Below are 57671 nucleotides of genomic sequence, written 5' to 3' on the forward strand. Positions count from 1 at the left end.
GAACTCTTCAAACGTAACTTGAATCAGATTCCTGCAGGTGCATTTATCCTTGCAGATAAGGGTTATCAGGGAATTTATACAGTGTATCCAAGTAGCTTGTTGCCATTAAAAGCAAAGAAGCGTTGTAAACTGGATCCTGAACTAAAAACCTATAATCAGCAAATCAATAAAAGAAGAATTGGGATTGAGCATGTATTTGGCAGTTTGAAAACTTTCAAGATCCTTGCGGAACGTTATCGCAATAGAGCTAAAAGACTCGGTTTGAGATTCAATCTAATTGCTGGAATTTATAACTTGGAGCTGAGTAAAAAATGACTTATGAAAGAAATCTAGTAAAAGAATTACCTAATAATCCTGAAAATATAATTTTAATTATATGTTCATATTTAGGGATAGCAGAAGGTGGTAACCGTAAAGTACCCCATAGAAGTGACCTTAAATATGATCAATATAAATGGATTATTGAGCAGATTGATGAGCAGGTATTAATAGATTTTATCGAATCGACTTTTGGTGTCGAGAAACTTTTGTCAGTTGATTACCCTGAACAGCATGCTAATCTCGATGATGAGTTTGTATTTATTAAGCAATTTTATTGGTTTTATAAAAATCCCAAAGATGAAGAATTAAAAGAAAATATTACTTAACGAGGAATAGAAAATGGGGCAAGCAAAACAAAGAGGCTCACTGCAAGAGCGTATAGCACAAGCACAGCAACAAAAAGTCGATGGTGAACGTATTAAGGTTGAAGAAGCAAAGCGCCGTCTAGAGCTTCCGGATAATGCGGAATTCTTGGGATATGTAATTCACCTTTACGATCAAGATGAGTTTGTTGGGAAAATTGAAGAAAACGATGTAGCTATTAATCGAATTTATGTGAAAATTCCGGACTTAGCTCAGATTTTTGATTCGGTCGAAGAAGCCATTGAAGAGGCTTTAAAAATTGATAAGTACCGGTTGCTGGTATGCTTATTATTTGAAGTGGATAATCAACATATGATCCATGATGTATGGGCTAATTTTGACAACTAAATAAATAGAATTGAGTGAAAGTTAAATATGGGATCTGGTGCTCTAGTAAAAAAAAATGCTTTAGTAGCTTGTGGAAGACATTGTTGTTTATGTCATAAATTCTGTGGACTTAAAGTGTAAATCACTTTCCAAACTTTACGACCGGTTGTGGAAGTGAAGAGGTATAGCAATTCACTATTAAAATTTTTAACAGTTTTATCATCAAGAGGCTGAATAGCTTCAATTAGCTTTACGGTGAGCATATATATCTTATCTATAAAAATTTAACTACCAACTTAACTACTTGTTAAGTGGTTTTGGAGTGTTGTTGATGGTAATTGTTAGGAAGGTAAGACTCAATAAAATATATTTAGAATAATAACTTATGATTAATTTTTAGCTTAATGTTTTTGAATGTTATTTGAAGTAGATCGCAATCATATGGCGATTTATTAAAACAGACTTAGAATCTAGATTCAAAAAATCCCGCTTTCGAGCGGGATTTTCTATGAAATAAATTTTCTTTTTTGGCAGGACCAAGCTGAGATAGTTTTTAATATGCTATGCATTTTAACTTTCTCTAACTCTTTCCTGAAATAAGGGGAATTTCAATTATTTCAGCTGAATAGTACCATTAGCACTGACTGTCAGTTGTGATTCACCTGCCGCCATCTGCTGTTCTGTAATGGCATCGGCTGGGGCAGCGGCCTTCATCATGGCTATACGTGGCATAGGTTGCGGGGTATAGTTATTGGTGTTCAGATTTAAATTAACCAGCTGATAACCCGGCTTGTTCCAGGCCTGTGTGAGGGCTTGGGCACGCTGCTGAAAGTTTTTGGTGGCTTCGACCATCAATTCATTTTCTACCTTTTTGCGTTTTGCATCCGACACGGTGAAGTTAATGGATTCGGTCTGGAAGTTTTGCTGCAACTCTGCGATCAGCTGAGAAGTGGCTTTAAAATCAGTGGACTCTAGACGCACTTGAGCACGGCCACGCCATTCTTTAAGTTTACGGTTGTCATTATCATAAATTGGATAAGTGCTTTGGGCGCCAGTCTCAATTTTAACGGTTGGATATTTGCGTGCTGTTACCATCGCCTGATTCATCAGCTGATTAATCTGGCTAGCAAGTTGGGCTGGTTGTTTATGGGATTTTTCAAGATACAAAACAGCATGCATTTCATCATTGGAAATATCACGTCTGGCATCTGCGGATAGATTAATTACATTATAATTCAATGACTCATTGGGAGCTGCAAAAGCCGTGGTTGCTAAAGTGCCTGCAAGGATAATACTGGATAACGCTAAAAGACGCATATTGTGGTCCTGTTTTTCTTAAAGAAGCCATCTGGGCTGTTATAAAAATATTAAATCCTGACTATGGTTTTTTTGCAAAATATTTGTGGTAAGAATGTTAAATTATCGCTCTATATTTAACCTCAATTCTTGAAATTAAATATCATAAAAATTATAGACTTATCTCTAAAGTTATAAAATACCAAGAAAGATTGCTGAAAGGCTACAAAAAAGTATAAAAGAACGTGCTTTTCTTTCGGTGGTCACAGGTTAAGATGATAATTCAGATGACAAATCGGCATGATATTTTTTTTCGATAAAAAATCAGCAAAATTGTGGCGAAAGTCGTTTATTTTCCTGTAAAAGACTGTATCATCCGCCTCCTAGTTATGATGTATGAGTAAACCATCAAACTGGAATTTATAAAGCACCGAGTCAAAGGACCGCAAGTCACCCGACTTATTTCTATTAACCCATATCAGAGATGGTAATTCGATATGAGCGTTTCTTCAGTAAACCCTGCCACTAATTCTACTAACGAATACTATTTGACTCGCCAAAGTCAGATGGAATCCAATGTTCGTAGCTATCCGCGTAAACTACCGCTTGCGATAGCAAAAGCATTAGGTTGCTGGGTTACCGATGTCGAAGGTACAGAGTACCTCGATTGTTTAGCTGGGGCAGGAACATTGGCATTAGGCCATAATCATCCTGCGGTCATTCAAAGTATTCAGGATACGCTTGCAAGCGGTCTGCCATTGCATACTTTGGATTTAACAACACCTTTAAAAGATGCTTTTACTGAGGCGCTGCTTGAACAGCTGCCAGGCGGTAAAGAAGAGTACTGCCTGCAGTTCTGTGGTCCATCTGGTGCAGATGGTACAGAAGCAGCGATTAAATTAGCCAAAACCTTTACCGGTCGCAGCTCGGTGATCAGCTTTTCTGGTGGTTACCATGGTATGACTCACGGTTCGCTTGCAATGACAGGTAACCTGTCTGCGAAGAATGCGGTCAATGGCTTAATGCCAGGCGTTCAATTCATGCCATATCCGCATGAATACCGTTGCCCACTTGGTCTGGGCGGGGAAGCGGGCGTTGACGCATTGACTTACTACTTCGAAAATTTCATTGAAGATGTAGAAAGTGGTGTGACTAAACCGGCTGCTGTAATTCTTGAAGCCATTCAGGGTGAAGGCGGTGTAGTGACTGCGCCGGTAAAATGGCTGAAAAAAATCCGCGAAGTGACTGAAAAACACAATATCGTACTCATTCTTGATGAAGTTCAGGCAGGCTTTGGCCGTTCAGGCAAAATGTTCGCTTTTGAATATGCAGGAATTGAGCCTGACGTTGTTGTTATGTCTAAAGCAGTAGGTGGCAGCTTGCCACTGGCAGTACTGGGTATTAAACGTAAATTTGATGCTTGGCAGCCTGCTGGCCATACGGGGACTTTCCGTGGTAACCAGCTGGCGATGGGGACTGGTCTTGCGGTGATTAAGACCATCAAAGAACAAAACTTAGCACAAAATGCGCAAGAACGCGGTGATTTCCTGCAAGCTGAATTGAAAAAGTTGGCGCAGGAACTTCCGTGTATCGGTAATGTACGTGGCCGAGGCTTAATGATCGGTATTGAAATTGTGGACGAGCGACAATCTGCTGACCACATGGGTTCTTTACCTGCAGACGGCCAATTGGCAGCCGCTATTCAGACAGCATGTTTCAATAATAAGCTGTTGCTAGAAAAAGGTGGTCGTAACGGTACGGTAATCCGTTTACTTTGTCCGTTAATTATCACTCAAGAAGAGTGTGTAGAAGTGATTGCCCGTTTCAAGAAAGCGGTTACTGAAGCTCTTGTAGCAGTTCGAGGCGCATAATTCATGGTAGATTTTGCAGAACACCGTAAAGCGTTACTCTGCAATGATGCTGCATCCATTGCTGACTATCAGTCAGCAATGGACCAGGCGACCAAAGCGGTTGCAGCATGGTTGCAAAACGACAAAATGTATACTGGCGGTAGCATCAAAGAGTTACGTAGTGCCATTGCCTTCAATCCTTCTAAAGAAGGTTTGGGTGTACAAAAATCACTTGAGCGTATGGTGGAGCTTTTCTTAAATAAAAGCTTGAAAGTTCATCATCCACATTCATTAGCACATTTGCACTGTCCGACCATGGTGACCAGCCAAATCGCGGAAGTGCTGATTAACGCTACCAACCAGTCTATGGACTCTTGGGATCAAAGCCCGGCGGGTTCTTTGATGGAAGTACAGTTGATTGACTGGCTTCGTCAAAAAGTCGGCTATGGTGCAGGTCAGGCAGGTGTATTCACTTCGGGTGGTACGCAATCGAACCTGATGGGTGTGTTGCTTGCGCGTGATGCGTGTATCGCGAAAAACTGGAAAGATGAAAACGGCCAGCCGTGGTCTGTTCAGCGGGATGGTATTCCTGCGGACGCAATGCGCAATGTCAAAGTCATCTGTTCTGAAAATGCACACTTTTCGGTGCAAAAGAACATGGCAATGATGGGCATGGGCTTCCAGTCAGTTGTGACTGTTCCTGTAAACGAAAATGCACAAATGGATGTTGATGCTCTGGAAAAGACCATGGCGCATCTTCAGTCTGAAGGCAAGATCGTAGCTTGTGTGGTTGCAACTGCAGGTACAACAGATGCTGGCGCGATTGACCCACTCAAACAGATTCGTGAAATCACCAACAAATATGGCGCGTGGATGCATATCGATGCGGCATGGGGTGGGGCACTGATTCTGTCGAATGACTATCGTGCGATGCTGGATGGGATCGAGTTATCTGATTCGATTACACTGGATTTCCACAAGCATTATTTCCAAACCATTTCATGTGGTGCATTCTTGCTCAAAGATGAAGCGAACTACCGTTTCATGCATTATGAGGCGGAGTATCTTAACTCGGCTTATGATGAAGAACATGGCGTGCCAAACCTGGTCTCGAAGTCTTTACAAACCACGCGCCGTTTTGACGCGTTGAAATTGTGGATGACCGTAGAAGCACTCGGCGAAGAGCTGTATGGATCGATGATCGATCATGGGGTGAAACTGACCCGTGACGTTGCAGATTACATCAAGGCGACTGATGGTCTGGAACTTCTGGTTGAGCCACAATTTGCATCAGTACTGTTCCGTGTAGTGCCTGAAGGCTATCCAGCTGAGTTTGTGGATGCACTGAACCAGAACGTAGCAGATGAACTGTTTGCTCGTGGTGAAGCGAATATTGGGGTGACTAAGGTCGGCAATGTTCAGTCATTGAAAATGACCACTTTAAGCCCGGTAGCCACACTTGAGAACGTGCAAAATCTGCTGGCATTGGTACTGGCAGAAGCGGATCGCATCAAGGATTCAATTGCAGATGGTAGTTATACACCGCCCATTGTTTAATTGATTGAAAAATTAAAAAAGGAGATCGAAAGATCTCCTTTTTTAATACTTTTTCCTCAATAGCACGCACATAGGGAGGTCGGTTAAAGAAGTAATTAATATGACGATAAGTAAATTTTTATTTTTCATAAAAATAAAAAAACAAGTAAGCTAATAATTATAAAATTAATCTTTTTATAATTCTAAACCGCTCTTAAGTCATGCTGTAAACCACAGAGGGTAATAAAAAACAGAAGCTAAAAACGAAACATCATGAAAGTGTCACAAAGTTGTAACCTGTCTGTCATATTCTAAAATCAAAATGCAAGTATCGAAACAAGTACAAAACTGAATCAAAAGTAATGTACTCCAAATTGCAAAAATGAGAGAGATACAGAATGCGCTTTACAAATATTACTTTAGCAATTGCACTCACTGGGGCGGCAGTCACTACAGCACATGCTGCACGTGACACTATTCAAATTGCTGGCTCTTCAACTGTTCTTCCATATGCAAGTATTGTTGCTGAAGAATTTGGAAATACCTTTCCACAATTTAAAACTCCAGTGGTCGGTTCGGGCGGTTCTTCAGGTGGCTTAAAGCAATTTTGTGCGGGTGTGGGTGATAACACGATTGATATCGCAAACGCATCTCGCCAGATTAAAAGCTCTGAGCTGGCAGAATGTAAAAAGAATGGCGTCAACCAGGTATTAGAAATCAAAATTGGTTATGACGGTATTGTATTTGCTTCTAATGCCAATAAAGCAGCTTATAAATTACGTCCACAACATGTTTATGCCGCGCTTGCGGCTCAGTTGCCATCTCAGGGGAAAATGGTTGCTAACCCTTATACACGCTGGAACCAGATTGATAAAGCACTTCCAAATGAGCCGATCACCTTGGTGATTCCTGCTTCTAACCATGGTACGCGCGAAGTGTTCCAGGAGAAAATGGTGGATGCAGGTTGTGAATCGTACGCTGCAATTAAGTCTTTAGATAAAGAGGCCAAGAAAAAAGCGTGTACAAACTTCCGTAAAGATGGCCGTGTGATTGAAATTTCCGGTGACTACACTGAAACATTGGCGCGCTTAAAAACTTCTCCAAGTGCAGTTGGTGTATTTGGTCTAGGTTTCTATGACCAGAACCGTGACCGTTTACGTGTTGCCACAGTGAATAATGTTGCACCTTCTGAAAAAACTATTCTGAATGGTTCTTATCCGGTTTCACGTCCATTGTTCTTTTATGTGAAAGGCGAACACCTGAAGTCAATCAAAGGTTTACCACAGTTCACCGAATACTTCCTGAGCAAGAAAGTATCAGGTAAAGGTTCAAAACTGGAAAAAGCCGGCCTGATTTCAATGTCAGACAAAGAACGTGCAGCAGTACTTGCGAACTTTAAAGCAGGCAAAGCGGTGGTTGTAAAGTAATACATAATGCTCAAAGCGCTGATGGCAGGGACGACCTGCCATTGGTGTGTTGCGATAGATTAAGTTTTTTCAAACCATGAAAATTGAAAAAACAGTGGAGAATACATGAATCTGCTACTCATAGGTGTCTTGCTGGCAATCATTGCCATAGCCTATCAAATCGGATTAAGTAAAAGCCGGAACCTAGCAGGTAAGGGAAACAATTCTGCGAACTTACATTCGCGTCCAAGTTATTATGGCGCCTTAGTTGCTTTGTGGTGTGGAATCCCTGCGTTTTTAATTTTGATTGTTTGGAATATTGTCGAGCCAAGCTTCCTGGAACAAGTGGTGATTAATCATCTGCCGCCAGAAGTATCGGCTCAGCTTGATCCGGCAAGTCTGGGTGTTGTCGTTGATCGTGTACAGGCACTCGCTTCCGGTTTTGGAGTCAGTGATACACCGGCTGCTTATGAAATAGCAGCTGCAGAGCAGCTGGCCAAATTTGTGACCATCGGTACATTTGCCAAGCTGGCGGTGGTGATTTCTGCGGCGCTGGCTGGACTGGTCTGGGCGAAAAATCGCATCAGTCAGGAATTCCGAGCTCGTAACCAAGTTGAAAAAATTATTAATATTGGTCTGGCACTCTGTTCAGGGGTTGCGATTCTGACCACGCTTGGGATTGTGATGTCGATGTTCGGTGAAGCAATGCGCTTCTTTAGCTTCGTCAGCCCGTTCGATTTTTTCTTTGGTACAGAGTGGAATCCTGGTTTTAGTACCTCCGGGAATGCTGAAGGCAGTTATGGTCTGTTGCCACTGCTCTGGGGTACGCTGATGGTCAGCGGTATTGCACTGCTGATTGCTGTCCCTGTCGGTTTGATGATTGCGATCTATCTGGCTGAATATGCATCACCTAAATTCCGTTCTTGGGCCAAGCCAACCATTGAAGTATTGGCAGGTATTCCTACTATCGTATATGGCGTATTTGCCTTAATGATTATTGGGCCTTTCCTGAAGGCCATAGGAGCCATGGTTGGTATTGATATTAATGCCACTAGTGCCCTAACCGCTGGTCTGGTTATGGGGATCATGATTATCCCTTTCGTTTCTTCTTTATCTGATGACATTATTACTCAGGTGCCGCGTGCATTACGTGATGGGTCTTTAGGGCTCGGTGCGACCAAGTCTGAAACCATCCGTCAGGTGGTTTTGCCGGCAGCTTTACCGGGGATTATCGGGGCTTTCCTGTTGGCAGCATCACGTGCAATTGGTGAGACCATGATTGTGGTGCTTGCAGCAGGGAACAGTCCGCAGTTACATGCCAATCCATTAGAAGCAGTCTCTACAGTCACTATTACTATCGTCAACCAGTTAACCGGTGATACTGACTTCGCAAGTCCACAGGCGCTGGTAGCCTTTGCACTGGGTTTGACATTATTTGTGATCACCTTAGGTTTGAACATTATTGCACTGTATATCGTGCGTAAATATCGTGAGCAATACGACTAATGAGTACTTCAAATACAACACCTTTAGATCAGCGTATTGATCCATCTGTGGCTGCCGAGCTACGTGAAAAGCGTAAGAAGACCATTCGGAACTCTTTGGCAGGTCGTCATCGTAAAGAAAAAGCATTTCGCCTGTTAGGCTTGTCGGCAGTATTGGCTGGCTTGTTCTTCGTAGTATTGCTGTTCGGAAGTATCTTGAGCAAAGGTTTGCCGGGTTTCTGGCAAAGCAGCATGAATCTGCCGATTTATTTTGATCCGACGATTGTTAATATTGGCCCTAAACCTAAACAGCTTGCCAATGAAACTCCGGCGCAATATGAAGAGCGTCTGATTGACTGGCAGATGCAGGTGGGTATGGTCGACTGGGATGCCCTGATTGTAAATGGCATGATTGCCAAAGATAGCAAGCTGGACGGCCAGCAGGATGAACTCGGCTCTTTATATACCAGTTCAGAAGCTTATCGTCTGCGTGACATGGTGCTGATGAATCCAGGTCTGGTTGGACAAACTGAAAATGTGAAAATTCTGGCAGATGCCAATGTCGATGTCTGGTTGGCGGGTAATATTGACCGTGATCTTCCGGCAGAACAGCAGCAGCTCAGTCCAGAAGTCCGTCAACTGGCTGATGCCATGAAAGCTTCGGGTGTTATCGAAAACAGCTTCAATACCAATATCTTTGTCAGTCCGGATTCACGCAGTTCACCTGCAACCTCTGGTCTGGCCGGGGCATTCATGGGTTCCCTGTTCATGATGCTGATCGTGATCTTTATCTCGATTCCAATCGGTGTAGCTTCAGCGATTTATCTGGAAGAGTTTGCGCCAAAGAACTGGATTACCGATGTGGTTGAAGTCAACATTAACAACTTGGCAGCAGTTCCTTCGATTGTTTTCGGTTTACTGGGTGCGGCAATCTTTATCGGCTGGATGCACTTGCCACTGTCCGCACCTTTAGTGGGGGGGCTGGTATTAAGTCTGATGACCTTGCCTACGGTGATTATTACCACACGTGCCTCTTTAAAAGCAGTCCCGCCTTCGATCCGTCAGGCTGCGTTGGGCTTAGGTGCTTCACGTATCCAGACTGTATTCCATCATGTATTGCCACTGGCTCTGCCTGGGATTCTGACCGGTGCCATTATTGGGGTTGCACAGGCGCTGGGTGAAACCGCACCACTCTTATTGATCGGGATGAGTGCCTTCGTCGCCAGTGTGCCAGCGACACCATTTGAGCAATCAACTGCCTTACCTGTACAAATCTTTTTATGGCAGGGTAATGAACTGCGTAACTTCTTTGAAGGTCGTACCGCAGCAGCCATTATTGTCCTTCTGGCCATGATGATCAGCTTGAACAGCCTGGCCATCTGGTTACGTAAAAAGTTTGAAGTCCGTTGGTAAGAAGGGGCAAAATAATGAATATTGTAATGAATGAAACCTTGAATACCTTAGAAAAGGATCCGTCTGTGAATCCACAACATACGCAATTTACCGCAGATTCTAGTACACAAAAGCCAACGACTTCTTTTATTTCGCAGTTCGATACTCATGCGGAAAATAAACAGCAAGCCAAGAACAGTAATGTCAAACTCAGCACTTCGGATGTGCATGTGTACTATGGTGAAGCTGAAGCCATTAAAGGCATTGATCTAAACATTTATGAAAATGAAGTCATTGCTTTTATTGGTCCATCGGGCTGTGGTAAATCCACATTTCTGCGTACCTTAAACCGCATGAATGACACGATTGATAGCTGTCGGGTTACGGGCAAGGTCATGCTGGATAATCAGGATATCTACGATCCGAATCTGGATGTTGTGCTGCTGCGTGCACAAGTAGGGATGGTATTCCAGAAGCCAAACCCGTTTCCAAAATCCATTTTTGATAACGTCGCTTATGGACCTAAATTACATGGTCTGGCGCGTGATAAATATGATCTGGAAGAAATTGTAGAAAATAGTTTGCATAAAGCAGGCTTGTGGAATGAAGTCAAAGACCGTCTGAATCAGCCGGGTACGGGTCTATCTGGTGGTCAGCAACAGCGTTTATGTATTGCACGTACTATTGCAGTGTCACCCGAAGTGATTTTAATGGATGAGCCATGTTCAGCGCTGGATCCGATTGCAACGGCCAAAGTCGAAGAGCTGATTTCCGAGCTCTCTACCCAGTATACAATTGCGATTGTGACGCACTCAATGCAACAGGCTGCGCGTGTATCTGACCGTACAGCTTACTTCCACTTAGGTGATCTGATTGAAGTCAATTCGACTGAGAAAGTCTTTACCCAGCCGGATCATCAGTTGACTGAAGCGTACATTACTGGTCGTTTTGGTTAATCTTTGCTTATCTCAACTATTGAAAAGCAGAGCTGTCGTGCTCTGTTTTTTGTTGTGATAATTAAAAGAATGACCTCACCATCATCATTCTCTACAATTTTTAGAAGAAGATAACTTAAAAACCAAATCGCAATCTTTCACTCTTTATTTGGCATTCCCTATATTGCAGGGTGCGAGGCAATGGGGCATATATTCGTGCCTAAACCGAACACAAGTCACTGGTTTTTGCTGTTATCTGGTGATGAGTCATACCTTTAAAATGACAGAATTTCTTGTCTGATGCTTCATATCAGCTAAAAATCTTGCGAGATATCCCTCAGATCGCGAATATAGATGAATTGTCAACAGACTTTAAATAACTATTGAAAAATACCCGTATTGACCTAATCTAAGGGTATAAACCGAATTAAATTGAGAATATATTTTTTATGTTATTTCATACGCCGAAATTGCCTGCAGAAATTCGTATTAGCCATTTAAACGCGCGAATTAATGAACAACGCAAAAAAATCGCGCAAACTACGGCTTCTAAACTGGAGCTTTTGCAATTAACTCAACAATTGTCAAAAGAAGCCCGTATACGTAAAAAAAACAATCAAAAAATTTATATACTCGACTTTAAAGGGGATACTGCGGCTTCAGCAGTAGAAAGTTTACGTGAAGAAATTACCCTGATTTTGGCCACTGCAAAAGCAGGGCGTGATCGTGTGGTGGTACGTCTGGAAAGTCCGGGCGGTATGGTACATGGTTATGGGTTGGCTGCTGCGCAATTGGTGCGTTTACGAGATGCCGGTTTTAATCTGACGGTGTGTGTCGATAAAGTCGCAGCCAGTGGCGGTTATATGATGGCCTGTATCGCCAATGAAATCTTATCGGCGCCGTTTGCCATTGTAGGCTCAATCGGTGTAGTGGCTCAGGTACCGAATTTCAACCGTTTGCTCAAAGACAATAAAATTGATTTTGAATTGTATACTGCGGGTCAGTACAAGCGCACCGTAACCATGTTTGGTGAAAATACTGCTGAAGGTAAAGCCAAATTTGAAGAAGAGTTACAGCAAACTCACGAATTATTTAAACACTTTGTTGAAAAGTACCGTCCTCAACTGAATGTTGAGAAAGTGGCGACTGGTGAGCACTGGTATGGAAAAGATGCGCTGGATCTGAATCTGGTCAATAAACTGCAAACTTCAGATGAATACTTGCTGGGTTTATTGGCACAACATGATATCTATGTGATTGAAACGCGTCGTAAACCGACTTTGGGGGAAAAGCTTGGTTTACAGGCTGCACAAATGGCAGATGGTTTGGTTCCTGCTGTCATGCACAAGGTAATGGAAGCTTTGCTTAAGGCAAATTCTAATGTAGTACAAATGCGTGATCCTAAATTTTAATATTACTCAGCTTAGGTTCATAAAAAAGGTCAGTCATTACTGACCTTTTTTATATCTTGGATTTATATTGAATAAGCTGCCTATGAAATAATAGATTAATCACACTTTTAATTGTTCCTTAATGGTAATTTTGCTATTTTAATCGGTGCTGTCTGAATACTTGTTTATTATTCAGAAAACTTAAAAAAGCTTTAAAATACCGAGGGAAAAATGACTAGAATCATTGTGATTGCAAAATCTAGCCACACTGTATTACATAATTCACAGACTGCAAAGGTCAATTTAATACAGCCCTCCTATGTAAAAGTTGCCATGCATAAAGAGGATATTGCCTCACTCACACGTGCTGAAAATAATTGTATTATTACCTTGAAAAATGGTCAGGTCATTGTCATTGAAAACTTCTTTATAGATGATATTGGTGAAAATAATATTTTATTATTTAATGGGACACTCAGCGAATATGAACAGGCCGAGTTTGATATTCATGGTGAATTTATTGATTACACGCCTGTCAATGAAAAGCTGCAAAATGTCCGCTCAGAAACAGTAGCGCCTGATAGCAATACGCAAATGCAAACCGCTACTGCCAATCCAACAACTCCTCCAGAGGAAGATGACTCTCCTTCGCTATTAAAGGCAGGTCTGGCCGTTCTTGCAGCTGAGGCAGCATATTTGGTGGCATTTAAAGATGATGGGGATAGCAAAGATAAAAATATCGACCGAATTCCGCCCATTAAACCAACAGCTAAGTTAGATGAAGACGGAAAAGTCATTACAGGACAGGCAGAAGCTGGTTCAACCGTTTACGTGAAAGATGCCAACGGGGAAATTCTGGGTCAAGCACAGGCAGATAGTGATGGTAATTATGAAATCACTCTAGATCGCCCAGTCACAGATGGAGAAAAGGTTAACGTATTTGCAAAAAATCCGGCCGGGAAGGAGTCAGACGGAAAAGAAGTGACAGGAAACAAAGATACCATTGCGCCTGATGCGGCCAATGCTCAAGTGAATGATGATGGGAGTATGGTATTCGGTTATGCAGAAGCAGGTACAAAGGTCTATTTATATACAGCAGATGGAGAACTTGGACCAGTGACTGTTGCGCCAGACGGGAGTTTTAGCCTGTCTGTCAAGCCTGCACTCAAGCCCGGAGAAACTGCAAAAGTGGTTGTTGAAGATGAAGCAGGGAATCGTTCAGAAGAGAGTAGTGTTGAAATTGGCCAAGATACATTAGCACCTGATCAGCCTAAATTTGAAGTCAAAGAAGATGGCAGCTCGCTTAAAGGGCAGGCCGAAGCAAATTCAACAATTGAAATTAAAGATAGCAATGGCAACCTGATTGGCAGGGGCCAAGCCAATGATCAGGGCGATTTTGAAATCATATTAAACCCGGCATTGGCAGAAGGAGAAACAGCCAGTATTACGGTTAAAGATGCAGCGGGCAATACCTCCAAACCGATGGATATTACTGCAGGTCAAGATAATATTGCACCCGATGCACCTAGTGTAACGTTAAATGAACAAGGTACTGAAATAACCGGTCAAGCAGAGCCAGGTTCAAGAATTGAAATTCGAAAAGGTAATAGTTTGTTGGGCTTTGGTACAGTGGATGATGATGGAAACTATACAATTAAACTCTCACCTGCATTGACAGATGGCGAGCTTGCCAAAGTATATGCTATCGATGCAGCGGGTAATCAATCTGATCCGATCGATATAAGAGGCAGCAAAGATACTGAAGCACCCTCTGCACCATTTTTATCTAAAGTATATGATGATACGGGTGAGAGTGAAGTTTCCATTAAATCCGGTGGCAGCACTCAAGATGGTACTCCTGTTTTTGAAGGAACAGGTGAGAAATATGCAACGATTACCATTTATCAAAATGGCGTAGCGATTGCCACTGTTGAAGTGGGGGCGGACCGTAAATGGAACTATACACCTGAACTTGACTTGGACCCTGGGAAATATAGCTATTCATTCAGTCAAACCGATCTTGCAGGAAACATCAGCGATAAAAGTGCTGCATTTGAATTTACTGTAGAAGCTGCAGACCCGGAAACGCTATTGGCGGATACTACAGGTGTTAATGAGGAATTGACCAGTGCAGCTTCACAGCTTGTGGCTTTAGAGTTACTACTGAATGATTCTGCCCAAACCGAGATAAATGCTGTTGAAGAGCAAGAGTTCGATATTCATTCACTGCTAAGTCGCGATGATGAGATTTCGTTTAATCAAACCGAAATTGATTTAGAGTCACTGAATTTAGATAAAGTGGTGATGGATGACTCCGCAGCAGAGAGAGCATTAGCAGAGAAATCAACTGAGCCGATGGCAGTTTTGCAATCTGTGCAGATGGCTGATTTAACCCATGTGAGGATGGATCTAGACGAGTTACAACACCCAAGCTGGGCTTTTGTCTAAAGTGAAACGATCTCTATGAATCACACCGCTAAATAAATTATTGAGAATTAAAAGCATTCAATCGAGTGCTTTTTTATTGCCGTGTAATAGTTGAATTAGGCCGGTAATGATGGCGCCAATGGTTGCCAGTAACATATCTTTGTGCGCATCCCAGATATCACCCTGTTGCCCATTATAATTTTCCGCTTCTTCAGGAGATAAACTGACGGCAATCCACCATTCCAGCCATTCATACAATAGACTGCTAGCAATAACAAATTGAATTACCAGCAGAAAAATCACCTTGGGTTTCAGTGTAGGAAGCCAGACTTGAAACAGGCGATAGAAAAAAGGGTAGAGCAATAGACCGTAGGCAATATGAACCAGACGATCATACATATTACGTGACCAGCCCATGAATTGATTTAAATCCAAATGCAATAGCTGTTGAATCCAGTCATTATAGGGAACAAAAGAATAAAGATAGTGCGCCCCGATAATATGAATCAATAAAAAAAGCAGATAAAAAATAAAACAGGAGAAACTGAGTCCAATTTTTTTGAAGCTTACCAGCAGGACAATCAGCATCAAAACTGTACCGGCCTGATGGAGCATATAAGCAAATAATTCGAGCGGTTGAATACTCGCAAGCACAAGCGCAATGGCGAAGAAACCTAAGCTCAGCCAGTGTTTTAAGCTAAGTTGATATTCAATCATCTTATTATTTTCAGTGATGTATTGATGGAATTATAATAAAAAAACGAAGCCGAGGCTTCGTTTTTTTAATCTAACTTAGTTTAGATTTTAGAAATCAGTTCTTTTACTTGTTTTGCTTGAGCTGCTGCATTACCCGTATAAGTTGCTGGCGTCATTTCAGCTAAACGGGCACGGTCAGCAGCAGGTACAGCTTCTAATTCGTTACCATTTACAAAATCCACCATCATGTCGCGAGTCATGGCTTGACCACGAGTAAGAGCTTTTAATTTTTCGTATGGTTTTTCAACATTGTAACGACGCATTACAGTTTGAATCGGTTCAGCCAGAACTTCTTGAGCATTGTCTAAGTCTTCAAGAATACGGTCAGCATTCAATTCAAGTTTACCAATTCCTTTAGAGCAAGCTTCAAAAGCAATTAAGCTTTGTGCAAAACCCACACCCATGTTACGCAGTACAGTTGAGTCAGTTAAGTCACGTTGCCAGCGAGAAATCGGAAGTTTTTCACCCAGGTGAGCAAGAACAGCGTTTGCAATACCCAGATTACCTTCAGAGTTTTCAAAGTCGATCGGGTTAACTTTGTGCGGCATGGTTGAAGAACCCACTTCGCCTTCTTTTAAGCGCTGCTTGAAGAAACCGAGAGAGATATAGCCCCAAACGTCACGGTTAAAGTCGATCAGGATCGTATTGAAACGACGTAGCGCATCAAAAAGCTCGGCCATGTAATCATGTGGCTCAATTTGCGTGGTGTACGGATTGAAGGTTAAACCTAAGGACTCAACAAATGCTTGTGAGTGAGCAGGCCAGTTGATGTCTGGATAAGCTGAAAGGTGAGCATTGTAGTTACCCACTGCACCGTTAATTTTACCTAGCAATTCAACATTTTGGAACTGTTTGATTTGACGTGCAAGGCGGTAAGCCACGTTCGCCATTTCTTTACCCAGCGTAGTTGGGCTTGCAGTTTGACCATGGGTACGTGACAACATTGGTTGTTCGGCATGCTGTTCTGCCAAAGCAACGATTGAATCAATGATTTGCTGCATGGCATTGATCAGCACTTCACGACCATTTTTCAACATGAGCGCATGAGACAGGTTATTAATGTCTTCAGAAGTACAGGCAAAGTGAATGAACTCACCAGCATTTTTCAGTTCATCAATATGGGCAATCTGTTCTTTTAAAAAGTACTCAACCGCTTTTACGTCATGGTTTGTGGTACGTTCAATTTCTTTAATACGGTTGGCATTCTCTTCAGAGAAGTTGCTAACAATAGCATCCAGTGCAGCATTTGTTTCAGCTGAAAAAGCTGGAACTTCAGTAATTTCAGGATGGTTTGCAAGCGCTTGTAACCAACGCACTTCAACAGTTACACGAGCATGGATTAAACCAAACTCAGAAAGAAAAGGACGGAGAGCATCACATTTGCTCGCATAGCGTCCATCTAGTGGAGAAAGTGCAGTTAAAGCGTTCATATTGATTCCTTAGATCTTGGAATTAAACGAAAAATGAAAAGCGCATCAGCTCGGTTAAGTCACCTGAAACTGAAGACGTGCCAGATTTTGAATATCTTGAAGTAACTTGCGTTTACCAAAGACCATGCCCCATGAGCTGCCGCCGAGCTGGCGCCACAAATGCGCCATTTGCAAGCCGGTAAACAGGGATGCACGAATACGGTTGGTATGGCCTGAATCTTTGAAAGCCTGAGCATTGCCTCGTACCATGATGCGCGGATTAATCTGTCCGGCAGTCTCTACATAGGTTTGGGCAAGATTGGCAATAATGCTGGGATGCATATAATTATTATCAAAGAAAGAGAGCTGTCTTAAAATTTTCTGTTGAGATTGCTCAATAATTTCAACAAACTTGGGATTGCTATACACTTTTTTTTCTAATTGTAATAGCGCCATGGCATAGGACATGGGAAGTTTGGTATTGGAAAGTTTAGGTAATCTGGATTTCGGCGAGGTATTAAAGGGCTGGGTAATACTACTTTCTAAAGCCTTTAAGCCGAGGGAAATATCGGCCAGCTGATTAAAGAAGTCCAGGGTTTGGGTATTGGATTGACCACTGGGACGAATATTTAAACTGGCTTTAATCAACTGTTCAAAATAAAAGTTACCGCTTTCACCAATACTCTGCTGGCCCGTCATCGCTGTCATATGCGTCAGCTGGGTGGCCTGAAAAACTGCCGCCAACGCCAACACACGATTTTGGCGAATATTCAGAGTTTGAGGCTGTTGAAACGGTAACTCTGCCATGCCGAGACCATCCTTATGCAATAAAATCCGGTTTAGGAGCATTGGTGTGGTGAATCACACCGCCCCCTAAACATACTTCACCTGAATAAAACACAACACTTTGACCTGGTGTCACTGCACGCTGCGATTCATCAAATTCAACGCGTACACCATTTGGTGTATTCGGGTTTTTATAAATAGTACAGGCTTGGTCAGGCTGACGGTAGCGGGTTTTTGCCGTACAGCGGAAACCCGATTCAGGAATGTCCTGTTCACCTGCAACCCATTCAATGGCTTCACTCCACAGCATGGTGCTGTGCATGAGTGGATGTTCATGACCCTGACCAATCACCAGACGGTTGTTTTCAATATCTTTATGCAGTACAAACCAGGCACCTTCTTCTGCACCCTTCATACCGCCAATACCGATCCCGCCGCGTTGACCGAGCGTATAGTACATTAAGCCGTGGTGATCACCAACCTCTTTGCCATCCTCAAGGACGATTTTTCCAGGTTGAGCTGGCAAATACTGCTTCAAGAAGTCATTAAAACGACGCTCACCAATAAAGCAGATGCCGGTTGAATCTTTTTTCTTGGCTGTTGCAAGACCCAGTTCTTCCGCAATTTTACGGACTTCCGGCTTTTCAATTTCACCTACCGGGAATAAGGTCTTGTTGATTTCACGACCATGCACAGCATGCAGGAAATAAGTCTGGTCTTTGTTGTTGTCTACACCGCGTAATAAAGGCGCATACTGATCACCTTTAGAATTGGTCATGGTTTCACCACGGCGGCAATAATGGCCGGTTGCAATAAAGTCTGCGCCTAAATTCACCGCATGATCTAAAAAGGCACGGAATTTAATTTCTTTATTGCACAGAATATCCGGATTAGGGGTACGGCCCGCAGCATATTCCGCCAGAAAATGTTCAAATACGCGGTCCCAGTATTCCATGGCGAAGTTGGCAGTGTGCAGCTTGATGCCGATTTTGTCACAAACGGCTTGTGCATCTGCCAGATCCTCCATGGCTGTACAATATTCCGTGCCGTCATCTTCTTCCCAATTTTTCATGAAAAGACCTTCAACCTGATAACCTTGTTGAAGAAGTAATGCGGCAGAAACAGAAGAGTCTACACCACCAGACATACCGACGATGACACGTTGTTGCATGGGATTAGGCATCCAAATTTGAAATTAAGGGAGAATTTTGGTGCTCGTAAATGAGCGATAAAGGATAGCGTTTTCCTGCCTGAGCATCTTGCACCGCTTTTAGTACTAAGGGACTACGGGCACGGGCTGTTTCAATCAGTTCATCTGGCGTCATCCAGACTGCACGGACAATACCGGTATCAAGTTTAGCCTGTCCATCATAACTTATCGTTTCGGCCTTCAAGCAGAAACGGTAGTAGGTCCGATCTGGAAACATGGGCGGAGTATAAGTATAGATACCGATCAGATCGGTGATCTGAACTTGATAGCCGGTTTCTTCCTGAGTTTCACGAATGGCTGCTTCGACAATGGTTTCACCTGCTTCCACATAACCGGCAGGCTGATTGAATACAGTATGGCTAACCGCTTCTGTATGCTCTTCGACAAACAGAAATTTTCCATCTTTTTCAACGACAGTCGCGACAGTAACGTGAGCAGTCCAAGCAGTCATAAAACGCACCATGGCAGGAAAAGCCCTATTCTACAAAATTTAGCAAGACGTGGCTATGTGCGATGAGTTTTTCTTTGGTGCTTGAGTATGTCATGAGCTTAATTCTCTTTTTTTACTAGATCGTTCTTTATTATCACTATAACTACGCTTCACAAAGAGCAGGGGGGGCTTTCATTGAATATAATGAAAAGATGATTATTTATCTATTTTTTTGGGGTGGGAAGGGAAGGCTTAAGCTATAAAGCATTAAAAATAGATACTTTAACAATTCATCTATTTTTAAACTGATTTCTAATATTCAATCATTAAAACGCCTAAAAACACTTAATCTTGGTTTTTTATCTGGTGATTCAGATTCTTAGATCTGAATTTCTTATTACTAGTCGATGAATTGGGACTGTTTTGTAGGTTTTGACTCATATCAAACTTGGCCTTTGACGGCTATCTGGAAGACTAAAGTTTTTCTATGATGAGCTATCAGGAATAGGATATTCCAGAGAATAACAAGAGATAGGCATAAAAAGAGTAAGGTAAGACAGGAGTTATACCGAACAACCAATATGAAAAACCCCAGCAGGATGCTGGGGTTTTTCTTGTCTGAAGGATTTTGATCTCACATCGACGCTACTGAATCAATGTGTAGAAACCCTCATATTTTTAATACTTTTAGAGTTTAATGAGAAGAAAATATAAATAAAAAACTGATCGCGGCATTCATGGGTTTTATGATTGCGATTTTCCCGATGCTTTTATTATTTCCCAACCGTTCAATTCAATAGTTGCCATTATCTGCGCTAGTGCTATTCCTGTTTATTGCTCTGGCAGGGAGGAAGGAATATAAGCAGCTGGATATTTGAAAAGTTGATGTTTCGAGCCTTTGAACGATGATTTAAAAATTTTCATATGCAGTAAGTTTAAAGAGGTTCTCAATTATGGCTTGCCACTTTTACATCATGGCTAACCGGATAAAGTAAAATTTTTATTTTTAAATAAAAAAACCACGCAAAAAGCGTGGTTTTTTTAATCAGTTTAATCTAATACAAATTAGATTTTACCAACTAGGTCGATTGAAGGAGCAAGAGTTGCATCGCCTTCTTTCCATTTAGCTGGGCAAACTTCGCCTGGGTGAGCGTGTACATATTGAGCTGCTTTAACTTTACGAAGAAGTTCTTGAGCATCACGACCGATACCACCCGCATTGATTTCAACGATCTGGATTTTACCTTCTGGATCAATCACGAAAGTACCACGGTCAGCAAGACCGTCAGCTTCGATTAATACGTCGAAGTTTTTAGCAAGAGTCCAGTTCGCATCACCAACCATGACGTATTGGATTTTTTTGATTTCTTCTGAAGAATCATGCCAAGCTTTGTGCGTGAAGTGAGTGTCAGTAGAAACTGAATAAATTTCAACGCCTAACTTCTGGAATTCAGCATAGTTATCAGCAAGGTCACCTAGTTCGGTTGGGCAAACAAAAGTGAAGTCAGCTGGATAGAAGAATACAACAGACCATTTTCCTTTCAGGTCAGCTTCAGTTACTTCGATAAATTGACCATTTTGGAATGCAGTTGCTTTAAATGGTTTAACTTCAGTATTAATTAAGCTCATCATTGTCTCCATGATTGAGGTTTGTATTTAATTTCTAAAAGGATAACGGATTTTTTGTTATTGCTGAAACAGTATTTTTACATTATTAAGATCGGAAAAACCGAATTAACTAATATAAAGTTTACAATTCCACCAAATCTGATTTTTTGATCTATTCAATCACCTAAAGATGATAACTGAATGACAAAAGAGCAGTTCTTCAGCCTGCCTAAGAAGATGAAGGTTGAGGCCCTAAAATTCAAGGGTCAAGTTGAGGAAATTATAAAAATATTCAAAAACCCCAAGCTTCCGCTGACTGGCAATACAGCGTAAAATAGCAGTTTATTGTCTTTTTATATTAGGTGTTTTCTCAGTGCAGAGTCCTTTAAATGTAGATCAACTCGTTATGGCGCGCGACCGCCATCGTTTAAATCGACTCCAAAAAGGTAAAGATGCGAATCTAAAACAATACGAAGAATTATTTGAAAAATCGCATGCCAAAGTCATGCAGCGTATTGAGCGTATTCCTGAGATTAACCTCAATCAGGATCTGCCTGTCAGCCAGTATGCTGACAAGCTGATTGAAGCCATCCAGCAGCATCAGGTGATTATTGTGGCGGGTGAAACCGGTTCAGGTAAGACCACGCAGTTACCTCAGATTGCGATGCTGGCGGGTCGGGGGCTGACGGGTCTGATTGGTCATACCCAGCCACGGCGTCTGGCTGCCCGCAGTGTTTCGCAACGTATTGCCGAAGAGGTTGGGGAAAAGCTGGGAGAATCTATTTCCTTTAAAGTCCGTTTTAACGAGCAGGGCTCACAAGACTCTATAGTTCGTTTGATGACTGACGGTATTTTACTGGTAGAGCTGGCCCACGACCGTTTCCTGACCAAATATGACACTATCATTATTGATGAAGCCCATGAGCGCTCGCTGAATATCGACTTTATCATGGGCTATCTCAAGCAGCTATTGCCACGTCGTAAAGACTTAAAAGTTATCATCACTTCTGCAACGCTGGATGTAAACCGTTTTAGTGATTACTTTAATGGTGCACCAGTTTATGAAGTGGAAGGGCGCAGCTATCCGGTTGAAGTCCGCTATCGTCCGATTTCAGAAATGAGCATTGGCGGCAGTGATGATGATGAGTTTGATGACTTTGAGGAAAACCTGCCGCGTGCAGTGGTTCGGGCCGTTGAAGAGTGTTTTGAAGATGCGCAGGAAAAAGGTCATCCTGAACATGCCGATATCCTGATTTTTGCCAGTACTGAACAGGAAATCCGTGAGCTGCAGGAGACTTTGCAGAAACATGGTCCAAGGCATACCGAAGTTCTCCCTTTATATGCCCGGCTGGCGTTGGCTGACCAGCAAAAAATCTTCAATCCTTCCGGTGGGGGACGACGGATTATCATTGCAACCAACGTGGCAGAGACGGCACTGACCGTTCCGAATATCCGTTATGTAATTGATAGCGGTTTTGCTCGTATTTCACGCTACAACTATCGTTCACGGGTGCAGCGTTTACCGATTGAAGCTGTTTCCCAGGCGGCTGCCAATCAGCGTAAGGGGCGTTGTGGCCGTATTGCGCCAGGTGTCTGTATCCGTCTATATAGTGAAGAAGACTTTTTAAGCCGCCCTGAGTTTACCGAGCCGGAAATTAAACGGACCAACTTGGCCTCGGTGATTTTGCAGATGCAGAGTCTGGGCCTGGGCTCTCTGGAAAATTTCGATTTTATCGAGCCGCCTGATCATCGTCTGGTTAATGATGGCCGTAAGCTGCTGGTTGAATTAGGAGCGATGACTGAGAAAGGTTCTTCTAAAGTGACTGAAGAAAAGCCATCGGCGACTTCTTCCGCTTTAAAAAAAGGAGGAACACAAGGTGGATTAACCAAAATCGGTCAGCAGATGGCAAAAATGCCGATTGACCCGCGTCTGGCACGGATGATTCTCGGTGGTGCGCATTTTGGTGCGCTGAATGAAGTGCTGGTTATTGTTGCAGCCTTGGCTGTACAAGATCCGCGTGAGCGCCCCGCAGACAAGCAGATGCAGGCTGATCAGAAACATGCATTATTCCGTGAAGCAGATTCCGACTTTCTGTTTTATTTAAAACTCTGGGAAGCCCTGCACAATAACCGCGAAAGCATGAGTGAAAATAAACGCCGTAGTTTTGCGCGTAATCATTTCCTTAGCTGGTTACGTCTGCGTGAGTGGAAGAAAACCCATGAGCAGCTGGTGGATTTGGCCAAAGGATTAAAGCTGTCTTTTAATGAAAAGAAAACCAGTTATGAGAATCTGCACCGCGCGCTTTTAACTGGTTTACTCTCTTTCATTGCCAATAAGACCGATGAACGCAATGTATTTATGGCAGTGCGTCAGCAAAAGGCACGTATTTTCCCGGCTTCGACCTTACATAAAACCAATACGCCTTGGGTCATGGCCTTTGAAATGGTCGAAACTTCACAGGTGTATTTGCGTACCTTGGCGAAGATTGAACCAGAATGGATTTTGCTGGCCGCGCGTGACTTGCTCAAGCATCATTATTTTGAGCCGCACTGGTCGAAAAAAGCCGGCGTGGTCAATGCCTATGACCAGATTTCTTTATTTGGCCTGATTATTGAGCCAAAACGTCCGGTGAATTATGAAAAAGTCGATCAGGCCGCAGCGCACGAGATTTTCCTGCGTGATGCTTTAACCACAGGTCATCTGGGCATCAATCCGCCATTCCTGAAGCATAATCTGCTCAAACTGGAAGAAGTGGAACGGGTTGAAGACAAGTTGCGCCGCCGTGATCTGGTGGTCGATGAAGAAACGATTTACCAGTTTTATGCCTCGAAAGTACCGCCGGAAGTGGCCAGTCGACGCAGTTTTGAAGACTGGCGTGCGACGGTCGAGCCACATGAGCCGCGTTATCTGTTTGTTGATGATGATGCCTTGTGGCTAAATGACCGTCCGACGACACAGCAGTTCCCTGACTATTTGCGTAATGGTGAATTACGTCTGGCCACCAGCTACCGTTTTGATCCAAGTCATGATGAAGATGGGGCGATGGTGAAGATTCCATTACAGGCATTGCCGCAAGTCGATGAAAATGTTTGGTCATGGGGTATTCCGGGTTGGCGTCTGGAGCTGATTGAAGCGCTATTAAAAAGCCTGCCTAAAGAGAAACGCCGTGCTCTGGTGCCAATTCCAGATACAGCGCAAAAGCTGGTCGCCCGGATTGATGCGGTACATTTGCAAGAACATATTTTCAGTTTTCTGGCTTTCCAGTTACGCGGCGAGCAGATCAGCGAAAAAGATTTTAGCTTTGAGCGGGTCGAGCAATACCTGCTGCCACTCATTAAGGTGGTAGATGAAAAAGGCCGTGTGATTGAACAGGGCCGTGATTTGACAGAGTTAAAAGCACGCTGCCGTACAGAAACCCATAGTCCGGTCAAACAGCTGAAAGGTGAATTTAAAACCTTCCCGGAAAACTTTGTTTTTGAAGCCTCGCAAAAAGTCACAGGCGTGATGGTGAAGCAATATCAGGCACTGGTGCCGAGCAAAAAATTTGCTGTGCTGGAACAGAAAGATGAATCTGGTGTGGTCATTCAGACCTTTAATGATCAGGCTGAGGCCGTCAAACAGCATCGGGAAGGAATTATCCGGTTGGTGCATATGCAGCTGGGTGATCTGGTTCGCCAGCTGAAAAAGCAGATTTCCAAACCGTTGGCGCTGGCGTATTCGCCTCTGGGAGACAAAGCCCAGTTAGAGCAAATGTTAGTTTATGCCACACTGCAGATGTCAGTTAAAGAACTGCCTGTCAATGTGCAAGAGTTTCAAAAAACAGTGGAAGATGTAAAAAAATCTTTCCTGATATATGGGCAAACTGCGCTCAAAGAGATCACGGATATTTATATTCAATGGCAGGAAATTCGTCGTAAACTCCTGGTGCTCGACGCTTCTATATTTGGAAAAAATATCGATGATATTGAGGACCAGCTTGATTTGATGAGTCTTTCTGACTTTGTTTACCAGAAACCATCCGACGTATGGCTGGAATTTCCACGCTATTTGAAAGCCTTGATCTTGCGTTTAGAGCGCTTGCCCAATAACCTACAGAGGGATGATTCCGCCATTGACCAAATTGATCCGTGGATGGAAAAATTATTTAAGTTTAAAAATGACGCTCGCCTTAAAGAATTGTATTTTATGGTCGAGGAGTTAAGGATCTCATTGTTTTCACAACCCATGAAAACGAAAACACCCATTTCTCCAAATCGCCTGCAAAAAGTATGGGAACGTCTGGGAATCAGTTAAGATATAGGTCATTTTGAGAAGGAGTTTTACATGGGCATCCGCATTACAGGTACTGGCTTGTTCCATCCAGAAGAGGTCATTACCAATGAAGAGTTAGTTGAAAGTTTAAATGCTTATGTGGAACTGTATAATCACGAAAATGCCGACAAGATCGCAGCAGGCGAACTGGAAGCGCGTCGTGGTTCTAGCGCAGAATTTATTGAAAAAGCATCAGGTGTACAGCGCCGTTATGTCGTTGAGAAAAGCGGGATTCTAGATCCGAAACGTTTACGTCCAAATTTACGTGAACGTTCAGATGATGAAATCTCACTTCAGGCGGAATGGGGCGTTATTGCTGCTCAACAGGCCATGGAGAATGCCGGTGTAACTGCTGAAGATATTGATATCGTAATTTTGTCATGCTCCAACCTGCAACGTGCTTATCCGGCCGTGGCGATTGAAATTCAGACGGCTTTGGGAATTCAGGGCTATGCCTATGATATGAACGTCGCCTGTTCAGCAGCGACCTTTGGTCTGAAGCAGGCGCATGATGCGATCAAAGCGGGCAGCGCACGTCGTGTGTTATTGGTAAATGTGGAAATTACTTCTGCACATACCGATTTCCGTTCACGTGACTGTCACTTTATTTTTGGTGATGTGGCCACCGCTTCCATCATTGAAGATACAGAGACTAAAACCGGTTTTGAAATTGTGGATACCCAGCTTTTTACCCAGTTCTCGAACAATATCCGCAATAACTTTGGTTTCCTGAATCTCTCAGAAAATGCAGATATTGATGATAAGCGTTTCCGTCAGGACGGCCGTAAAGTCTTTAAAGAAGTGTGTCCACTGGTGGCGAAAATGATCACTGCCCAGCTAGAGAAAAACCAGATTGTACCTACAGATGTAAAACGCTTCTGGTTGCACCAGGCCAATGCCAGTATGAATGAACTGATTTTGAAACTGGTGGTGGGCAAAGAAAATGCCAAACCGGGTCTGGTACCGATCATTCTGAATGAATTCGCCAACACCTCTTCTGCAGGGGTAATTATTGCTTTACACCGTACAGCAAATGAAGTTGAAGATGGTGAATATGGCGTGCTGTGTTCATTTGGTGCGGGCTATTCTGTAGGCTCAATCCTGGTACAAAAGCATGTTGCCTAAGCCAGAAGTGCTGTTACAGGTCTACTGTAATGCACATCGCTAATTCATTATATCTAGAGCCTCATTGCGGTTCCGATAATGATGAATAAGGGGTAAAAGAAATATCAAATGGCTATGATCAGTATGCTGATCATGGCCATTGTTATGTGCTGCTATACTCAAATAATGCTTTTCTCAACACTTATCTTTTTGTTTTTAGCCTATGCTGCCGTAATCTATTACCCATGGGCAGACTTTGGAGGAATTGATCAGCTTTCGTGACCGTTCACAACTCGAACTCTCTGAGGTTCAAGCAATTACTGTCAGGTGTCTGCAAGATCATTTAGGGGCCTTTTTTTAATTTTTACTTTGCTTTACAGTAAGTCGAAATAGTTTAAAAATAATAATTGGTTTTTTAAGCCTGCACGTGCAGAACTGTTTTTTAAAGACAATCGCTTCTAGGCCTATGACTCAATATGCTTCAATAGAAAAATAAAATGATGGGGATTCATATATGGAACAGGATAGCCTGCTACGGCGTTTAAAGCAGTCCGCTCAACAAAGTCTCAGTATTTTCCCCAATCTGAACGAACTTTATCTCGATCAGATGGCGCTGATTGGCCAGCTTAATGCGCAAAACCTGTTCAAGATTTATCAAGAGCAGCACCGGATTGATCTGCTCAATGGAATGTTTTATATCCAGTTTTATACGCCCAAGGAGTTAGATCAGCAACGGGCACATGTCTTGGCGGAGGCTCATTTTGATTTTAAACAGGCCAAAGCCGAAGCGCTGGAAGATTTCTTTTTTCAAGATATTTACTTTTTAACCGGTGATTTAAAACCACAGCATTCGCTTTTTTTAAGAGACAAGGCCAAGTCTTTACGCCAGATTCTTATAGATCAGGTCTATGCCTGGGTAGAGGGGCCGAAGCGGGTTGCTGAATGTTTGAGCCAGATGTCAGCTGTTCAAGCCGAAATTATGGACTCTCTGATGATTCAGGCAGAGCTGTATCATCAACCGTTGCTGTATGCCTATGTCCAGCATGGACAAGAAATTCCTGTCGAGATTCTGAACCGCTTGCAGCAGGTTTTTTCCTTACACTACTTACAGTCGAATGAGTTCCTGTCGATTCAATCCTTGATGGATAGTTTAGATGAATTTTGTTTTAGTGCAGCCGAGTTCTTGCATCCGGCGACTCTCCGGATTATGGCATTATCTTTTGAGAACCGTTTTAACCTGTATGAGCTGAATGAGCATATCGATGATATTCGACTGTTATATCGTCATGCTGAAGAGCAAAGTAATCTGTTGGGCTTTGTTCGTTTAATGAACCGCGAGGTCTGGCAACGGGATGACTTGTTATCCAAGCGCAATTTTCTGGAAAATGACAGTTATTTGTGGCAAAAAAAGGTGGCCAATTTCCCCCTATTTGATTGCAAGCGCACGGTTAACTGGCTATTTAAACAGTCTGCCGAGGTGCTGGATTGGCTGAGCATGAATATTCAGCACAGTAGTGTACGGGTGGCCGCGACCGCTTTAAGCTTTATTGATAGCCATCATATTCATCCACAAATCATTCTGGCCACCCTGCAATATTTTCAATATGTGGCAGCGCGTCTGTTCATTCATAGTGCGCATCAATATGCGATTCAATATGACTGGTTTCAGCATCAGCAGAATCAGAAGGTTGCCCTGAAAGGTACTGGCCAAGCCTATGAAGATCAGCGTATTGCCATTAGCCCCTCCATTTTGTATCTGGATGAATGGAGAGGCTTATTACGGGATATGGCACTGAATGATCATATGACTAAAAAGGTGTATACCAATTTAAGCCGGGTCATGCAGGCATTTATGCAACATTTATATAAAGTCACTCAGGATCTGCCAGTAGATGTACTGGCCTATATTCGCCCGCAGACACAGCAGGACCGCGATTTTTATCATGTATTGCAGCGGAACCGCATTCCTTTTGTAGAGTTTCGAAAGCGCTTTTATTTACAGAACCGGCATGTGCGTGAGTCAGTTTTTGAGGGTTATGTGCGTGATTATTTACCGGAATATTTTTCTACTCATGCTGATGTGGCTAAAAATCTGACTTGGAGCAGCCTGTTTGCCCAAGCCGTAGCGTGGCATAACCATATTCAGAAACAAGAAATTGTCGCCAAGCTTAAAAAGGAGTTTGCCCTAGCTAGCTGGACAGCACGTACCCAGGCACCGTTTTTACTGTATTTTAATTGGCGCTTTGAGGAATTAAAAAGTTTAGACCGGATTCTTGAAGAAGCTCGAATATTCAGGAATTGTCTGGCTGCAAGTTACGCACAGCGGATCGTTGAAGGAGAATATGTGGCCTTTCGAATGTCACATCCTGATATTCATTTACCGCTGATTTTGGGTTGCCAGTTACAGGATGGGCATGTAATTTTTGACCAGCTGGAGTATCCGAACAATCAAAAAGCGGAACTGGAATACATCAATATTGCCCAGCATTTTATTGACTGGCTCAACCTGCAAGCCTGACCGGATTTAGGCCTTTTCCGCCGTGATGCTTAACTTTTCCGCCAAAAATCGTTAGGCTATAGCCGTTCTTTTAGGGTATCTCTTTTTATGAAACAGGAAACTGCGCTTAAGTTATTAAAAGCAGGAGAAAATGTCTTTTTAACTGGTTCTGCAGGGGCAGGCAAAACCTATACGCTCAATCAATATATCAATTATCTAAAAGCCCGTAAGGTCTCTGTCGCAATTACGGCCTCGACCGGTATCGCGGCGACGCACATGAACGGGATGACGATTCACACTTGGGCGGGTATCGGGATTAAGGACTTTTTGTCTGACGAAGACTTAAAGCGCATGAAAGAGCGTAAATACCTGAAAGAACATCTGGAAAATGCGCAAGTCCTGATTATTGATGAAATCTCCATGTTGCATGCCAAGCAGCTGAATTTGGTCAATCAGGTACTGAAATATTTCAAGGAAAGCGATGAGGCTTTTGGCGGCATTCAGGTGATTGTAGCAGGTGACTTTTTCCAGTTACCGCCAGTGGGTAAAAATGATGAGCGTAATCGGGACAAATTCTGTTTTATGTCTGAAGCTTGGGTCGAAGCCAAGTTTCGGGTGTGTTATCTGACTGAGCAGCATCGTCAGGGCAATGATTATCTGAATGACATTTTAAATGCGATTCGTGCTCAGGCCATTACGCAGGAGCATCTGGCCGCACTGCATAGCACACGTCAGCAAGAAATCGGCGAGACTTATACGCGTCTGTATACCCATAACATGGATGTGGACAGTATTAACTTTAAACATCTGAATGAAATTGATCAGGATCCACGGCAGTTCGATGCGCAGTGTGATGGAAATGAAAAACTGATTGAAACCTTAAAATCATCCGTGCGAGCCCCCGAGGCTTTAACTCTGAAAAAACATGCCAAAGTGATGTTCGTGAAAAATAACTTTGATATGGGTTATATCAACGGCAGTTTGGGGGAAGTCATTGGTTTTGAAGATGATGATGAATATGGCATTCTGCCTAAAGTGAAACTCACCGATGGAACCACCTTGCTTGTTGAGCCTGAAACCTGGTCAGTCGATAATGAAGCGGGTAAAACCATTGCCAGTTTCCAGCAGATTCCCTTACGTCTGGCCTGGGCCATTACCATTCATAAATCTCAAGGCATGACATTAGAGGCGGCTGAAATTGACCTCAACCATACCTTTGAAAAAGGGCAGGGCTATGTGGCGCTATCACGTTTAAAGACCTTAAGTGGATTACGCCTGAAAGGTTTTAATGAACAGGCTTTAGAGCTTGACAGTTTGGCGATTAAAGCAGATCGCCGTTTTCAGGAACTGTCTGATGAAGCCGAGGCTAATTTTTCCCATGTCGATTTGACTACTCAGCATAAGGCCTTTATTCGTCACTGCGGCGGAACCTTGAATGAAACTGAAATTCAGCGTAATGAAAGGAAAATTGCCAAAAGTGGCGCTAAAACCAATTATGCCACTGCCACGCTGGATGAAACCCGTGAACTGTTTGAAGAAGGCTATGAAATTGCTGATATTGCGACAGAACGTGGTCTGACGCCTGCAACCATTATTAATCATTTGGGCCGTTTGCAGAAGGAACGAGGACTGGATATTTCAATCGCTCATCCGGGGGAAGAGGTGGTTGAGCAAGTGCGCAAGATTTATAAACGTCTGACTAAACGCCAAAACTCCGATCATTTTAATGATGATGGCAGTATCAAATTACGCCCGATTGTCGAGCTGACCAGTCCGCGGATGGGCTATGATCAGGTGCGTCTGGCCTTACTGTTTGTTGAATAACCTTGCGTGAAGTACTGAAGATGGATGTTTGATAAATACTTTATCATTTATCCGGCATTCCATCTTTTTCAACTTGAATTAACAGATTAAAATAGAAAGTACTCTCAATCACAATTTGCACGAATATGGTATTTACCACGTGGTACTCACTCAGAAAATTCGTTTATAACAATTTACATAATGAAGAATACGAAACAAAATTTAGCCGAATCATCAACTATTTTTTAATTTTACTGATCATTAGTAATGCCAGCGCCGTATTATTGGAATCAGTAAATGATATTTATCAATCTTATTCGTTGTTTTTTGATTTATTTGAATATTTTTCTATCCTGATTTTTTCTATCGAATATCTCTTGCGTTTTTGGTCTATCGCGGAAGAGAGTCCCTTTGAAAGTGCATGGAAGAATCGCCTGAATTGGGTAAAAAGCGGTGGAGCAATGATTGATTTATTAGCCATTCTACCGGCTTATATCAATTTTTGGGTGCCGATCGACTTACGTTTTCTCAGAATTTTACGGCTGTTACGACTGTTAAAGTTGACTCGGTATTTTGTATCCTTGCAAATTCTCTTGCGCGTGATTGAACGTGAAAAAGGTTCTTTTCAGGCAGTCGTATTTATTTTGAGCATCATGATTGTCATGGCAGCCGCCTGTATATATGTGGTTGAGAGCAAGGCGCAACCAGAGGTATTTACTTCAATTCCGGCTTCTATGTGGTGGGCGGTGGTCACACTCACCACTGTGGGGTATGGAGATGTAACCCCTATTACGCCTGTAGGGCGTTTTTTGGGTGCACTTATTACCATTTTAGGGGTAGGGTTAGCCGCGTTGCCAGCGGGTATTTTAGCCACGGGTTTAACGCATGAATTGGAACAACGTAAACAAAATCTGGAATTAAAGTTTAGAGAATTATTACAAAATGCTGAAATCGATTTATTGATTGATCAAGAGAAAATTGAAAATATTCGTAAAGAGGTCGGACTGAGTATGGAGCAGACGCAGGATATTATTTTTCAATTGATGCGTGAGCAACGCGAAGAAGCATTACAGCAAGAGCGGGAACACTATGCTTATTGTCCACATTGTGGGAAAAAACTACCGGATTGAAATGCTTATCCAAAGGGCTTAAAACTATTCTAATAGGTGACTGCTTAAGCTTCGGAACGGAAATTATTGAGTACATGGCTGCGATAAATGGATATGCCAGGAAGCTGAAATAGGGGTGTTTCAGGGCATCTTCTTTTTCCTGGATTACGCCTTGTTGCACTTGATGCGAATTCACTTCCATTATCTGGTTCCAATCAATAACGATAAAATCCCGGCTGCAATCAATGGTCCCACCGGTACCCCGCGCAGGACAGCTACACCTGCGACTGTACCAATCAACAGGCCGGCCACTACATCTGGCTGATTTGCCATCAGTTTGACCCCACGTCCACCGAGCCAGGCCACAAAAAGACCAATACTAATCGCCAGTAAAGATTTCCAGCTAAGAAAAGATTTCAGAATGCTTTCCCCAGGAATTTTTCCACTCGCAATCGGGGCCAATACGCCAATCGTTAAAATAATAATCCCGATATTTAGGCCGTGCTGCTGAACATAAGGAAGTAGGTCATGCAGTGGCGTAATTTTAAGTACAATCAGCACCGCTGCAGCAATGGTCACTGCACTATTATGGCTAAATATACCGCAAGCCAGTAAAACCAAAAGAACAATCAGGTTTAAATCAAGTTGGGACATAGGAGATAGAAAAATGAAACTTCACAGGATTATAGGCTTTTTAACCTGAGAGGGGGAGAAAAACCGGACAGCGCAGAATCTTGATGGAATTTCAGTATAGAATGCGCCTATCTCCCGTTTAAGCAGGTTCAAACAGATGCTATTAGAGAAAATGTTGCAATCACAAGGTTTCGGTTCACGTAAGCATTGCCAGCAACTAATTAAGAATGGTGCTGTTTCAATTCAGGGAGAAATCATCGATGAACCCAAATATAAGCTCAATCTGCAAGACCTTATATTTAGTGTCTATGGTCATGAACATCGCTACCGGGAAAAAGTCTATATCGCTTTAAATAAGCCTCAAGGCTATGAATGTTCCCATCAGGCCACACATCACTTCAGTGTTTTTGACCTGTTTGACGACATTCTGTTGAATCGCGGCCTGCAATGTGTGGGTCGTCTGGATCAGGATACCACCGGGCTGTTACTATTGACAGATGATGGTCAGTTTCTGCAAGCCCTGACGCACCCGAAAAAGCATGTGGCAAAGGTTTATCAGATGACCACAGCCGATCCGATTACAACGGAGCAGATTCAGCAGCTGGAACAGGGAGTTGAGCTAAGAAATGAAAAAGGTATCTTTGCAGCGACCCATATCAGTCGTCTGGATGAAAAACGTTTACAAATGACCATTCATCAAGGGGTGTATCATCAGGTTAAGCGTATGCTGGCTGCAGTGGGAAATAAAGTTGAGCAGCTACATCGTGCCCAGATTGGGGCATTGGCATGTAATGACTTGGGGGAGGGGGAATGGATTTATTTGACCGAAGAACAGGTGGCTCAGGCAAAATTCCGTTCAGAATAACAAGCGCAAGTTAAAAGGTTTATTTTAAAAAGCAGTGGTAAGTCTGAAACTCATCATCTTTAACAAATCCCATGGATTCATACAAGTGGCGGGACTGGTAATTGTTCTTTTGGGTTTCCAGACTGATTCTTAAGGCCTGTTGATGTTTGGCAAATAAAACTGCTGTATCAATCAACTGTTTGGCTGCGCCCTGACGGCGATAAGCCGGGCTGATATAAACATCATCCAAAATATAATAAGTGGAACAGGCGACTGAGGAAAAACCTAAATACAGCACAATAAAGCCAATTAAGGCCTCATCTTTAGTATTAATGAAAATAACGGTTTGACCATCTTCAAAACGCTGTTTCAGGAATTGATGGGAAAGATCAAAATTGGAAGAAGCACCATAAAACTGGCGATACTCATCAAATAAAACAGCCAGATTATGCAGATCTTCCGACTGGGCACGTCGTACAATCATTGGCTTACTCCATGCTAATTTTGCTTGATCATTAGCATAAAGCATAGCGAAATTAGCCAGAGGAAGGACTTAAGAATTGTTCCTAAGTGCAACAATGTTAAATTTTGTCGCTTTCACCCAAAATTGCATTAAGTTCTTCAAATAAATCAAGATGATCATCATCTGCAACCAGTTCTTGATGATCTGCTGCCTGAGCAGTAGTAACCGGATGAAGGGCTTGCTCTGCTCTCAGTTCATTTTGCTTCAGTTTGCGCAATTTAATCAGCTGCTCCAGATCGATATTCTGGTTCTCGATGGAGAAAGGAATTGACTTGGTAATAACAACCTGTTTAAAAAACAGCCGCACTGCCTGAGCGGGTGTAATCCCTAATTGCTTAAATACTGCAAAAGCCTGTTTCTTTTCTTGGGAATCCAGGCGAATTTGATAGACTTCAGTTTTTCTCATAATATTTTCAAAGCTTTAAATTACTTAACTTTTCGCATTTATTCTAATCATTTAATGTTGAATTTCAATCTTAAAGCGACCGATTTTAGAAAATAATCTGTAATGACAAGCGATTTACAGTGTCAATTCAAATTTTGAACTAAAACTCATCTGTTGTTCTGTGAGCGGATCCTTAAACTTGAGCTGTTTGGCAAGCAGTTTTAAAGGCTTGGAAAAGTCATGTTCAGCTTTATGCACCACTTCGGGATAAAAAGGATCATGTTGAATCGGGATATTTAAATGATTCAAATGGACGCGCAGCTGATGCTGTTTCCCGGTATGGGGGTGCAGTTCATATTTCGCCCATTGCCCTTTGTGTTCTAGCAATTGAATAAGCGTTTCACTATTTGGCTCACCTTCAACGATCTGCATGGTATAAAAAGGCTGCCCTTTTTCCATTTTCAGGCTTAAAGTCATCGGGAAGTTTAAATCAGGACGATAAGCAGCAATCGCATGATAGGTTTTTTGTACCTGCCGGGTCGCAAACATCTGTTGATAGGCACCACGTGATTCTGCACATTTAGAAATCAGCACAACCCCGGCAGTTTCACGGTCCAGTCGGTGAATCGGGCTAAGATGCTCATTTCCAGTCTGCTGTTTTAGCCGGACGAGTAGCGTTTCCTGTACATACTGTCCGGTGGGACTCATGGTCAAAAAGTGTGGCTTGTCGACCACCAGCAGATGTTCGTTTTCAAACAGAATCTGATGCTGAAAGGGAACATGGACTTCATAAGCCAAAAAGCGATAGTAAAAACAGTGCGTGTTGGGCTGAAAGGGACTCTCTACCGTTAAGACTTGGCCCTGAGCGTCATACACCAGACCGAGCTCAAAGCGGGACCGCCATTCGTGGGGTTCAATGTGCCGGAACTGCTGACATAAATAAGCATAAATGGTCGCAGGACGGGGGGAAACAGCTTGCAAAAAAACTTTACTTGCACTTACGCCATTCAGCATAGGCGGCTTAAAATCAACAGGCGAATGCATGATTAGGTCGCAAGCTCTCTTATTAAAACAGATGCTGTGAAAAAACACAGTTTCTCACAGAGGTGAATAGGCTTTTAAAGTGCTGCGATGCTATCATAATTATTCTTTTATCGCATGTCGTGAGTAATATGCCTTATTCCTTGAATGTCACTTTAAATCATGAAGAAGATACCCGAAAATTGGCCAAAGTTCTGGCAGAAACCTTTCCTGCTGGTGTTGTCTATTTGATTGGTGACCTGGGGGCAGGGAAAACTACATTAACGCGCTATTACTTGCAGCAGCTTGGTCACAAAGGCTCGGTAAAAAGCCCCACCTATACTTTGGTTGAGCCGTATCAAATTAATGAGCAGGATATTTTTCATTTTGACCTGTATCGTCTAAATGACCCTTATGAGCTTGAATTGATGGGCATTCGAGATTATCTGGAAACGCCGAATGCGTTATTTTTATTTGAATGGCCATCTAAAGGTGGGGATGAAATTCCACAGGCAGATTTAATTATTGAAATTTTAAAATCCGAAGATGAACTTACACGTACTGTGAGTTTGATTTCATCTAATCTGGCATTAAAACAGGCTTTGGAGCGCGAATTTTCACATGGTTCATGATCTCAGTATACGCCGTATCCGTGCACTTGATCCGGCACTTGCCAACCAGATTGCAGCGGGAGAGGTGATTGAACGCCCCGCATCTGTAGTGAAGGAATTACTGGAAAACTCAATTGATGCAGAAGCAACCGAGCTGCTGATCCGGGTGGAACAGGGCGGCAGTACACTGATTGAAATCACTGATAATGGACGTGGTATCCATCATGAAGATTTGCCATTGGCTGTGCTACGTCATGCGACCAGTAAAATTCAGACTGCGGAAGAGCTGCATGCCATTAACAGTCTCGGATTTCGTGGTGAGGCTTTGGCATCGATTGCTGCTGTATCGCGTTTAAGTCTGACCAGTAGCCAGAATGAAGACGGCATTGGCTATCAGGTCGAAGTCAATGGGACCGCGTTTGAACATCAGGAAATTCAGCCGGTCGCGGCGCCTAAAGGCACCCAGATCCGGGTGCAGGATTTATTCTTTAATGTACCGGCACGACGTAAATTTCTGAAAAAGCCTGGAACCGAATTTGGGCATATTGAAGAAATTGTCCGCCGTATGGCCTTGACCCATTTTAATATCCGTTTTGTTCTGGAACACAATGACAGCATCAAACTGAATCTGCCAGTGGCAGACAGTGGCGCATTACGCTTTCAGCGGGTGCAGCAGTTACTTGGCCGCCAGTTTACTGAAAATGCTTACTGGATGGATGCAGATAGTATTAACATGCGTTTATCGGGTTGGCTCGGTCATCCCTCTGATGCACGTGCACAGGCTGATCTGCAATATGTCTATGTGAATGGGCGGATTGTCAAAGATAAGACCATTTCCCATGCCTTGCGTATGGCGTATGATGGCATTCTGCATGGTCATCAGCATGCGGCCTATTTACTGTTTCTGGAAATTGACCCGGAAAGTATTGATGTCAATGTGCATCCGACCAAGCATGAAATACGTTTTCTGAACCAGCGTGAAGTGCATGAGTTTGTACGGCATTATGCCAAGGAAACCTTGGCACAGTTCCAGACGGCGAGTGCTGATCTGTCAGAGGCAATGAAGACTGAAGATGAAGCTGTGGCGAGTGCATCTCAACCACGCTATCAGGAGCAATTCAGCCTGCACCAGTCAGTGATAGCCCAAATGCCAGCTCACTCGTCCACTGTCTCTGTTCAGGACGAAAATGCACCTTTGGATATACTGACAGATTTTGAATCCTCACGGCCGCAAACTGTGCATTATGCGCCGGATTACAGTAAATCTTATACTGGTTCACAGCAGCTCAATAATGCCTTAAAAAGCTATTTGGCACCCTTGCGAGAGCTTGACACTGTTACCGATGCGTCTATTGGCGATAGCTTTCAGACTCATCTGCAAAGCAAAGTCGATGAACATCCTTTAGGCATTGCCATTGCCCAGCTGCATGGCATTTATATTCTGGCACAGAATACCGAAGGCCTGATTATTGTGGATATGCATGCGGCACATGAACGTATTTTGCTGCAACAGATGAAAATGGCCTGGGACAAGCCGGAATTCTGGATGTCACAACAATTGCTGATACCTAAAGTTGTGAATATCAGCCGGATGCAGGCCATGCGGATTGATGAGCTGAGAGATCAGCTGGCACGTCTGGGGCTGGAAATTGATCAGTATGGTGATGAGCAGGTGATTGTACGTGGTGTACCGGCCATTTTGCACAAAGCCGATTTTGATGCCTTGATTCCTGAACTTCTTAATGACCTTGATCCCAATGATCAGGCGCAGGGCTTATTGCAGAAACGTGACCAGATTCTGGCAGGCATGGCTTGTCACGGTGCAGTACGTGCCCATCGTATTTTAAGTCTATCTGAAATGAATGCTTTATTGCGTCAGATGGAACACACTGAATTTGCGAGTCAATGTAATCATGGTCGTCCAACCTGGCGAGCTTTTCCATTGGCTCAACTTGATAAACTTTTTGCTCGGGGAGAGTAGTCTTACATGTCCAATCAACTGCCGGTCATCAATTTAATGGGACCAACTGCAAGCGGTAAAACTGCTTTGGCATGTGAACTTTATGAGCAAGGAAATTTTGAACTGATTTCAGTTGATTCAGCCTTGGTTTACCGGGAGATGGATATTGGTACAGCCAAGCCCTCAAAAGAGGAACTGGCGCGTTATCCGCATCATCTGATCGATATTATTAGTCCGATGGAAGTCTATTCGGCTGCAAACTTTGTCGAAAATGCCTGCAAACTGATCGATGAGATTCATGCCCGTGGTAAGACTCCGATTTTAGTGGGTGGCACTATGCTGTATTTTAAGGCGCTATTAGAAGGTTTGTCGGATAATTTGCCAAGTGCAGACTATACGGTTCGTGCTGAGATTGAAGATCAGGCTATACGTGAAGGCTGGGAGGCCGTCTATGCAGAATTGTGTCGGGTTGACCCGGTCGCTGGACAAAAGTTTAAGCCAAGTGATAAACAGCGCATCATTCGTGCCTTGGAAGTCTTTAGGCTGACAGGTGAGCCGATTACAAAACTACAAGCAGAACAACCAAAAAATCAACCATATCGTTACAGTTTCCATAATTATGCCCTGATGCCAGATCGGGTAGAATTGCACAAACGTATTGAGATACGGCTTGAATTAATGTGGAAAAACGGATTTTTGAATGAAGTTAAGGAGTTAATGGGAAAATACGATTTTGATGATAATTTAACGTCAATGCGTTCAGTTGGTTATCGTCAGGCCATAGAATTCTTAAAAAATGGCAATATAAGTAGCGAAAAACAACGAGAAATGGAAGATAAGGCTTTGTTTGCAACACGACAACTTGCAAAACGTCAATATACCTGGTTGAGATCTTTGCAAGAAAAGCATAAATTTACTACATATTTTACGCTCGAGCAGGCCCAAGAAGACTTGCGAAACTGTCACGGATAAAGCAAAATTTAGAGACTATCTTTTTTATAATTTTTAATTGAAAAATAGAGATAGTTTTTTGCGCTGATTTTTAATTTTTTTTGGAGTTATAACATGTCTAAAGGTCAAACTTTACAAGATCCGTTTCTGAATTCTCTTCGTAAGGAACGTATTCCTGTTTCTATCTTCCTGGTAAACGGTATCAAATTACAAGGTCATATTGAATCTTTTGACCAATATGTTGTTTTATTAAAAAATACAGTAAGCCAAATGGTTTACAAACATGCAATTTCAACTGTAGTTCCTGCACGTAATCCACGTCCTGCTGGTGCACCTGCTGGTCCTCAAGGTGCGGGCTTTGGTGGTCAAGGCGCGGGTGGCTTTGGTGGTCAAGGTGGCTTTGGTGGTCAAGGCGCAGGCGGCTTTGGTGGTCAAGGCGGCTTCGGTCAAGGTGCTGGCGGTTTCGGTGGCCAAGGTAGTTTCGGTGGCCAAGGTGGCTTCGGTCAGGGTGCTGGCGGTTTTGGTGGCCAAGGCGCGGGCTTTGGTGGTCAAGGCGCAGGCTTTGGTGCTCAAGGCACAGGCTTTGAGAATGACTCGAAATTTGAAGATTCTTCAGACGACGAAAACAATCGTTAATCGAATCTGAAATAAAAAAACCTCTCTATTGAGAGGTTTTTTTATAAGCTTGGATTCTCAAATGAAGTGCAACAGAGATTAAATTATTGGAAGGAAGCAAGATGAGCTAGCATTTTGCTTCCGACCGACCAAAGTCAAAGTTGCATCATGAACTATACTCATCTTACTCAAGAAGAAAGATATCAGATTTCTACATTGTTACGTGAAGGTTTTTCTAAGCGTTATATTGCCTGGAGGCTAAATCGCTCACCTTCCACTATTTCCAGAGAGATAGCACGCAATCGAGCAAGGAATGGTTATTTCGCTAAACATGCCCATAAATTAGCTCGCAGACGGCATTGCCCTAATCCCAAAAGAATCCCTTATGATACTTGGGTACAGGTCATTGCTTATCTTGATCTCCAGTGGAGTCCCGAACAGATTGCTTCTCATGTTTCAGTCAGTCTGCATTCCATATACAGGTTTATACAGCAGGATAAAAGCAGAGGTGGTGTGCTCTTCCACAACTTACGTTTCAGAAATCAAAGGAAGAGAAAATATGGCTCCATTGAGACTCGTGGCCAACTGACAAACCGCAAAAGTATCCATGATCGACCTGCTGAGATTGAGCAGCGCTCCCGCTTCGGTGATTTGGAAATAGATACGATTGTTGGCAAGAACCACCAACAATCTCTGGTTTCAATTGTAGATCGGAAGACGGGTTATCTTTGGCTGAAAAAGTGCAGCACGCGCAAGGCTGAGGAAGTTTGCCAGGCTACGATCAGATTGTTGAAACCCATCAAAGCACATCTAAAAACAATTACCGCGGACAATGGGAAGGAGTTCAGTCTGCATGAGTATGCTGCTCAGGAATTAGATGTCGACTGGTATTTCGCTGATCCCTATAGCGCCTGGCAGCGTGGAACGAATGAAAATACGAATGGATTGATCAGACAATATATTAGAAAAGGCAGTGACTTGAATGACTATACGGATGCATATATTGCAGAAATTACTCAACGATTGAATCATCGCCCAAGAAAAAGACTCGGCTTTAAAAGTCCGAGTCAGGTATTATGGCAACAACATGGTGTTGCACTTCAAATGCTAATCTAAGAAGTATTAATTTTAAACCTATAAAAAAATTTAATATTGTAGTGTCGGATCTATAGATATTTTTTAAAAAATAGCGAGATAGTACAATCAATCGCTAACCCGATTTTACACTCATTACACCTCATACCATGCTGACATCAACGCGGTCTAAGTTAAGAACTATTTTCCGTCATTTTTATATTTATCCCGAACAAAATCTTTGAAATCTTATTGAAACTATTTTTGATCAAATTTGACTAGGTTTGTCTTGGCGAGATTTACTTACCGCCTTTAGGAAATCCAATATAATATTCAAGCAGTTTTCTCGATGGTCAAAAATAAACTATTCCAAGTATTTAATTTCCTCTGACGTTGCTTCAGAGTGGATATTTATTGGTGCAAGCTAGGCGCACACATCAGTCTGCTACGGGGATTCAAAATCTGGGTATTTCAAAAGTATCGGTGGAGACAGTGCTCAAATTCATTTAGGAGTCGATTTAAATGGTAATCCTAGAATTATCATTGGGGATGAGACAAGCTATAAGGTCCAAGTTTCTCCTGCTTTAGTTGTTTGTTTGGGTGTGGCAGAAACTGATATTATTGCTGATAAAAGTTATGACGAAAAATTACTAAGAGAAAAAAATCAATATATTCAAACTCAAATAAATGCCCGGGGAAGAATTTACTCGAAGTCTAGGGGGTAAAAATATAGATCGGTATGTATATGAAATGAGGCCTTTAGTTGACAATAGCTTTGCAAGCTTAAAACAGCTTAGAGGTATGGCTACTCGGTATGATCAGCTAAAGCGAAATTATTAAAGTGCGGTTTTTTAGCTTATATTTATATTTGGCTGCCTTTATGAAAGGTTAACAAACCCTAACTTGAGAACCACTTACATATAGCAATGCTGCTGTTTGAGAAAAAAGCATCAACACAGAGTAATTGACTACTATCGCACCCAAGGACTAGAGCAGTGCATTTGGTGTGGTAGCCCAAGCGGTGCCTCTCGTCCTTTTATTTTTTAAGCCAATTTTTATGTATGATGGATAGAGAAGCTCAAGTTTGGTTCAAGTAATTAGTCGATACCTTGACATAATTCTGTGCGGAATAGGATAAAAAAGCCAACTCTTTTTCAGTTAGTGGACGGGCTTTCTTGGCAGGGCTACCCACATATAACCAGCCACTTTCCAGTACCTTGCCGGGCGGTACAAGCGTTCCTGCACCAATCATGACATCATCAGGAATTAACACATCATCCAGAATAATACTGTTAATGCCAATGAGGACGCGGTTGCCAATGGTGCAGCCATGTAGAGTCACATGATGGCCAATCGTGACATCTTCTCCAATAATTAAAGGTGAACCATTCGGTTTGTCAGATTTTTTATGGCTGACATGCAGCATGGCATGATCCTGAACGTTGGAGTTTTTACCGATTCGAATCGAGTTCACATCACCACGAATCACCGCAAAAGGCCATACTGAGACATTTTCAGCCAATACCACATCACCGACCACAATGCTCATGGGATCGATATAGCAGGAAGTATCGATCTGTGGGTGAGTGCTTAAATAAGGGCGAATATTTGGGTGCATATTGCGGGGTCCGAGGCTTATTAAAAAACATGAAGAGTATAGAACAAAAAAGCATCCATCTGAGTGAATGCTTTGGCTTTCGTCTAAGACGGAATGTTTGACTTAGAACAGGTTGCTGAAGAACTGTTTGATATGGTCGAGCATACGTGCAAAGAAGCCTGCTTCTTCAACCGCATTTAAAGCAACTAGCGGTTTTTCTGAAATGACTTTACCATCCAGAGTCGCTACATATTTCCCCACGACCTGACCTGGCTGTAACGGTGCAGTCAGTTTCGGCTGAACCACCAACTGGGTTTTAATGGCATTAGCCTGACCTTTAGGCATAGTCACATTAAAGTTTTCTGCAAGGCCGATCTGAACTTCATCTTCCTTTGCAAACCAGACTTTGGCCTTAGCCAACACCTGCTTGGCGGGTTGAACATTTTTGGTTTCAAAGTTGGCATAACCCCAAGCCAGCAAGTCGCGTGTCTGTGAGGCACGTTCCTGCATCGATGGCGCACCAAAAATCACCGAGATCAGGCGAGTTGGTCCGCGTTTGGCAGAGGTGGTTAAACAGAAACCCGCTTCATCGGTATGGCCGGTTTTTAAGCCATCCACACTTGGATCTGTATAGAGTAGAGCATTACGGTTACCCTGTTTGATGCCATTAAAGGTAAATTCTTTTTCTGAATAAATTGGATAGTATTTTGAGCTGTCTTTAATGATGTGCTGTGCCAAAATCGCCATATCTTTTGCAGTTGAATAATGACCTTCTGCGGGCATACCGGTTGAGTTCACAAAGCTGGTATTGACCATGCCGATACGTTTCGCTTCCTGATTCATCATATGTGCAAAGGTACCTTCGTTCCCTGCAATATGTTCAGCCATCGCCTTAGAAGCATCATTACCGGACTGGATAATAATCCCGCGTAACATTTCCAGTGTAGTCGCGGTACCATTTAAGGGCACATACATACATGACTCGGTGCTACTCCCACGGCACCAGGCAGATTCGTTCATACGAACCTGTTCATTTTCAGTCAGCTCACCGCTTAATAACTTCTGTTCGATGAGATAACTGGTCATCATCTTGGTCATTGAAGCCGGGGCAAGTTTTTCATTTTCATTTTTTGCAGCGAGAATTTGCCCTGTCTCGAAGTCCATTAGCACATAAGATTTATTATTCAATTCTGGTGGTGCAGATAAGACAGTTGCTGCAAAGCTGAAACTAGGAATTAATAATAATGCAGCAAGAGCGGTTTTTTGGGTCATTTCTAGTGGGTTCCAATATCTTGATGTAGGCACAAAAGAGCCTAGCATTTTAGGACAAAGCTAGGCTGACTTCTATGGGAAACCCGGGGTTATTTTAAAAGTATTGTAAGTAGCTGCAAGAAAAATGATTTAATTGCTGTAGGCAGTTAATTCATCACAAATCACTTGATTTTTTTTCTTACCGGCCTTTTTGGCATCGGTCTTGGCTTCGGCCAGAATATGACGAAAATCTGCTTGTTTGCTCAATTGATTTAAGCTTTCTACCGGATTTTTCTGACCTGGTAAATATTCAGCCACCAGCTTGTTATAGCCCTGGTTGAATTTGGCTTTGTCCTTGACCATGCCTGGACAGATTTCAGATAAGACATAAATCGCAGCAAGTTCATGCGGAGTCACAGATTGAACGGGTGTAACTTCAATATTTTCATCAGCAGCATGTGCGGAAGCGCCCAGAAAAGCTGCCACAGAAATGGCGCACAAAGAGAAGGTTTTAAATAAGGTCTTTTTCATTGAAAACTCAAAAATCAGCTTTAGAACAATAATTTGCCTAGCTTAAACCTATTTCTTAAATTGAAAAGTATGAAAATGTAGTGAAGCTGTAGAATTGTGAAGATATCTGTAAGAAAAATAAGACGATGTAAGCATCGTCTTATTTAGGATCCTAACACCGGATTCAACCTTGATGGTCAAGAATTTCCTGGCAAACTGTTTGTTGTTCTTCCTGAGAAGACTGTTTTGCACCGTCACGTGCTTCTTCCAGTAAAGATTTATATTCTGAATCGGCCTGAAGCGCTGAATAGGTCATGCCTTTAACCGAGTATTCCCCAAGATAGGTTTGGATCAATTGCTGAATTACGCTGTCAAATGTTGCATTTTTACCAATAATGGCAGGGCATACCTCAGCCATGACTTGTGCTGCGGCAATATCTTCTTTAATGATTGTATTGCTTTCTTCGGTGGTCAGATCAGTCGTTGCAAGTACTGAGTGAGAAAAAAGTGCGCTAAAGCACAATGCTACCCCTGATAAAGATTTTTTTTTCATCATGATGAACCAGATTTATTAAAGGTGGATGTAAGGCCACAAATATATATAATTCCTGAACGAATACAATGAAATGTCCTAACGAGTCATTTTCTGGCATAACGAGATTTTTTGTGAATATATTGATTTCAAACGATGATGGTGTGTTTGCCCCTGGTCTTCAGGCTTTGGCACGGGCTTTAAGTGCTTTAGGGCGTGTGGTGGTGGTGGCACCTGAAAGTGAACGCAGCGGCTATTCCAGTGCGCTGACCTTGGACCGTCCCCTCCGGCCGATCCAGATTTCTCCTGATGTCTGGGCGGTCAACGGTACGCCTGCAGATTGTGTCTATCTGGCCATGAACGGTTTATTCGATCTTGAATTTGATCTGGTCGTCAGCGGCATTAACAGCGGGGCAAATCTGGGAGATGATGTGCTTTATTCAGGTACTGTAGGGGCGGCCCTGGAAGGGCGGCTGAGCAAGCATCCTGCACTGGCGGTTTCGCTATGTGGTGCCAATGTCCGCGGCTATGAATCTTCTGAAGATTACCGGGTTGCGGCAACCTGGGTACGTGATTTTATTGCACAGGGTCTGCCCGTCTTACCGGAGCGACATATCTTTAATATTAATATTCCGGATATAGCCCTTTTAAAAGGTGCCAAGGTGACCTATCAGGGCCGTCGTTCACAATCCAAGCCCATTAGCAGTCATGTGGATCCGCGTGGGCGTCAGGTCTACTGGATTGGGCTGGCAGGTGAGGCAGTTGCAGAGCCAAAAAAAGGCCTGACCGAGATCGAATCTGACTTTTTCGCAGTCGCAAACGGCTATGTTAGTATCACGCCTATCCAGATAGATGCCACAAACTACGCAGTCTTGCACGACTTACAGGCTCAGCTGCCTGAAAATCTTCTATAAGTGTTATAACTTTGTGAAAAAATAACTATTGCAAGTATATTGCAGTAAAACTTTGCTACTCTTAACGCAATTTTGCAACCGTATAAATGTTTAGAGAGGAAGATAATGTCCTTGGTGTCAACGAAAAGCTTCGCGATAGCCTCAACATCCACCTTGATGAAAACGCTGGTTTTATCGATCGCAGCGGCATCCGCAATCATTATGACAGGTTGTGCAACCAAGCCTCAGGTGAATAATCCGGCTCGCTATGCTACAGCTCCTGACTTTTATACGGTTCGTTCTGGGGATACCTTGAGCGGTATTGCGACACGTTATGGCCTGAACTATATCAGTATTGCAGAAATGAATGATATTGCTCCGCCATACCGCATCTATGTAGGACAGTCGATCCGCCTGAAAAAGAATGCCGCACGTCGTACAACGGCTCAGCCTGTTACCCAAGCTGCACCTATCCAGCGTCAAACTATTGCAGTACCGACACCGGCGCCTTCAGTCAGCACCACTGTACAGACCACTCCACGCATAAGTCCTACACCGGTAACTCCGGTATCTACCGCGGCTGGATTGCGTTGGGTAAAACCGTCAAATGGTCCAATTTTGCAGGCCTATGATCTGGATGCAAATATCAAAGGCACCCGTTATGGTGGCCAAATGGGTGATCCAGTGATGGCAGCAGCCGATGGGCAGGTCGTCTATGCAGCCGATGGCTTAAAAGAATATGGCAACCTGATACTGATCAAGCATATTAATGGCTATATCACCGCTTATGCACATAACAGTAAATTAAACGTGAAAAGTGGTCAAAATGTAACAGCTGGTCAGAAAATTGCAGAAATGGGATCAACAGGTACCAACCGTACCATGCTTGAGTTCCAGGTACGTTTGGATGGTAAGCCGATTAATCCGACAGCAGTTTTACCAAATAATTAAATAAATAATGCAAAGCGCAAATTTCACCGTATAATACAATGAGTTGCTTTTATCAAAAGATGAGGCATCTCATAAGTTTAGAGGGAAATTTATGTTAGATCAACTTCGGGCAATGGGCGTCTTTGCTTGCGTTGTGGAAAAGAACTCGTTTAGCGGGGCTGCTCGTGAGTTAGGGATCACGACCAGTGCTGTGAGTCAACAAATTCGCTCATTAGAACAAGATATGGAAGTTATACTTTTAAATCGTTCGACAAGAAAATTAAGTTTGACTGAGGTGGGGCAAGCATTTTTCCACAGTTGCCAAGAAATGCTATCGGCTGCAGAGCGTGGCAAAGTTCGCATAGATGAGTTACGTGATGATCTGGTAGGTGAACTTCGCATTGCCTCCTTGCCAGAATTATGCGCTAATCATGTAATTCCTGCACTTTCTCACTGGATGTCTGCTCATCGCGGTCTGAGGGTCCATCTGGATACAAGCAGTCATGAGGTTGATTTGTTGGAGGGGCGTATCGATATTGCCCTGAAATTTGACCAGAATCAGGACGACCCGAACCTGCAGGTTGTACCATTGATCCAGATTGAACAGATTCTGGTTGCTGCACCAAGTTATATTAATCAAAAGTCAGTCATTTCACGTCCCGAAGATCTGAAAACTCATGATATGTTGCCACTGACTCATTTCAAGCAGTATCAGCGCTTTTATTTTAAGCATATTCATAGCGCAGAACAGGTGGAATTTGAGCTAAATTCACGATTTAGCACCAACAATGGTCAGGTTGCCAAAGCCATGTGTTTGCAGGGAAATGGCATTGCCAAGATTTTATATCTGGATGGAAAAAAAGACTTAATGAATGGTTCTCTGGTTGAAGTGTTGCCTGAATGGAAGCTTCCACCACTGACACTTTATGCCGTCATGCCGAAACGAGAACAACAGCCGACCAAAACGCTTCGTTGCATTGATACACTGAAACAATATTTTAGCCAGATTGCTGGGGGACGCGTGTTACAAGTGGCCTCATAAATATCCAGACTATAAAAAAGCCGCTTTCTAGCGGCTTTTTTGGGTTTAAAGGTTGGTTCTGTTTTAAGCCAGATAAGCTTTAATCATTTTAACCAGACGCTCCACCAGCTGGTCTGCCTGCTCTTGAGTGATATTCAGGGTAGGCAACAGACGCACGACATTTCCTGCGGTTACATTGATGATCATCTTGTATTCATCACGTGCAATATCCACCAGCTCGGCACAGGCTTTCGGTAATTCAACTCCAATCATAAGGCCAAAACCGCGTACGGTCACGTTATGGGCTGCAAGTTGGGTACGTAGCTGCTCAACAATATAAGCACCTTTTTCCGCTGCATTTTCCACGATATTTTCTTTTTGCATAATATCGATAATGGTATAAACCACACGTGAGCCTAAGGCGGTCCCACTATAAGTCGAGCCATGATTACCCGCAGTTAAAACGCCTACACCACGGCCTTGGGTCATGACAGCACCGATCGGGAAGCCATTGCCCAGACCTTTGGCTGTGGTCAGTACATCTGGAATAATATTGGTATGCTGATAAGCAAAATATTTTCCTGTACGGCCATTTCCGGTCTGAACCTCATCGAGCATCATCAACCAGTGGTGCTGGTTACAGAGCTGACGGATTTCTTCCAGGTAGCTAAAGCCCTGCGGAGCCGTATTAACTCCACCTTCGCCTTGAATTGGCTCGACCAGAATCGCGACAATATCAGGATGGTTGATCGCTACTTCTTCAATGGCTTCAATATCGCCAAAAGGAACACGGATAAAACCTTCAACCAGAGGGCCAAAACCTTCTTGAACTTTCTTGTTGCCTGTTGCAGACAGGGTAGCCATGGTACGGCCATGGAAAGAGTGCTCGGCTACAATAATTTTAGGGCTGGCAATGCCTTGCATATGACCGAATTTACGCGCAATTTTGATGGCGCCCTCATTGGACTCTGCACCACTGTTAGAGAAGAAAACCTCTTCCATGCCTGCTACTTCGGCAAGTTTTTGGGCTGCGGCAGTCTGCCAAGGTACTTCAAACAGGTTGCTGGTATGGATCAGGGTGGCTGCCTGTTCGGCAATCGCTTCAGCAATGACCGGATGTGCATGGCCCAAACCACATACGGCAATACCGGTTAAGGCATCCAGATATTCCGTACCATCCTCGGTATACAGATATGCACCTCGCCCTCGGATAAAGCTGATCGGTTGACGGCCAAAGACTGGCATCAAGTGAGAAGGTTGATCAGTTTGCACCGGAGCGAGACTAATATTGTTCATGACTGACTCTTTAGTGGAGGTGGAAATAAAAACTTATATAAGCAAAAACCTGAGCAGATTTAAAGGGTAAATGTAAATAAAAATGGATTTATTGCATTAGCCATACTGTTTTTCTCGGATTTCGGTATAATGCCAGACAGATTAGTTGAGGATTTATCAATGACTGAACAAGTACGCGATACCGAAGCGTTAATTCGTGACCAAATTGCTAAACATGCAGTACTTCTTTATATGAAAGGTACACCACAATTTCCACAGTGTGGTTTCTCTGCGCGTGCGGTAGAAGCACTCAGTCAAATTGGTCGTCCATTTGCTTATGTGAATATCCTTGAAAATCCGGATATCCGTGCAACTTTGCCACAAATCGCAAACTGGCCGACATTCCCACAGCTTTGGATCAATGGCGAGTTGATTGGTGGTAGTGACATCATGCTCGATATGTTCCAGAAAGGTGAATTGAAGTCTTTAGTTGAACAGTACAGCCCGGCACCTGAAGCTTAATTGATTTAATTAAACTCACAGCTGTAAAAAAGCGCTTCTTTTTAGAAGCGCTTTTTTATGTGGGTAAAAGGAAAATAGGGGGCAGAATTATTCTTCTGCCTTGTGCCCGGAATTTTCCAGATCTTGTGATTCAGCCGCCAGCGCTTCTGCAAGAGCGTCTTGCTTTGCCTGAATGTCTTTTACTGCGGCTTTTTCTTTTTTCTTTTTCTTCTTCTTTTTTTTCTTTTTCTTTGGCTCTTCCTCAAATTCGGCACCATCTTCAATGGCTTGCCAATAATCTAGCTGTTCCATGACTGCTGCATAAATCGAGTCTTTGCTATAACGGCCTTTTTTATCCATTTTGCCGACTGGACGTGCCATCAGAATCTCAAGCGCCTGATCAATGGTATCAATGGCATGGATATGAAACTGACCTTGTTCGACTGCTGTAATCACATCTTTGCGTAACATCAGGTGCTGCATGTTTTGACGTGGAATAATCACGCCTTGTTTGCCAGTCAGACCTTGCAGTTTACAGGCGTCGAAAAAGCCCTCGATTTTGGCATTCACTCCACCAATCGGCTGCACTTGGCCCAGTTGGTTCATGGAGCCGGTAATGGCCCAAGACTGGTCAATCGGTAATTGACTAATCGCAGAGATGAGGGCGGAGAGTTCAGCAACGGTTGCACTATCTCCATCGACCTGTCCATAGCTTTGTTCAAAGGCCAGAGCAGCTGAAAAATGCAAGGTTTGTTCACGGCCGAAATGTGCTTTCAGAAATGAAGCCATCAATAACACGCCTTTGGCATGTAAAGAGCCGCCTAGTTCAACACTGCGTTCAATATCCAGAATATCTCCGCCGCCTTGATAGACCGAAGCGGTCAGACGCGAAGGAAGGCCAAATTCGACATCTGCATAATGGATCACTGATAGGGCATTGATCTGACCGAGACGGTGACCGCGGGTTTCAATCAGTTGAGTACCGCGGGTCAGATCCTGCCAGTACAGTTCACGTAAATAGCCTAAGCGATATTTGCGGTGATCCAGAGCCATGTTGATATGCTTTTCAGAGACCATCTTGTCAGCGGCCTGAAAGGCATGATGGTGAGCCTCGCGAATCAGATCCCCCAAAGTCAAGGCATGCAGGGATAAAGAACTCTGGTCTTCGGCCTGACGGCTAGAGTCAGTGAGCAGGGCGGAAAGAGCGGAACGGTCAAAAGGCAATAATTTATCAGACTGCACATAATCGGCAATCAGCTGCATATAGGCCTGTTCATTTTCTTCATTGCGCTGCAGCGTATCGGTAAAGTCGGCACGGATTTTAAAAATACTGCCTAGCTCTGGTTCAAGCTCCAGAATTTCATAGTAAATTTCCGGTTCAGCCAGCAGTACCACTTTAATATTTAAAGGGATAGCAGCGGGCTCAATTGAAATACTGCCGGTTAGGGTCAGCATGTGTTCCAGAGAAGAAAGCTTCAGATGACCCGATTTAAGCGCACGTTTAAGACCCTGCCAGGCGTAAGGCTGTTCCAGTAATTGCTCGGCTTCAAGCATCAGGAAGCCACCGTTGGCTTTATGGAGTGACCCGGGACGGATTAAGGTGAAATCTGTGGTAATCGTGCCATTTTGGGTCAGCTGCTCTACATGCCCCAAGAGGTTGTAATGGGTTGGAAAGTCTTCAAAAATCACTGGTGCGCCAGCATTGGGTTTATGGGACACAATGACATTGGCCTGATAGCGGGCGGGTACACGACTGAAAAGCGCAGGTGTGAAGTCATCTTCTTCCTGTTCCAGTACAATCTCGACATTATTAATAATGTCTTCGGCATATTGCTTCAGATACTGTTCGAGTCCTTCCACATGTTTGAACTTGGACAGGATATGTTCAACCCGTGGTAAAACGACCTGTTTGGCAATATCACGGTTCAGCACTTGCACGCGATCACGTGCATCATCTTCCAGATCACCCAGATGCAGGCCGAGACGCTCCAGCTTCTTGTCCATATAGCGCATATTGGCCGCAATTTCTGCGCGATCCTTGTTGCTGAGGGCGTTCAGGTCATCCTGTGACATCTCCTGAACCTTGTCATCTTTTAGATAGACAGGCACGAAGCAATGTTCATCGTTGCGGGTAATCAGTTTTAAATCCAGATCTTCGCCTTCACGGGTCAGTTCGATGAGCGCCTGTTGCTGCTCGTCTCCCGTTTCCTGGCGAATCATTTCAATCCGGTTGTGATAGCTTTCCGCAGTAAATCGACGTTCCAGTTGCTTTAGAATAGTCTGCCAGCTCTGATGTAAAATTGTCTGGAATTTTGGCCCCTGACCGGCAGGAAGTTGCAGGGCAATAGGTTGGCGCTGGTTCTGGAAGTTATTGACATAGACCCAGTCATTTGGTGTCTCCATGGTTTTTGCATGTTGCTGTAGCAGCCGCTTTACCATGGTACGTTTGCCCAGACCTGCAGTGCCGACAGCAAAAATGTTATAGCCTGAATAAGGAAGCGCAATACCGGCTTCTACCGAGGCACGGGCACGGTCCTGTCCCAAAAAATTATTTAAGGGTTTGATTCTTTTTGTAGAAGCCGGAATTTTTTCGAGCTGGGGGATGTGTGTGAGTTGTTCTGCGCTGAGGCGGGTATGCGCAAGTGTAGGGTGTATTTCGCTTTTTTCAAATACTGAGACTGCTAGTTCAGAATGCTTAGAGAGTTGGGCTGTTGTTGTGTTAGTGGCAATAGAAGAATTAATTTGATCGAGTCTCTGGGTCACTGTTGAAAATCCAAAACGAAATATTACGTTGATAAGGTTTAAGGTATACAGATTTACTTGAAAATTTCAAGCTGCGGCATCGTTTTTGGCAAAAATAAAAAAATCCAGAATGTGATAATTATATAAATCTTATTGAAAGATGGCGTATTACAGGATTGAATAGCAGCAATTGATTTTCACGGAAAATAACAAGCTAATGACCACACAAACGACGGATTGGAAATCCGCATTTACAGCATTTTTGGATCGACGTGCCTTGATCATGCTGTTTTTGGGATTTTCAGCCGGTGTCCCGATTCTTCTCATTTTTTCCAGCTTGTCTTTATGGCTTGGTGAAGCCGGAATCAGCAAAAGTGCCGTGACTTTTTTTAGCTGGGCTGCATTGGGATATTCTTTTAAATTTGTCTGGGCACCGCTGATTGATGAATTACCGCTACCCTTTCTAACCAAAGCCTTGGGTCGCCGTCGGGCCTGGCTTCTGGTTGCCCAGATTCTCATTGTCTGTGCAATTGCAATTATGGCATTTTCTGATCCGGCATTGGGTCAGGCACATTTACAGCAAATGGCATTAGGGGCAGTATTGCTCGGCTTTTCAGCGGCAACCCAGGATATTGTCATTGATGCCTATCGTATTGAACTGGCTGAAGCCCAGATGCAGACCGTGCTGGCATCGACCTATAATGCCGGTTACCGCATCGGGATGATTGTGGCAGGAGCAGGGGCTTTGTTTCTGGCTGCCTATCTGGGCACAGCCAAAGGCAACTATATCTATGATGCCTGGAAATGGACCTATCTGGCGATGGCAGCCGTGATGCTGGTGGGTATTCTGACTACATTATTGATTCGTGAGCCACAGGTAGAGCGTATTCATAAAGACTATCAGCGTAGCGACTATTTTCGTCTGGTTGGTGTGTTTTTTATTGCCGTTATCAGCTTTGTTGCAAGCTATGTGTATTCAGGAAACTTGGTCACCATTATGATAGAGCGCTGGGCTATTCAGGATAGCTTGGCTTTGTTCTGTTTTGAAGCTTTACGTTTTATTGGCTCCGCTGCAGTTGCATTTGGGGTGGGTGCCGTACTGGTCAAAATGGGCGCTGTGAACAGACAGATGGCTTATGAAACCTGGGTGAATCCGGTGGCCGATTTCTTTGAGCGTTATGGCTTAAAACTGGCGCTGGTGCTGTTGCTCCTGATTGGCTTTTATCGGGTCTCCGATATTATTGCCGGGGTAATTTCCAATGTGTTCTATCAGGATTTAAATTTTAGCAAGGAGCAGATTGCTGAAGCCGTCAAGGTATATGGGGTGATTTTCTCCCTGCTCGGAGGTTTTCTTGGCGGATTGTTGGCCCAGAAGATGAACATCATGAAGCTGATGTTTGTGGGTGCTATTCTTGCCTGTTCAACGAATCTGATTTTTATAGGCCTGGTTAAATCCGGAGAAAAACTCGCTCAGGTCGAAGTGCAGGTCGGATCGCATTATTATCAGGTTGACACCGACGAAGTCGGTTACTGGAATATTCCGGTTCCCAAAGCAGCGCTTGAACAGAGCGATATCGTGATGGTCAAGGCTCAGTATCAAGATCAGGATATACCCGCAGTGACACTGCATATGCCTTATCTTAAAAGCCAAGCTCAGCAGGCACAATTACTGCTGTTGCCTATTACGACTGACAATATTATTACAGCCAATGAGCAGGACAATAGCATTGTAGTACGTGGACAATATACGGGCGCAGCGCTGCAAGATCAGCAAAAAATTGTAATGACGCTAGATGGCCAGAATTTTGATGCCAAACTGGATGAGGCAGGTACGTTTAGTGCTGCAATTCCAGCCGAAAAATTGGTAGCTTCAGCGACCAGGCAGATTAGTGTCAATCTGATGCAGCAAGATCAGGTGGTTTTGACCCAGCAGCACAGCTATATGGTGGATTTGACTCAAACTTTGACGAATGCTCTGGATGTCGAGATTCAGCCGCTCAAGATGGGTGATGCAGATATGGTTGAGGTGCAGGGGAAAGTGATTAAGCCTTACAGCTCTGCCTGGCTGTATTTTGCCATAATCGTGGATAATTTGGCTGCTGGATTGGCGGGTGCAGCCTTTATTGCTTTCTTGTCGAGCCTGACCAGTGTGTCCTTTACGGCGGTGCAATATGCCATTTTCAGTTCCCTGATGACCCTAACTCCTAAGATTTTGGGTGGATATTCAGGTACTATAGTCACCAATATCGGTTATCCGAATTTCTTCCTGATGACTACCTTGATGGGTATTCCAATCCTGATTCTCGTGGTCTGGGTCGCAAAACTGCTCGGTGAACACCAACAACACTCTGTAAATAAGGAGGATTAATATGCGCATGCTACATACCATGTTACGTGTAGGCAACTTGGAACAGTCTTTGAAGTTCTATACTGAGGTACTTGGTATGACTTTGCTTCGTAAGCGTGATTACGAAGAGGGTCGTTTTACCTTGGCTTTTGTGGGCTATGGCGATGAAGAAAACCATACCGTACTTGAATTGACCCATAACTGGGACACGGCAAGTTATGAGCTGGGCAATGCTTATGGCCATATTGCCATTGCTGTGGATGATGCCTATAAGGCCTGTGAGGAAATCAAGGCACGTGGCGGTAATGTGGTTCGTGAAGCAGGTCCAATGAAAGGCGGTGTAACCGTGATTGCCTTTGTGGAAGATCCAGACGGCTATAAGATCGAACTTATCCAGCAGGATAGTAATGCACGCAATAACTGATCCATACTGCAAGTAAGATGAAAAATCATCTTTTATTGGACTTGCAAAACGATCTAACTATGTCCAGAATTCGCTAGATATCTGGGCATTTTTTATCAAAGAATAAAACTTAAAGGGAAGTAAGTCAGATGCTTAAGCTCTTAGCATTAGATCGTTTTACAATATTGTTATTTGTAATGATATTGCTGGCCAGTTTGCTGCCGGTCTCCGGACAGGCAGCCCAGGTGTTTGGTTGGGTCACAACAGCAGCAATTGCAATCCTGTTTTTTCTGCATGGGGCTAAACTTTCCCGTGAAGCGGTCGTGGAGGGGATTATGCACTGGAGGCTGCATACTCTGGTCTTTGCTTTGACTTTTGCCTTGTTTCCTCTTTTAGGATTATTGGCCAAGCCGATTTTACAGCCAATGCTGGGACAAGAATTATATTGGGGCTTTCTGTTTATGTGTTTCTTGCCATCGACAGTCCAGTCGTCGATTGCTTTTACTTCAGTGGCCAATGGTAATGTGGCGGGTGCCGTCTGTAGTGCTTCCTTTTCCAATCTGATCGGTATGTTTATTACTCCTGCACTGGTGGCATTTTTCATTTTGGGCCAATCTGAACATGATTTTGATCCGACTGCTTCCATTATCCAGATTACCTTGTTGCTATTGGTTCCTTTTATCTTGGGGCAGGTGTTGCGTCCCTGGGTTTATCCTCAGATGATGAAAATGCCAAAGCTCGTCAAGGTTTTTGACCAGGGTTCAATTTTGCTGGTCGTATATGGTGCTTTTAGTAGTGCAGTGGTTGCTGGACTATGGAACGAAGTCAGCATCAGTACCTTGTTGTTATTGCTCTTGGCATGTTCGGTTTTATTGACGATTGTTATGCTGTTATCGCTGTATATTCCACGCTGGATGGGCTTTAACCGCGCCGACCAGAAAACGGCATTTTTCTGTGGTTCCAAAAAAACTCTGGCCAGTGGGGTACCGATGGCACAGATTCTATTTATTGGACAGCCATTGGGTATGATCGTATTACCAATTATGATTTTCCATCAAATTCAGCTGATGGTCTGCGGAGTTGTGGCTAATCTCTGGGCCAAAGAACCCGAGAAACCGGCTCAAGAATAATTCGCTTATTGAATCAGTTTGCCGTATAATATTGTCCAACTTGTTGTGCTTAGCTCTGACGGTATCTGTCTCGGTGGGCCAAAAGAATGGTCTGTTATGGTGTTGATCTGCCAGAATTTCGGTTCCGGCTTTCCTCAGGTTTGAGAGTGATCAATTGCGATGACAGCAAAACCTTCTTTAATCTTTATGGAGTAATCGACGATGCGCGCCGATATTCACCCAAAATACGAAAAACTAGTTGCTACTTGCTCTTGCGGTAACGTAATCGAAACTCGTTCAGCTGTTGGTAAAGAAACTCTTTATCTAGACGTATGTTCAGCTTGCCACCCATTCTACACTGGTAAGCAAAAGAACGTTGACACTGGCGGTCGTATCGACAAGTTCAAACAACGTTTTGCTGGTATGTCACGTTCTATCAAACGTTAATACCCAAAATAAAAAAACGGGCATATTGCCCGTTTTTTTGTGCCTGTGATTCAGGGAATTCCTCCAGCTTCACAGGTTGGTACAACACCTTAATGGTCTTGTACGTCAATCAGGTGGTCCAGTTTTTTCTGGAAATAATCCCCCTGAATAAAGCGGGCATCCACGTTCCAGGCATTGGCGAATAAAGTCATGTCATTCAATTCGCGAATCAGGATATTCAGCGGCCTGATTTCGTTATAGCTGGCAATTTTTTCTTGTAACTCTTCAATTTCAGTATCATGATTCAGCATCTGGGTTAAGCTGGAATGCAGGCTGACGCCATCTAGTTCCAGTTCTTGCAGTAGATTTGGGCTATAGATAGACTGACCAAAATCACGCAGGGAAGTCAGTGCACCATGTTCATGCAGAACACGCAAATACTTCTGGGCATCTTGCTGATTCAGTAAAACATCCTCTTCCGAGAATTGGAGGGTAAGCGGATGCTGGTTTTTACTGCGGATAATCGTAATCAGCTTGGAGATAAATTCCGGGAAGGTACGGTCTTTAAATAATACTGCCCGATTCAAGTTAACAATTAAGCTGGCATCCGGATATTGGGTAATAAAGTTATGTAACTGTTTGCTGGCTTCAACCAGAATCCAGCGATCTAGTTTAATGGATAACTCGTCATCTTCACGCAGCTCAAGGATTGATGAAATATCCTGCCATTTATTGTCAAAGATAAAACCGCTGGTGACTTCATAGCGATAGAGGCGAGTATCTTCTTTATCATACAGTTGTTGATATTTTAAATGAATTTCGCCACGATCCAGACATACACGCAAGGCTTTTAATATAGAAGGCGTTCCATCTAGAACTGAAGTAACTGCCGGGCTAATGACCGCCGTTGTTGGACTGTCAAGAGGTACTTCTTTCGCCACACTAAAGTCTATGCCTGGCATTTGAAGCGCTTGAGGGGTTGCTGGCGCAGAGGTATCCAGAATAAATTCAGGGGCTGCTTCTGCTTGAGGTAAAGCAGTCGAGAAAGCTTGTGCTACCAGATCATTGTAGTGGCTTTCGTCATTCAGGCCATCTTCCAGCATGATATAGCCGATGCGAAAATTCAGCGGGAACGAGTTTTGTCCAACAGTAATGAGTTGAGGCTTGCTGAGGGCATTTAATCCAATCAGCTTGGACTCCAGGATTTGCTTTGAGTCCGCCTGAAACAGGCCAACAAAGACATCATATTCCAGTTTAAAGAGCGGAACATGAGTCTGTTCTTTCAGGAAGGCTCTAATTTCGTTGAAGTAACTACTAAAAGTGTGCCAGTCAGAGGAGAGCACTGTGGGCTCATAAGAGGTCAGAGAGAAGGTGACCAGCGCATTAAAAGGCGCAGGCTGCTTGCTCATTTTCCGTTTAAGTAGCTGGAAAGCACCGGGTTTACCTAGAGCTTTGTCTGTGCCTGATTGTGACTGTGCTTGTGTATCAATGGTGATTTGCAGGGCATCTTCTTCAGTCGTTGAAGCAAGAAATTCAAGTTTTAAGGGATTCGCCGCGGAGATTTTGGGGTTGACAGATACAATATCAAAACGGCCTAGGTCAAACTGCCCTTGAGAAATCTTTTTAAAGCGTGTTTTGAACTCGTTTAAATCTTCTGGCTGTAAGAGGTCAAGCAGGGGTAACCCGATCAGATCATCTTCACTGTGCAAGCCAAAAAGCTTCAGATAGTCAGCATTCGCCTGAATATGAATCCCTTCCTGAATGGT

Annotated in this window: 49 protein-coding genes and 1 pseudogene (1 of these 50 running past the window's edge); 32 read left to right on the plus strand and 18 right to left on the minus strand. The window is 43.4% G+C overall.

Features of this window, described 5'->3' with window-relative positions:
* The 3 genes from NI467_RS01335 to NI467_RS01345 all read left to right on the plus strand — a co-directional run.
* Positions 1 to 315: transposase family protein (locus NI467_RS01335; RefSeq protein ID WP_253150521.1), on the plus strand; the 315-nt coding region annotated here is incomplete at its 5' end.
* Positions 312 to 647, plus strand: a complete 336-nt coding sequence (locus tag NI467_RS01340; RefSeq protein ID WP_253150523.1) for a hypothetical protein — start codon at positions 312 to 314, stop codon at positions 645 to 647. The genes NI467_RS01335 and NI467_RS01340, both read left to right, overlap by 4 nt.
* Before the next feature lie 13 nt (positions 648 to 660).
* Positions 661 to 1032: a hypothetical protein gene (locus tag NI467_RS01345; RefSeq protein WP_253150525.1), complete on the plus strand. Its 372-nt coding sequence runs from the start codon at positions 661 to 663 to the stop codon at positions 1030 to 1032.
* 591 nt (positions 1033 to 1623) lie between these two features.
* On the opposite strand, the gene NI467_RS01350 is transcribed toward NI467_RS01345, so the two are convergent.
* A complete protein-coding gene (locus NI467_RS01350; RefSeq protein WP_151205675.1) occupies positions 1624 to 2328 on the minus strand; it encodes an SIMPL domain-containing protein in 705 nt (234 codons plus the stop codon).
* A gap of 476 nt (positions 2329 to 2804) precedes the next feature.
* Between NI467_RS01350 and NI467_RS01355 the strand changes: the two genes are divergently transcribed.
* From NI467_RS01355 to NI467_RS01390, 8 genes are all read left to right on the plus strand, one after another.
* Positions 2805 to 4178 (plus strand): diaminobutyrate--2-oxoglutarate transaminase, encoded by a 1374-nt coding sequence (locus tag NI467_RS01355; RefSeq protein WP_174659989.1) that lies wholly within the window; start codon positions 2805 to 2807, stop codon positions 4176 to 4178.
* 3 nt (positions 4179 to 4181) lie between these two features.
* Positions 4182 to 5714 (plus strand): aspartate aminotransferase family protein, encoded by a 1533-nt coding sequence (locus tag NI467_RS01360; protein ID WP_253150526.1) that lies wholly within the window; start codon positions 4182 to 4184, stop codon positions 5712 to 5714.
* 377 nt (positions 5715 to 6091) lie between these two features.
* Positions 6092 to 7120, plus strand: a complete 1029-nt coding sequence (locus NI467_RS01365) for a substrate-binding domain-containing protein (protein ID WP_151203902.1) — start codon at positions 6092 to 6094, stop codon at positions 7118 to 7120.
* Positions 7121 to 7225: 105 nt separating this feature from the next.
* Positions 7226 to 8605 (plus strand): phosphate ABC transporter permease subunit PstC, encoded by a 1380-nt coding sequence (gene pstC, locus NI467_RS01370; protein WP_151203901.1) that lies wholly within the window; start codon positions 7226 to 7228, stop codon positions 8603 to 8605.
* A complete protein-coding gene (pstA, locus tag NI467_RS01375) occupies positions 8605 to 9996 on the plus strand; it encodes a phosphate ABC transporter permease PstA (RefSeq protein WP_253150528.1) in 1392 nt (463 codons plus the stop codon). The genes pstC and pstA overlap by 1 nt, the downstream gene beginning before the upstream one ends.
* A gap of 14 nt (positions 9997 to 10010) precedes the next feature.
* Positions 10011 to 10931, plus strand: coding sequence for a phosphate ABC transporter ATP-binding protein PstB (pstB, locus tag NI467_RS01380; protein WP_151203899.1), 921 nt, complete (start codon positions 10011 to 10013; stop codon positions 10929 to 10931).
* A gap of 428 nt (positions 10932 to 11359) precedes the next feature.
* On the plus strand, positions 11360 to 12322 hold the full coding sequence (sohB, locus tag NI467_RS01385) for a protease SohB (protein ID WP_151206077.1): 963 nt from the start codon (positions 11360 to 11362) through the stop codon (positions 12320 to 12322).
* A gap of 210 nt (positions 12323 to 12532) precedes the next feature.
* The gene (locus tag NI467_RS01390; RefSeq protein ID WP_253150530.1) at positions 12533 to 14749 is read left to right on the plus strand and encodes an Ig-like domain-containing protein; all 2217 of its coding nucleotides are present in this window, start codon (positions 12533 to 12535) and stop codon (positions 14747 to 14749) included.
* A gap of 57 nt (positions 14750 to 14806) precedes the next feature.
* Here NI467_RS01390 and NI467_RS01395 read toward each other — a convergent pair whose 3' ends face one another.
* The 6 genes from NI467_RS01395 to ahpC all read right to left on the minus strand — a co-directional run bounded on the left by NI467_RS01395 (position 14807) and on the right by ahpC (position 20948).
* A complete protein-coding gene (locus NI467_RS01395) occupies positions 14807 to 15445 on the minus strand; it encodes a DUF2238 domain-containing protein (RefSeq protein WP_253150532.1) in 639 nt (212 codons plus the stop codon).
* Between the two features lie 80 nt (positions 15446 to 15525).
* Positions 15526 to 16914, minus strand: a complete 1389-nt coding sequence (purB, locus tag NI467_RS01400; protein ID WP_253150540.1) for an adenylosuccinate lyase — start codon at positions 16912 to 16914, stop codon at positions 15526 to 15528.
* 54 nt (positions 16915 to 16968) lie between these two features.
* On the minus strand, positions 16969 to 17700 hold the full coding sequence (gene hflD, locus NI467_RS01405) for a high frequency lysogenization protein HflD (protein ID WP_151203893.1): 732 nt from the start codon (positions 17698 to 17700) through the stop codon (positions 16969 to 16971).
* 13 nt (positions 17701 to 17713) lie between these two features.
* Positions 17714 to 18850 (minus strand): tRNA 2-thiouridine(34) synthase MnmA, encoded by a 1137-nt coding sequence (gene mnmA, locus NI467_RS01410; RefSeq protein ID WP_253150542.1) that lies wholly within the window; start codon positions 18848 to 18850, stop codon positions 17714 to 17716.
* A 4-nt stretch (positions 18851 to 18854) separates the two neighbouring features.
* On the minus strand, positions 18855 to 19340 hold the full coding sequence (locus NI467_RS01415) for an NUDIX hydrolase (protein WP_253150544.1): 486 nt from the start codon (positions 19338 to 19340) through the stop codon (positions 18855 to 18857).
* Between the two features lie 1044 nt (positions 19341 to 20384).
* Entirely contained in the window at positions 20385 to 20948 is a 564-nt protein-coding gene (ahpC, locus tag NI467_RS01420; protein ID WP_005097370.1) for an alkyl hydroperoxide reductase subunit C, read from the minus strand.
* Between the two features lie 180 nt (positions 20949 to 21128).
* Between ahpC and NI467_RS14735 the strand changes: the two genes are divergently transcribed.
* The 6 genes from NI467_RS14735 (at position 21129) to NI467_RS01445 (ending at position 31773) form a co-directional block, all read left to right on the plus strand.
* Positions 21129 to 21260, plus strand: coding sequence for a hypothetical protein (locus NI467_RS14735; RefSeq protein WP_258169994.1), 132 nt, complete (start codon positions 21129 to 21131; stop codon positions 21258 to 21260).
* A 40-nt stretch (positions 21261 to 21300) separates the two neighbouring features.
* Positions 21301 to 25221 carry an ATP-dependent RNA helicase HrpA gene (gene hrpA / locus NI467_RS01425; protein WP_253150546.1) on the plus strand — a complete coding sequence of 1307 codons (3921 nt, stop codon included), beginning with the start codon at positions 21301 to 21303 and terminating at the stop codon, positions 25219 to 25221.
* Between the two features lie 30 nt (positions 25222 to 25251).
* Positions 25252 to 26364 (plus strand): beta-ketoacyl-ACP synthase III, encoded by a 1113-nt coding sequence (locus NI467_RS01430; protein ID WP_253150548.1) that lies wholly within the window; start codon positions 25252 to 25254, stop codon positions 26362 to 26364.
* A 493-nt stretch (positions 26365 to 26857) separates the two neighbouring features.
* Positions 26858 to 28861, plus strand: coding sequence for a hypothetical protein (locus tag NI467_RS01435; protein WP_253150550.1), 2004 nt, complete (start codon positions 26858 to 26860; stop codon positions 28859 to 28861).
* Between the two features lie 87 nt (positions 28862 to 28948).
* Entirely contained in the window at positions 28949 to 30664 is a 1716-nt protein-coding gene (locus NI467_RS01440; protein ID WP_151206086.1) for an AAA family ATPase, read from the plus strand.
* A gap of 125 nt (positions 30665 to 30789) precedes the next feature.
* Positions 30790 to 31773: an ion transporter gene (locus tag NI467_RS01445; protein WP_151206087.1), complete on the plus strand. Its 984-nt coding sequence runs from the start codon at positions 30790 to 30792 to the stop codon at positions 31771 to 31773.
* A 180-nt stretch (positions 31774 to 31953) separates the two neighbouring features.
* On the opposite strand, the gene NI467_RS01450 is transcribed toward NI467_RS01445, so the two are convergent.
* The gene (locus tag NI467_RS01450; protein ID WP_151203885.1) at positions 31954 to 32406 is read right to left on the minus strand and encodes a DUF441 domain-containing protein; all 453 of its coding nucleotides are present in this window, start codon (positions 32404 to 32406) and stop codon (positions 31954 to 31956) included.
* Positions 32407 to 32542: 136 nt separating this feature from the next.
* Here NI467_RS01450 and NI467_RS01455 point away from each other — a divergent pair, with 136 nt between their 5' ends.
* Positions 32543 to 33250, plus strand: a complete 708-nt coding sequence (locus NI467_RS01455; RefSeq protein WP_253150552.1) for a pseudouridine synthase — start codon at positions 32543 to 32545, stop codon at positions 33248 to 33250.
* 19 nt (positions 33251 to 33269) lie between these two features.
* Here the strand turns inward: NI467_RS01455 and NI467_RS01460 are convergent, their stop codons facing one another.
* The 3 genes from NI467_RS01460 to NI467_RS01470 all read right to left on the minus strand — a co-directional run bounded on the left by NI467_RS01460 (position 33270) and on the right by NI467_RS01470 (position 35181).
* Positions 33270 to 33713 (minus strand): N-acetyltransferase, encoded by a 444-nt coding sequence (locus tag NI467_RS01460; RefSeq protein WP_253150554.1) that lies wholly within the window; start codon positions 33711 to 33713, stop codon positions 33270 to 33272.
* A gap of 97 nt (positions 33714 to 33810) precedes the next feature.
* A complete protein-coding gene (locus NI467_RS01465; protein ID WP_151203882.1) occupies positions 33811 to 34158 on the minus strand; it encodes a type II toxin-antitoxin system RelB/DinJ family antitoxin in 348 nt (115 codons plus the stop codon).
* A gap of 114 nt (positions 34159 to 34272) precedes the next feature.
* Complete coding sequence (locus NI467_RS01470; RefSeq protein ID WP_253150556.1) at positions 34273 to 35181, minus strand: pseudouridine synthase; 909 nt, start codon at positions 35179 to 35181, stop codon at positions 34273 to 34275.
* Between the two features lie 128 nt (positions 35182 to 35309).
* Here NI467_RS01470 and tsaE point away from each other — a divergent pair, with 128 nt between their 5' ends.
* From tsaE to NI467_RS01500, 6 genes and pseudogenes are all read left to right on the plus strand, one after another.
* Positions 35310 to 35789, plus strand: coding sequence for a tRNA (adenosine(37)-N6)-threonylcarbamoyltransferase complex ATPase subunit type 1 TsaE (tsaE, locus tag NI467_RS01475; RefSeq protein WP_151203880.1), 480 nt, complete (start codon positions 35310 to 35312; stop codon positions 35787 to 35789).
* Positions 35779 to 37749, plus strand: coding sequence for a DNA mismatch repair endonuclease MutL (gene mutL / locus NI467_RS01480; RefSeq protein WP_253150558.1), 1971 nt, complete (start codon positions 35779 to 35781; stop codon positions 37747 to 37749). The genes tsaE and mutL overlap by 11 nt, the downstream gene beginning before the upstream one ends.
* 6 nt (positions 37750 to 37755) lie before the next feature.
* Positions 37756 to 38700, plus strand: coding sequence for a tRNA (adenosine(37)-N6)-dimethylallyltransferase MiaA (gene miaA / locus NI467_RS01485; protein WP_253150560.1), 945 nt, complete (start codon positions 37756 to 37758; stop codon positions 38698 to 38700).
* Between the two features lie 93 nt (positions 38701 to 38793).
* Entirely contained in the window at positions 38794 to 39315 is a 522-nt protein-coding gene (gene hfq, locus NI467_RS01490; RefSeq protein WP_253150562.1) for an RNA chaperone Hfq, read from the plus strand.
* Between the two features lie 147 nt (positions 39316 to 39462).
* Positions 39463 to 40410: an IS30 family transposase gene (locus NI467_RS01495; RefSeq protein ID WP_253150564.1), complete on the plus strand. Its 948-nt coding sequence runs from the start codon at positions 39463 to 39465 to the stop codon at positions 40408 to 40410.
* Positions 40411 to 40538: 128 nt separating this feature from the next.
* Positions 40539 to 41252, plus strand: a pseudogene (locus NI467_RS01500) (IS5/IS1182 family transposase).
* A gap of 194 nt (positions 41253 to 41446) precedes the next feature.
* Here NI467_RS01500 and NI467_RS01505 read toward each other — a convergent pair.
* The 4 genes from NI467_RS01505 to NI467_RS01520 all read right to left on the minus strand — a co-directional run bounded on the left by NI467_RS01505 (position 41447) and on the right by NI467_RS01520 (position 44282).
* Entirely contained in the window at positions 41447 to 41986 is a 540-nt protein-coding gene (locus NI467_RS01505) for a gamma carbonic anhydrase family protein (protein ID WP_253150566.1), read from the minus strand.
* A 102-nt stretch (positions 41987 to 42088) separates the two neighbouring features.
* A complete protein-coding gene (dacC, locus tag NI467_RS01510; RefSeq protein WP_151203875.1) occupies positions 42089 to 43237 on the minus strand; it encodes a D-alanyl-D-alanine carboxypeptidase PBP5/6 in 1149 nt (382 codons plus the stop codon).
* Positions 43238 to 43366: 129 nt separating this feature from the next.
* Positions 43367 to 43747, minus strand: a complete 381-nt coding sequence (locus tag NI467_RS01515; RefSeq protein ID WP_253150567.1) for an MCR_0457 family protein — start codon at positions 43745 to 43747, stop codon at positions 43367 to 43369.
* Positions 43748 to 43910: 163 nt separating this feature from the next.
* On the minus strand, positions 43911 to 44282 hold the full coding sequence (locus tag NI467_RS01520; protein WP_151203873.1) for an MCR_0457 family protein: 372 nt from the start codon (positions 44280 to 44282) through the stop codon (positions 43911 to 43913).
* Between the two features lie 110 nt (positions 44283 to 44392).
* Between NI467_RS01520 and surE the strand changes: the two genes are divergently transcribed.
* The 3 genes from surE to NI467_RS01535 all read left to right on the plus strand — a co-directional run bounded on the left by surE (position 44393) and on the right by NI467_RS01535 (position 47123).
* Positions 44393 to 45172, plus strand: coding sequence for a 5'/3'-nucleotidase SurE (gene surE, locus NI467_RS01525; RefSeq protein ID WP_253150569.1), 780 nt, complete (start codon positions 44393 to 44395; stop codon positions 45170 to 45172).
* Between the two features lie 105 nt (positions 45173 to 45277).
* Entirely contained in the window at positions 45278 to 46102 is an 825-nt protein-coding gene (locus NI467_RS01530; protein ID WP_253150571.1) for a peptidoglycan DD-metalloendopeptidase family protein, read from the plus strand.
* Positions 46103 to 46193: 91 nt separating this feature from the next.
* Positions 46194 to 47123: a LysR family transcriptional regulator gene (locus NI467_RS01535; RefSeq protein ID WP_151204855.1), complete on the plus strand. Its 930-nt coding sequence runs from the start codon at positions 46194 to 46196 to the stop codon at positions 47121 to 47123.
* Between the two features lie 63 nt (positions 47124 to 47186).
* Here NI467_RS01535 and NI467_RS01540 read toward each other — a convergent pair whose 3' ends face one another.
* Positions 47187 to 48398 carry an aspartate aminotransferase family protein gene (locus NI467_RS01540; RefSeq protein ID WP_253150573.1) on the minus strand — a complete coding sequence of 404 codons (1212 nt, stop codon included), beginning with the start codon at positions 48396 to 48398 and terminating at the stop codon, positions 47187 to 47189.
* A 159-nt stretch (positions 48399 to 48557) separates the two neighbouring features.
* On the opposite strand from NI467_RS01540, the gene grxD reads away from it, so the two are divergent.
* The gene (gene grxD / locus NI467_RS01545; RefSeq protein WP_151204857.1) at positions 48558 to 48899 is read left to right on the plus strand and encodes a Grx4 family monothiol glutaredoxin; all 342 of its coding nucleotides are present in this window, start codon (positions 48558 to 48560) and stop codon (positions 48897 to 48899) included.
* A gap of 87 nt (positions 48900 to 48986) precedes the next feature.
* On the opposite strand, the gene NI467_RS01550 is transcribed toward grxD, so the two are convergent.
* On the minus strand, positions 48987 to 51641 hold the full coding sequence (locus NI467_RS01550; RefSeq protein ID WP_151204858.1) for a Lon protease family protein: 2655 nt from the start codon (positions 51639 to 51641) through the stop codon (positions 48987 to 48989).
* 196 nt (positions 51642 to 51837) lie between these two features.
* Here NI467_RS01550 and NI467_RS01555 point away from each other — a divergent pair, with 196 nt between their 5' ends.
* The 4 genes from NI467_RS01555 to rpmE all read left to right on the plus strand — a co-directional run bounded on the left by NI467_RS01555 (position 51838) and on the right by rpmE (position 55926).
* The gene (locus NI467_RS01555) at positions 51838 to 53988 is read left to right on the plus strand and encodes an MFS transporter (protein ID WP_253150574.1); all 2151 of its coding nucleotides are present in this window, start codon (positions 51838 to 51840) and stop codon (positions 53986 to 53988) included.
* A 1-nt stretch (position 53989) separates the two neighbouring features.
* Positions 53990 to 54391 carry a lactoylglutathione lyase gene (gene gloA, locus NI467_RS01560; protein WP_151204860.1) on the plus strand — a complete coding sequence of 134 codons (402 nt, stop codon included), beginning with the start codon at positions 53990 to 53992 and terminating at the stop codon, positions 54389 to 54391.
* Positions 54392 to 54519: 128 nt separating this feature from the next.
* The gene (locus tag NI467_RS01565) at positions 54520 to 55500 is read left to right on the plus strand and encodes a bile acid:sodium symporter family protein (RefSeq protein WP_253150576.1); all 981 of its coding nucleotides are present in this window, start codon (positions 54520 to 54522) and stop codon (positions 55498 to 55500) included.
* A 201-nt stretch (positions 55501 to 55701) separates the two neighbouring features.
* Positions 55702 to 55926: a 50S ribosomal protein L31 gene (rpmE, locus tag NI467_RS01570; RefSeq protein WP_004971624.1), complete on the plus strand. Its 225-nt coding sequence runs from the start codon at positions 55702 to 55704 to the stop codon at positions 55924 to 55926.
* Between the two features lie 89 nt (positions 55927 to 56015).
* Here rpmE and NI467_RS01575 read toward each other — a convergent pair whose 3' ends face one another.
* Positions 56016 to 57671, minus strand: the 3' portion of a protein-coding gene (locus tag NI467_RS01575) for an EAL domain-containing protein (RefSeq protein ID WP_253150578.1). The gene runs 513 nt beyond the window's last position; only the last 1656 of its 2169 coding nucleotides appear in the window; the start codon falls outside the window, past its right edge; it ends in the stop codon at positions 56016 to 56018.

The sequence above is a fragment of the Acinetobacter sp. S4397-1 genome, assembly GCF_024129285.1.
Taxonomy (GTDB): domain Bacteria; phylum Pseudomonadota; class Gammaproteobacteria; order Pseudomonadales; family Moraxellaceae; genus Acinetobacter; species Acinetobacter lwoffii_C.

What these genes read in the sequence shown, in the direction of transcription:
- NI467_RS14735 (WP_258169994.1), top strand. Translation starts at nt 21,129, where the DNA reads ATGACAAAAGAGCAGTTCTTCAGCCTGCCTAAGAAGATGAAGGTTGAG.
- NI467_RS01345 (WP_253150525.1), top strand. Translation starts at nt 661, where the DNA reads ATGGGGCAAGCAAAACAAAGAGGCTCACTGCAAGAGCGTATAGCACAA.
- NI467_RS01365 (WP_151203902.1), top strand. Translation starts at nt 6,092, where the DNA reads ATGCGCTTTACAAATATTACTTTAGCAATTGCACTCACTGGGGCGGCA.
- NI467_RS01360 (WP_253150526.1), top strand. Translation starts at nt 4,182, where the DNA reads ATGGTAGATTTTGCAGAACACCGTAAAGCGTTACTCTGCAATGATGCT.
- sohB (WP_151206077.1), top strand. Translation starts at nt 11,360, where the DNA reads ATGTTATTTCATACGCCGAAATTGCCTGCAGAAATTCGTATTAGCCAT.
- dacC (WP_151203875.1), bottom strand. Translation starts at nt 43,237, where the DNA reads ATGACCCAAAAAACCGCTCTTGCTGCATTATTATTAATTCCTAGTTTC.
- NI467_RS01455 (WP_253150552.1), top strand. Translation starts at nt 32,543, where the DNA reads ATGCTATTAGAGAAAATGTTGCAATCACAAGGTTTCGGTTCACGTAAG.
- NI467_RS01450 (WP_151203885.1), bottom strand. Translation starts at nt 32,406, where the DNA reads ATGTCCCAACTTGATTTAAACCTGATTGTTCTTTTGGTTTTACTGGCT.
- NI467_RS01470 (WP_253150556.1), bottom strand. Translation starts at nt 35,181, where the DNA reads ATGCATTCGCCTGTTGATTTTAAGCCGCCTATGCTGAATGGCGTAAGT.
- NI467_RS01350 (WP_151205675.1), bottom strand. Translation starts at nt 2,328, where the DNA reads ATGCGTCTTTTAGCGTTATCCAGTATTATCCTTGCAGGCACTTTAGCA.
- NI467_RS01515 (WP_253150567.1), bottom strand. Translation starts at nt 43,747, where the DNA reads ATGAAAAAGACCTTATTTAAAACCTTCTCTTTGTGCGCCATTTCTGTG.
- NI467_RS01390 (WP_253150530.1), top strand. Translation starts at nt 12,533, where the DNA reads ATGACTAGAATCATTGTGATTGCAAAATCTAGCCACACTGTATTACAT.
- pstC (WP_151203901.1), top strand. Translation starts at nt 7,226, where the DNA reads ATGAATCTGCTACTCATAGGTGTCTTGCTGGCAATCATTGCCATAGCC.
- NI467_RS01535 (WP_151204855.1), top strand. Translation starts at nt 46,194, where the DNA reads ATGTTAGATCAACTTCGGGCAATGGGCGTCTTTGCTTGCGTTGTGGAA.
- pstB (WP_151203899.1), top strand. Translation starts at nt 10,011, where the DNA reads ATGAATATTGTAATGAATGAAACCTTGAATACCTTAGAAAAGGATCCG.
- hfq (WP_253150562.1), top strand. Translation starts at nt 38,794, where the DNA reads ATGTCTAAAGGTCAAACTTTACAAGATCCGTTTCTGAATTCTCTTCGT.
- NI467_RS01440 (WP_151206086.1), top strand. Translation starts at nt 28,949, where the DNA reads ATGAAACAGGAAACTGCGCTTAAGTTATTAAAAGCAGGAGAAAATGTC.
- NI467_RS01465 (WP_151203882.1), bottom strand. Translation starts at nt 34,158, where the DNA reads ATGAGAAAAACTGAAGTCTATCAAATTCGCCTGGATTCCCAAGAAAAG.
- grxD (WP_151204857.1), top strand. Translation starts at nt 48,558, where the DNA reads ATGACTGAACAAGTACGCGATACCGAAGCGTTAATTCGTGACCAAATT.
- ahpC (WP_005097370.1), bottom strand. Translation starts at nt 20,948, where the DNA reads ATGAGCTTAATTAATACTGAAGTTAAACCATTTAAAGCAACTGCATTC.
- NI467_RS01340 (WP_253150523.1), top strand. Translation starts at nt 312, where the DNA reads ATGACTTATGAAAGAAATCTAGTAAAAGAATTACCTAATAATCCTGAA.
- hflD (WP_151203893.1), bottom strand. Translation starts at nt 17,700, where the DNA reads ATGGCAGAGTTACCGTTTCAACAGCCTCAAACTCTGAATATTCGCCAA.
- miaA (WP_253150560.1), top strand. Translation starts at nt 37,756, where the DNA reads ATGTCCAATCAACTGCCGGTCATCAATTTAATGGGACCAACTGCAAGC.
- NI467_RS01355 (WP_174659989.1), top strand. Translation starts at nt 2,805, where the DNA reads ATGAGCGTTTCTTCAGTAAACCCTGCCACTAATTCTACTAACGAATAC.
- NI467_RS01415 (WP_253150544.1), bottom strand. Translation starts at nt 19,340, where the DNA reads ATGACTGCTTGGACTGCTCACGTTACTGTCGCGACTGTCGTTGAAAAA.
- purB (WP_253150540.1), bottom strand. Translation starts at nt 16,914, where the DNA reads ATGAACGCTTTAACTGCACTTTCTCCACTAGATGGACGCTATGCGAGC.
- NI467_RS01460 (WP_253150554.1), bottom strand. Translation starts at nt 33,713, where the DNA reads ATGATTGTACGACGTGCCCAGTCGGAAGATCTGCATAATCTGGCTGTT.
- gloA (WP_151204860.1), top strand. Translation starts at nt 53,990, where the DNA reads ATGCGCATGCTACATACCATGTTACGTGTAGGCAACTTGGAACAGTCT.
- mnmA (WP_253150542.1), bottom strand. Translation starts at nt 18,850, where the DNA reads ATGCAACAACGTGTCATCGTCGGTATGTCTGGTGGTGTAGACTCTTCT.
- NI467_RS01565 (WP_253150576.1), top strand. Translation starts at nt 54,520, where the DNA reads ATGCTTAAGCTCTTAGCATTAGATCGTTTTACAATATTGTTATTTGTA.
- pstA (WP_253150528.1), top strand. Translation starts at nt 8,605, where the DNA reads ATGAGTACTTCAAATACAACACCTTTAGATCAGCGTATTGATCCATCT.
- NI467_RS01520 (WP_151203873.1), bottom strand. Translation starts at nt 44,282, where the DNA reads ATGATGAAAAAAAAATCTTTATCAGGGGTAGCATTGTGCTTTAGCGCA.
- NI467_RS01530 (WP_253150571.1), top strand. Translation starts at nt 45,278, where the DNA reads ATGTCCTTGGTGTCAACGAAAAGCTTCGCGATAGCCTCAACATCCACC.
- NI467_RS01495 (WP_253150564.1), top strand. Translation starts at nt 39,463, where the DNA reads ATGAACTATACTCATCTTACTCAAGAAGAAAGATATCAGATTTCTACA.
- NI467_RS01395 (WP_253150532.1), bottom strand. Translation starts at nt 15,445, where the DNA reads ATGATTGAATATCAACTTAGCTTAAAACACTGGCTGAGCTTAGGTTTC.
- NI467_RS01540 (WP_253150573.1), bottom strand. Translation starts at nt 48,398, where the DNA reads ATGAACAATATTAGTCTCGCTCCGGTGCAAACTGATCAACCTTCTCAC.
- NI467_RS01430 (WP_253150548.1), top strand. Translation starts at nt 25,252, where the DNA reads ATGGGCATCCGCATTACAGGTACTGGCTTGTTCCATCCAGAAGAGGTC.
- rpmE (WP_004971624.1), top strand. Translation starts at nt 55,702, where the DNA reads ATGCGCGCCGATATTCACCCAAAATACGAAAAACTAGTTGCTACTTGC.
- tsaE (WP_151203880.1), top strand. Translation starts at nt 35,310, where the DNA reads ATGCCTTATTCCTTGAATGTCACTTTAAATCATGAAGAAGATACCCGA.
- NI467_RS01505 (WP_253150566.1), bottom strand. Translation starts at nt 41,986, where the DNA reads ATGCACCCAAATATTCGCCCTTATTTAAGCACTCACCCACAGATCGAT.
- NI467_RS01555 (WP_253150574.1), top strand. Translation starts at nt 51,838, where the DNA reads ATGACCACACAAACGACGGATTGGAAATCCGCATTTACAGCATTTTTG.
- NI467_RS01445 (WP_151206087.1), top strand. Translation starts at nt 30,790, where the DNA reads ATGGTATTTACCACGTGGTACTCACTCAGAAAATTCGTTTATAACAAT.
- NI467_RS01435 (WP_253150550.1), top strand. Translation starts at nt 26,858, where the DNA reads ATGGAACAGGATAGCCTGCTACGGCGTTTAAAGCAGTCCGCTCAACAA.
- mutL (WP_253150558.1), top strand. Translation starts at nt 35,779, where the DNA reads ATGGTTCATGATCTCAGTATACGCCGTATCCGTGCACTTGATCCGGCA.